We start from the raw sequence: 57,671 nt of genomic DNA on the forward strand, positions 1-57,671 counted from the left end.
TGCTGTTTCTGGATCCATGGCGCATTCCCACTGTGCCTCCCAGTCAAGCTTTCTTCTGGCATCTGCCATCTTGTCATCGATCTCACGGGCACCGCGGACACCTTTGGCAATGTCTGCTGCATGAGCTGCGATCTTAGATGCCATGATTCCCTGTTTTACGTCCTCAAGATTCGGAAGTGCAAGGTGCTCGGCCGGTGTTACATAGCAGAGGAATGCTGCTCCGGACATAGCAGCTACTGCTCCGCCGATCGCGGATGTGATGTGGTCATATCCCGGTGCAACGTCAGTTACGATAGGTCCTAATACATAGAACGGTGCACCCTGGCAGATAGACTGCTGTACTTTCATATTTGCCTCAACCTGATCAAGCGGCACATGTCCCGGTCCCTCAACCATAACCTGAACGTCCTTTTCCCATGCACGTTTGGTCAGCTCGCCAAGACGTACAAGCTCCTCGATCTGGCATACGTCTGTTGCGTCAGCCAGACATCCCGGACGGCAGGCATCACCAAGGGAGATGGTCACATCATACTCGCGGCAGATATCCAGGATCTCGTCGTAGTATTCATAGAACGGATTCTCCTCACCGGTCATACACATCCATGCAAATACAAGAGATCCTCCTCTGGAAACGATATTCATTTTTCTCTTGTGATTACGGATCTGATCGATGGTCTTTCTTGTGATTCCACAGTGAAGAGTTACAAAGTCAACACCATCCTGTGCATGGAGTCTTACTACATCGATAAAATCTTTAGCTGTCAGCGTATCAAGATCTCTCTGATAGTGGATAACGGAATCATAAACCGGAACGGTTCCGATCATTGCCGGACACTCGGATGTCAGCTTGCGTCGGAACGGAATGGTATTTCCGTGGGAAGAAAGATCCATGATAGCATGGGCGCCCATGTTTACAGCTTCCATTACTTTCTGCATCTCTACATCGTAGTCCTTGCAGTCTCTGGATACACCAAGGTTTACATTGATCTTGGTGCGGAGCATGGAACCTACGCCCTCCGGATCGATACATTTGTGATTTTTATTTGCACAGATCGCCACCTTACCGGAGGCTACCAGCGGAAGCAGTTCCTCTGTTGTCATGCGTTCCTTCTTAGCTACGATCTCAAGCTCAGGTGTGATGATGCCTTTACGGGCTGCCTCCATCTGTGTACTGTAATCTCTCATGTAAAAAAAATCTCCTTCCATAAATTCTTTGTGTTTATACAACAAAAAACCGGTTGCTGCAACGCATACGCATCACGGCAACCGGCTCTTACTCTTACGTACTTAATGAAAATCTTCTGTACTTCTGATCTCTTCTGTACTCTCTGATCTTCTGTGTCTTTAAGAATCCTTCGTGCATATGTCCCTACGTTGGCATTATCCAAATCAGGTTATGGGTCAAGACATTTACAGTCTACTCTCAGCTCGCTTCAGCGGGCCCCCCTGTTTTCATATGTTGGGGACGTTTGTTCGTCCATGTGGTTATTATAGTATACCGGCTAAAATTTGTAAACCACAATTCTGCATTTTATGACTTTTTCTTTCGACATAATCTGTCATTTTATCTCTCAAACTCCCCGGGATCTTTCTTTACAGACATTCTTCCACAGCTTTGCTGTTCCCCGTCAGGAGGATATCCGCAATCCGCATTCACTGCTTATTGCTTTTCGCAATTACAGCAGTCGATTTCCCTGATCCGGTCAAGCTCTGCAAGGTTTTCTGCACCTGCACGGCGGATCCCCGCAAAAATGGAACCCGCAATATTGTGCCATACACTGAAGATCGCGCCCGGAAGTGTTGCAAGCGGATTGGCTGCAAAATTAGCTGCTGCCAGTGAGACAGCAAGGCCACTGTTCTGCATGCCTACCTCTATAGCTATAGCAGTTGTTCTGGAATACTCCACATGGAAGATTTTTGCAGCCAGAAATCCCAGCATCATACCACAGAAATTGTGGATCGCCACTACTCCAAGCACCAGAACTCCACAGCTTACGATCTTCTCTGCATTTACAGCTACAATTCCTCCGATGATCATAACAATAGCTACAACCGACACCAGCGGCATAACATCGGATACCTTATCCACATGCTCTCCCGCAAGACTCCGAAGAAAAACTCCCAGGAGAACCGGGATCAGAATTACCTTTACCACAGAGATCACCATAGCCCAGAAGGATACTTCCACCCAGGTTCCTGCCAGAACATATACAAGAAACGGTGTCATCAACGGTGCTGCCAGTGTGGAAACTATAGTCATTCCCACAGAAAGCGCCACATCACCTCCTGCGATATAGGTGATCACATTGCTGGCTGTTCCGCCCGGACAGCATCCCACCAGGATCACTCCCAGTGCCAGATCTGCCGGAAGGTTCATCACTTTACACAGAAGCCAGGCGATCACCGGCATAATGGTATACTGAGCCACTGCACCGATCACCACTTCTTTGGGTCTGGAAAAAATTGCCCGGAAGTCATCCAGCTTTATGGTCAGGCCCATACCAAACATGATCACTCCCAGAAATACAGACGTATAATTCGTCATCCAGGAAAATCCGTCACGCCAGAAAAAAGCCAGGCAGGAAAAAGCGATGATAATGATCCCGATATATCTGGATGCAAGGCTGCTGATAATTCCGATTTTCTTTAAAACTTTTCCCATACATTATACCTCGTAGCTGAAGTTGTCGATCAGTCTTGTTTTTCCGATGTAAACAGCCATTGCTACAAGAACGCTGCGGTCAGCTTTTTCCACCGGCTGCATGGTAAGTGCATCTACCATGGATACATAATCAATCTTTGCCAGAGGCTCTGCTTCGATCACTGCTCGCATTTTTCCGAGAAGCTCTTCTGCCAGGATTCCTGCGTGAATGGCTTCCTGTCCGGCTTTTACTGCCTTTGACAGGCAAAGAGCTGCTTTTCTCTCTTCAGGGCTTAAGTATGTATTTCTGGAGGATTTTGCAAGTCCGTCCTCCTCACGGATGATCGGACAGCCTACGATCTCAATATCGAAGTTCAGATCACGCACCATCTTGCGGATGATGGCCAGCTGCTGTGCGTCTTTCTGTCCGAAATATGCTCTGTCCGGTGCCACAATGTGGAACAGCTTGGTCACAACGGTACACACACCTTTGAAATGGATCGGACGTGTTTTTCCGCAAAGTGTCTCTGACAGAGTATCTATACTTACAAATGCGTGGGGATCATGATACATCTCGGAAGGCTCCGGGCAGAAGATCAGATCTGCTCCCAGGCTTTCGCAGAGTTTGCTGTCACGCTCAAAGTCTCTCGGGTAGGCTTCCAGGTCCTCGGTAGGACCGAACTGTGTAGGATTGACGAAATCGGATACCACTACGATATCATTCTGCTCTCTGCATTTTTTGATCAGGCTTGCGTGTCCCTCATGGAGAAATCCCATGGTTGGCACAAGGCCTACTGTTTTTCCTTCTTTTTTCCACGCTTTGATCTGTTTTCTTGTTTCTTCTACTGTTTTTGTTACCTGCATTGTGCTCTCCTCTTTTCCGGTTCTGGAACCGGTTTTCTTTATAGATTCGAGATAGCCTCTTTTCTGAATTCACCTTCGTCTTATTATCTTCCTGATCTGCGTCAGGCCATATCCTTCAGCAGTCCGTGTTTCTCATAATTGGTCACTCTGCTGATCCTGTTCTCTTCATCTACAAATACAACTGCAGGCTTGTGAGTACGGGCTTCTTCCTGCTCGTACTGTGCGTAAGCCATAATGATGATCTTGTCACCGGTGCTTACACATCTTGCTGCTGCTCCGTTCAGGCAGATCATACCGCTTCCGCGTTCTCCACAAATGGTGTATGTCTCGAAACGGCTGCCGTTGTTCACATCTACGATCTGGACCTTCTCATATTCCAGTATCCCGGCAGCTTCCAGCAGTTCCTCATCCACAGTGATACTTCCTACATAATCCAGTTCCGCCTGGACAACGGTTGCTCTGTGGATCTTTCCTTTTAACATCTCTATTGTCATCTTATATAAGTCCTTTCCTGCAGGGAATAACTTTCAAGTGGATAAAAACATCCGCTTCCGTATTTAATAAAAAAACGTCTCGGGGTACACTTCGACCCTGAAACGCTTCTGATTGATTCCCTGTATATTGAGTCCTGTTTTTTATACACGAAAAGCATGCTCTTCAACAGTTGCACAAAATTCCCATAACTGTTGTAACGCCTTCGTTATCATCGATACAGGCTCGTATCTTTTATAATTTTCATATATCCGTCCGTTCCCGATCCCGGGTTCCGGCTGGCTATTTTTATATAAGATTCCAGTGATTTCAGCCAGAGTATAGTTTTGAGTCCAAATACTATCTCTGTGGGGTATTATTGCACCCCGACACTGGTTTGTCAATAATTTTCATATTCTCTATTATCGTGAATGGCAGTAATAATCTCAAAACCAGTTACTTTCACCAAAAAACCCTCCCACACAGCAATTTCTCTGCCATGTGAAAGGGCTTTAGCTTTCTTCCTTTATGCACATTATTTATGGATATGCACATCCAGCTGATTATAAGGAATCTCAATTCCATAATAATCAAAATCTTCCTTGATCCTCTGGTTCAATCTCCATCTGGCTGCCCAGTAGCGGTCGGTATCTACCCAGACACGAAAGCCCATGATCACAGAGCTTTCTGCCAGCTCGTCTACGAATACCACCATCTCTTCGTCTTCTCTTGTATCCGGATCCTCGGTGAGGATATCTTCCAGGATATCCTTGGCCTTCTGGATATCTGCATTGTAAGAGATCCCCACTTTGATCTCCAGCCTTCGCTGATCCCTTGCTGTTACGTTGGTGATGGTCACATTGGAAAGAGTACCGTTCGGGATCACGATGTGCTTGTTATCAATGGATAACAGCGTTGTATAACAGATCTCGACCTTGGCTACCGTTCCCTCGCTTCCGTCCTGTCCGTTAACGATGATGTAATCCCCTACCTGGAAAGGCTTGAACAGAAGAAGCATCATACCTCCTGCCAGGTTGGCAAGTCCACCCTGGAGGGCAAGACCCATAGTAACACCTGCAGTTCCGAGAAGTGCTGCCAGAGATGATTCCTTTACTCCAAAGCTTATGGATATGTTAAAGATCAGGAGTATGTAAAGTACGATCTTGACCAGTGAGGACATAAACTGTGCCACTCCTGTATCCAGCCTGGATTTTGTCAGTGATTTCCTCACAAACTTTACGATCCATTTAATTACCGTGCTTCCTACCCAGAAAGCAACAATAGCCAGAACAACCTTGATTCCGAATTTCGTGATGTCCGGCAGATAATTTTCAAACATCTGCCTGTACTGGCTTACCTGATTTCCGACCTCCTGCACGGTCTGTACAGTACTATCCAAATATAATCCCTCCTGTCTGATCGATTATTCGATATACATATGCGGATCGATCTATGAGCTTCAAAGCTTATTTCTGATATAAGCATTTCCTATAATCCGCATCTGGTAATATAATAATATAGCAGTGGTTTTTCCCTGTAAACCTGATTTCTCCGGTTCTATAAAGTATAGGGTATAAACCACTGCTGTATTTCTGTTATAGCTTTATTGTATATCGGTCCGGTAATCCGCCGCAGAATGCTGCAGAATATACTTGCCTGCTTCTCTTTACTCAGTTTTTCTCTTTATTTACTGATTCCCTTCATGGAAAGGCTGATCCGTTTTTTCTTCATATCAACACCAAGAACACGGACATCCACGATATCTCCCACACTGACTGCTTCCAGCGGATGTTTGATGAATTTCTCGCTCATCTCGGAAATATGGACCAGGCCATCCTGATGCACACCGATATCCACAAAAGCACCGAAGTCAATGACATTGCGGACAGTTCCCTTAAGAACCATGCCCTCTTTCAGATCCTTCATATCTAGGACATCGGTACGGAGGATCGGTTTCGGCATCTCGTCACGTGGATCTCTGGCAGGTTTTTCCAGTTCCTTTACGATATCACGTAAGGTTGGCTCTCCGATCTCCAGCTCCTTTGCCAGTTTTCCGTAATCGCGGATCTGCCCGGAAATACCGGTAAGCTTACGCTCTGCCACATCTTCCGGTGTGTAGCCCAGCTTTTCCAAGAGTTTTTTTGCTGCGTCATAGCTTTCCGGATGGACACTGGTTGCGTCCAGAGGATTTTTGCCTCCTGTGATCCGTGTGAAACCTGCACACTGCTCAAAGGCTTTCGGACCAAGCTTGGCAACCTTAAGAAGTTCTCTTCTTGTCTGGAAACGGCCGTTTTCCTCACGGTAGGCTACAATATTCTTTGCGATGGCCTTGCTAATTCCGGAAATATACTCCAGAAGGGATGCAGACGCAGTATTCAGATCCACTCCGACCTTGTTTACACAATCTTCCACAACGCCGTTAAGGGCTTCTCCCAGCTTTTTCTGGTTCATATCATGCTGATACTGACCGACACCGATGGATTTCGGATCGATCTTTACAAGCTCTGCAAGCGGATCCTGTACACGTCTTGCGATGGATGCGGCGCTTCTCTGTCCAACATCGAAATTCGGGAATTCTTCCGTGGCAAGCTTGCTTGCGGAATATACAGAAGCACCTGCCTCGTTGGTGATAACATACTGGACCTTTTCAGGGATTTCCTTAAGAAGCTCCACGATGATCTGCTCGGATTCTCTGGATGCCGTTCCGTTTCCTACAGAGATCAGTGTCACATGATATTTGCTGATAAGCTTTTTCAGGGTTTCCTTTGCGGCACGGATCTTGGTCTCATTGGTTGGTGCTGTGGGATAAATAACTGTGGTATCCAGAACCTTTCCGGTAGGATCTACCACTGCCAGCTTGCATCCGGTACGGAAGGCAGGGTCCCAGCCAAGAACTACCTGTCCTGCAATTGGAGGCTGCATGAGAAGCTGCTCCAGATTTTTGCCAAAGACATGGATGGCACCGTCCTCTGCTGCCTCTGTAAGGGCGCTTCGGATCTCACGCTCAATAGCCGGTCCGATGAGACGTTTATAGCTGTCCTCAATGGCTTCTTTCAGAACAGGTGTAGTGTATGGATTATCGCGGACGATCACCTGTTTTTCAAGATAACGGATGATCTCTTCCTCAGGTGCAAGGATCTTCACAGTAAGGAATTTCTCTTTCTCACCACGGTTCAGAGCAAGGACACGATGACCTGCAAGCTTTTTCACCGGCTCCTCAAAGTCATAATACATCTCGTATACAGACTGCTCCTTCTCATCTCTTGCGGTGGAACATATAGTTCCCTTATCCATTGTTCTCTTACGGATACTGATACGATAATCTGCTTCATCAGAAATGTGTTCTGCAATGATATCTCTGGCACCGCTGATGGCCTCTTCCACAGTTTTGACTTCTTTTTCCTCAGAAAGAAATGCTTTTGCCTCTTCTTCAAGAGGTTTCTTCGTCATCTGGAGAAGGATGATGTCGGCCAGAGGTCCCAGACCTTTTTCCCTGGCGATGATGGCACGTGTACGGCGCTTCGGGCGGTACGGACGGTAAAGATCCTCTACCACAACGAGTGTCTGCGCTGCCTCGATCTGTTTCTTCAGCTCCGGAGTCAGCTTGCCCTGCTCCTCGATGCTGCCCAGAACCTGAGCCTTTTTATCCTCAAGATTTCTTAAATAAGTAAGTCTCTCATTAAGATTACGAAGCTGTTCGTCGTTCAGTGTACCGGTTGCTTCCTTACGGTATCTGGAAATAAAAGGAATGGTGCAGCCTTCATCGATCAGCTTAACCGCTGCCTCGACCTGCCATTTCTCAACGTTCAATTCTCTGGTAATTACCTGAATAATATCCATTTTTATCTTTCTCCCGTTGTTTCAAATTTGCCTGAGGCTGCTTTTTCCTCTTTACACAGCTTCTGACATTTATCAAAGATCAATCTGTGCGATCACGTCCTTCAGAGCATTGGCGCTTGCGTGAAGCTTCTCTGTCTCCTCCTCGGTCAGCGGAACACGAACGATACGTTTTACACCTTCCGGTCCGATAGAAGCCATGGTACTAAGACATACGTCTTCAACACCGTACTCTCCGTGAAGCATGGTTGATACACTGACTATTGTATCAGATGCTGCAAGAAGAAGCGAGCAAAGTCTGCAAACAGATACGGCTACCGCATAAAATGTAGCACCCTTCTTGGCGATCACAGTTGATCCTGAAGTATGAACATACTCCAGAACCTCTTCTCTGTCAAGTGGCTGCAGATCTTTCTGATCCTCATGAACGATCTTGTCAAACTCATCAAGGGTCGCACCTGCAACAAAGGCTCTGGACCACGGTACAAAGGAAGTATCTCCATGCTCTCCGAATACATAGGCGTGGATGTTTTTCTCAGATACACCGTAGTGCTGAGAAAGTCTGCAGCGGAGACGGGCCGTATCCAGGGCGGTTCCGGAACCAAGGATCTGATTTTCCGGCAGTCCGGAAAGCTTTGCAAATGCATAAGTCATAATATCACATGGATTACTTACGATAATATAAAGCGCTTTGGGAGCCACCTTTACGATCTCCGGAGTAATATTCTTCATAATGTTAACGTTGGTCTGTGTCAGCTCGATGCGAGTCTGTCCCGGTTTTCTGGCAATACCGGAAGTGATGATCACAATGTCAGAATCTGCAGCATCCGGGTAATCTCCTGCCACGATGGAGATCGGCTCACGGAAACTGGTTCCCTGCTCAATATCCATAACCTCACCTTCAGCCTTATCTTTGTTAATATCGATCAGAACGATTTCTGATGCAATACTCCTCTGTGATAAGGTATAAGCGATAGTTGCTCCTACACTTCCTGCTCCGATGATCGTAATTTTACTGCTCATATTTGTTCTCCTTTCAGCGTTGTTTGTCATTTTAATAACAACTTTAATTACACACATTCAAACATAACATAAAACATTGCCCTGTGCAATAAAAATTTTATTGTATTTCTCAGGTTAATCCCCGCCAATTTGCATTTCAAATTATTTAAACCGCTTATATTTTCTGATATTTTTCCTATTATTCTGTATACATTCCTGTTATTTTTTTATCGATTTATAGAAGCAATTTCAGAAACCTAGCAAAAAACCTCTGAACTTCAAAAAAAATCAAGAAGTCCAGAGGTTTCTTTCACCTCTTATTATTGGCTTAGATTCAGATGTTTATAGCTGCTCCAACGTTCACCCGGTTAATTCTTTGCCTGGGCAAGGGCTTTTTGTGCAGCGTCCAGGATCCCTTCGGAAGAATATGTGGCTCCGCTGACAGTATCGATCCCATCCGCCGACTGGTTTGCCATGATCTGAGAATAGATCGTGCTCCATGCAGGATCAAAAAATTCCGGTGTATCCTGATTTGTCTGCTCAATGGATGCGATCTGGCCTCCTGAGATCGTAATTGTCAGATATGTTTTTCCTCCATATCCAAAAGCCGAGCCTGTATACGTTCCATCTCTGTACATTCCCACCGGTTCCGGTGCTTCCGTTGGCTCCGGTGTTGCATCCGGCTCATCTGTCCCTGGTATTGGAGTTACATTGGGTTTTTCAGGAACCGGCGTCACATCCGGGTCGTCCGGCGTCGGGGTTGCTGCCGGCGTCTCTGTTGGCTTCGGTGTGGCTGTTGGTTTCGGCGTTGCCGTAGGTTTCGGTGTGGCTGTTGGCTTTGGTGTCGGTTTCTTTGTCGGAGTTGGTGTGGGTTTCTTTCCATACTCCGGATTGATCGCTTCTTTAAGAGCTTTTTTTACAGCGTTGAGAATTCCGTTGGAGGAATAGGTTGCTCCGCTGACTGCATCAATATCATCTACAGAATCCGTACCAATGATCTGTTCCTCCAGCACGCTCCATGCTTTTTCAAAAAACTGCTCCGTGTCCGTATTTTCCTGTTTCAGGGCTTCGATCACGCCATCCTTGATGGTCACAATTACTTTCACGTCTCCATTGAAGCCCTTTGCCGAAGCTGTATATTTACCGTCCAGATATTTTTGGGGACTGTCCGGATCTTCCGGTTTCTTTGTAGGAGATGGTTTTTTTGTAGGTGACGGAGCTGATGTCGGAGTTGGTAAAGCAGTTGCTGCAGGTGTAGGGGTGACCTGCTGGCTGTTTCCATCTGCCGCTGCCTGGGAGAGGGCATTCTGAACTGCCTGGATGATTCCGTTGGAGGAATAGGTTGCTCCACTTACTGCATCTACATTCGGTGTATTTCCGGCGATCATCCTGCTGATCACACCCTGAGCTGACGCAAAATACGACGCAGTTTCTCCAGATGCCTCCAGAATATCTATGGCCGCAATCTTTCCACCGCTGATTGTTACTCTCACGCGAATCGTCCCGCCAAATCCGGTTCCGCTTCCTTCATACGTACCGTCCTTATATCCATCTGCCGGAACGCTTGCTACCGGTGTCTGCGTGGTTCCCTGTCCTGCGGCGCCGGCATTGCTTTTTGCAGATTCGGAAACCGTTCTTATACCTGAGCTTTTTTTCGCTGCTGTTTTTTTTGCACTTTTTTTCGATGAGCTTTTCTTTTTTGTTGTACTGTTTTTCTCAGCTGTGGCAGTTGTGCTGTCAGAAACAGTATTTTCTTTTTCATACCCGAGATATTTTTCCAGCTCTGAAGCAGACATTACGGTCGTCTCTGCTTGCCCGACTGCTTCTGTCTCTCCATCAGAGCCCTTCGCCTTTATGCCTGAAAACACAAGCGCCGCAATCACAGCAGCTGCAGGAACCAGCTTGGTCCAGGGTATCTTCGGAGTATTTTTTTCCTCCTGCTTTTTATCTTTCAGATCTTTTTCCATGCTTCCTTACTCTCTCCTCTTTTCTTGCGGCCTCTGTCAGACATTGCTCTTCAGAAATCAGCAGACCTCTGCCGCAGACATTGCTCTATGTCTGCGGCAGAGGCTTCTGGATATCTGTGATCACATTCGGTTCAACAGTGAAATTATTTAACTGTTACCACAAATTTCTTTGTAATTCCGTTGCATTTCACTGTGATCGTTGCTTTACCTTTTTTGATTCCCTTTACAACACCCTTGCTGTTTACAGCTGCAACTTTTTTATTGCTGCTTGTATATGTAACCTTGCCTGCAGGTGTTGCTTTGGATCTGATGGTTGTTGTTTTACCTTTTTTGATCGTTGCAGAAGATTTTACAAGACTGAATGCAGGATTCTTGACAACTACTTTGCAGGTTGTCTTCAGGGCTCCTGCCTTTGCTGTAATCGTAACGGTTCCTGCTTTAATTCCTTTTACAACACCTGTTTTACTGTTTACGGTTGCAACCTTTGTGTTGCTGCTTGTGTATTTTACAGTTGCAGATGGTGTTGCAGTTGCTTTTACAGTTGCTGTTTTTCCTTTGTAGATCGTTACGGAAGCCTTTGCAAATTTAATTGTAGAAGCTTTTACTGTTACCTTGCAGGTTGCTGTGGCATTTCCGACCTTTGCTGTGATAACTGCTGTTCCGGCTTTTACGCCTTTAACAACACCCTTGCTGCTTACTGTTGCAACCTTTGTGTTGCCGGACTTAAATGTTACTGCTGCATCGCTGTCATTTGTTGTTGCCTTAAGAGTCGTTGTTTTTCCTGTATATACAGCTGCTGCTGTCTTATCAAGTGTAACTGTTACCTTCTGAAGCTCTTTCTCTGCTCCCTGAAGATGTTCAAGTGCTTCATTTACCTCAGCCTGACTTGCATCTGTTTTTGTAAGAATGTCTTCTGCTTCCTGAAGCTCACCGGCAAAGGACTTCCAGGTTGCAATTGTGTAATCTGCCTCTGCCAGAGCCTTTGCAGCTTCCACTTCTGTTTTAAGACTTGTAAAATCAGTTGGCTCCATTGTAGGATTTACGATATTCTCTGCAGTTGCCTGGAAGCTGTAGGTATAGTCATTATATCCAAGAGCATACACTGTCAGTTTCCAGTATCCTGTTCCGTCTGTTCCTCCCGGAAGCTTGCAGCGTGCAGATTTTGTAAGTCCAAGCTGGATTCCCATTGCTTTATGCATCCAGTTATCTGCGGCAAACTTGGTTCCATAAGAAGCGAGGCATTTTGTATATGTGGAATCATCTCCATAATAATCCCAGCGTACAGCCTGCATATTTGCACCAAGATCACCATAATTTCCATTGAGATCCACACGGAGGAATTCGCCGTAGCTTCCGCTTGCTGCTTTTACACTCGGCTTGATCTCTGTTGCTGTTTTTAACGCCTGATCCTTGATACCGGAAGCTGTTCCGTCTGATTTTCTTGCTGTAAATGTAAAGCCGTCACCATTTTTCTCCGCATATTTCAGACCATTTGTCTGTGCATTTACGTCTGGCACAAGGCCTTTGTAATACTGGAGATTGTTTTCACTGTATCCTCCGGAGAGCACAGCTCCATCCTGTACAACATTATACTTTTTGCAGAAATCTGCAAAATCTGCGGTCTTAACTGCTACCGGGACATATTTCAGACCATATATCTCATAATGATCCATCGTATAGGTTTTTCCATCTTCTGTTGTTATACTGCCTCTGTTCCATTTTACCTTGGAACCGTCTGTAAGATAAAGTGTGCTTCCTTTATCCTCCCAGTAGGATACGTCGAATCTGGTTCCGTCTTCAGCAATGATCGTAGCTTCTGTCTGATAGCTTCCTCTGTGAAGTCCATGATTTGCAGTCGCTCTTGTTACTGTATCAAAAGCTCCTGTATCAAACTCACTATGTGAATCCTTCTCTTCTGAAGAGCTTGTATCTCCAGCTGCATATACGCCTTCTGCTGCCCAGTACTCACCCCAGGTAAGTCCTGCATATACGTACTGATACTCGCCTGTCAGCTGATCAGAATCGGAAAATGCTTCCGCCACTTCATCGCCTTCTGTGAAATCCTCTTCCCCTGTAGAGAACGGGTCTGCTTCCTCTGCTGTCTCATCCAGAGTCTCGACAGCTTCTGTATCTTCCTGCTGGATATCCTCTGTCTCGTCTGCAGCAGCTTCTGGCACTGCTACATCCTCTGCTGCTTCTTCTGTTATGTCTGCAGCATCCTCTATAGCTTCTTCTGCTACAGCTTCAGTATCCTCTGCCGTTTCCTCTGTGCTAAAATCCTCCGTATCTCCTGCCTCTGCCTCGGAAAACACGGCTGCATCAAAATCAGATGCCATTACAGCGGTCGGAAAGGTTGTTGCTGCCACTGCAAGACTTAAAATGCATGGAGCTGTTTTTTTCAATAGATTCCACTTCTGCATTGCTTATTCCTCCTAAAAATATGATATATTTATAGAACCCTTTCCAGGTTTACTATCGCAAGTACTGCGAATATGAGCATTCCCCTCTGCCAAACAGTCATAAACCGGATCGCCGGGAGATCAGCCTCACTCTGCAATATCCTCCACACTATAGGAATCCGCAAGCAGGCTGAACCGCTCCTTCATCCCCTCAGTGAGATACACATGATGGTCTTCATCCACAAAAAGTCCGTCTGCACCGTAAGCTTTCAACAGCTGTGTCCCTTTTTCCACCCCCAGCACAAAACATGCTGTGGAAAGCGCATCTGCCTCCAGACCTGAGTCACAGACTACCGTTACCCCGGTCACTCCGCTTTCTGCCGGATAGCCGGTAGACGGGTCCATAATGTGGTGATACCTTACACCATTTTCGATAAAATATTTCTCATAATCTCCGGATGTGGAAAGAAATTCTGTACCATTTAAGGCAACCACACCAAGATAGTCATCCTCATTTTCAGCTCTGGGATCTGTCACTGCCACATTCCAGGAAGAACCATCCGGCTTGCTTCCGTAGGTCATGACACTGCTTCCTCCCAGATTCATAAGTGCTGCTGTTACATCCTTCTTTGTTTCCAGTTCTTTAAGGATCAGGTCACAGCCAATACCCTTTCCCGCTGCTCCAAGATCCAGAGAACAGCCCTCCTCCATGTGGACCGTATTTCCGTCAAGAAAAATCTTCTGATATCCGGAATCCTTCAGAACATTCTTAATTTCTGCTTCTTCCGGAATTTTCTGGTTTTCCCCTCCAATATCCCACAGGCGGATCAGCTTCCCGATGGTTGGGTCAAAGGCCCCGTCAGAATCCTCTGCGATCTTCAGAAGACGTTTCAGGTATCCGGAAAGCTCGTCGGAAATCTCCGTATCTTTTCCGCTGTCTGCATTCACCTTATAGATCTGGGACTTCTCATTGGTCCAGGAAAGAAGGTTCGTCTCCACATCTGTCAGCACAGCTGTCAGCTTACTGTTTATATCGTCACCTGTGGTATAGAGTGTTTCTGATACCACAGTATCCATTGCAAAATCTGTATCGGTATATGTCTGTACATCATTTTCCGAAGCAGCCATGCACAGCACAGGAAACAACACCGCAATTCCTGTAAATGTAACTGCTGCCAGAAAAGTTTTCTTTTTCAGAGCCTGATATCTCATAGATCATTTTTCCTCAATTGTTCCAATATGAATATTTTTTCTCGGGCAGGCTGCGGCACATGCGTGACAGCAAAGACATTCGCCGGATCTGCCTGTGTCGCCGTCGATATCCAGATGAGCCGGACATCTTTTTTTACAGAGACCACATTTCGGCGGACATTTCTCACGGTTTCTCCGAAACAGGGCACCCGGAAGGATTGGCATTAATGCAAAAACCGCTCCCATGGGACAGAGAAACTGGCAGAAAAACCTTTCCTGTGTACACATTCCCACAATGATCAGCACCAGGAGCACAATTCCCACCAGATATTTGCTGTTCGGGAGCCGTCCTGCCGTGAGCATGGAAAAAACATCCCACGGGCTGGTTCCCGTAAGCTTTCCGTATACACCTGTAAGGCAGGAAAGCAGGATCAGTGCCAGTACGATATATTTGACTTTCTGAAGCCCGTGAACCATTTTTTCGGAAAGAGCCGGTTTCTTTTTTTTGTGAAAGCATTTCATCCGGATCCAGGAAAAGCCTTCATATACGGCATCTCCGAAAGATCCGAATGCACACGCATATCCGCAGAAATGTCTTCCGAAAAAGCAGGTAAAGATCAGAAGCACTGCCGTTACAGTCAGAAAGGAATTCCACTCCACCGGCTGACCGGCCGCAATGGCAAGAAAGATCGATTTGATACCTGCAAAGGCTGTAGAAAACAGAGACGGGGCGGCAATAAAAAATGCCAGCTGTATTCCCGCACGCATCAGCCTTACCTCCCGCTGTCTTTTTTTCATGAGTTTTCCGCCTTTCCAAGTGCCGCATCCACTGCGTTCAGGATTCCTGTGGAGCTGAACGTTGCTCCGGATACGGTATCCACATCTGTACTCTGAGCACTCAGGACGGAATCGATCACGCTCTCTGCCTGTGAAAGATATGCACTGTCCTCACCTGGGGCGCTGACTACGTTGATGGATGTGATCTCATCACCGGCAAGTGTCACTTCCACCTGAATGGTCCCGCCGTATCCCTCGGCTTCTCCTGTATAGGTTCCATCTTTATATACATTATCGGAATCTGCGGTTGCTGTGTCCTCTGCGTCTGCATCGGATACATTGCCGTCTGAAGTGTCTGTTGTTTTGTCATCGCCTGCTGTATCTGTATCACTGCTGCCTGATCCTGCAGATGCTGCCTGATTCTGCATACGATTTACATAACTCGTCTCCAGCGCACTGAGAAGTTCATTCTGCTGCTCCTGAAGTGTATCTACCTTATCTGTCAGAGCCGCGATCTCTTTTTCATTTGCCTGGGCTTTCATGCTGCTGTTATAAAAAAGTACAGCCAGGATCACCAACAGTAAGGAGATCACTCTCATATAAAAATTCTGATTTTTCATCTCTTTTCTCCCTTGTATTTTTAACAATTCTGTAAATTGCTGCATCAGACTCACGCTATGCGAACATATATTGCTACGTCAGATGCTCTCGATCCAGTCCTGTAATCTGCGTATAACTGTCTTTTGGATAAATTATATAGTTTTTATCCATATACATAAATTAGTTTTGATTAATCTTTTTTGCAAAATTAGACGATGCTAACTTACAGTTAGGTATTATATCACCTGTTTTTTTTCTTGTCTACACTTTTGTTAGTAGTTTATAACTTTTTCCAATATGAATTTTTCTGTTTTATGTCTTTTATAAAAGAAAAATCATCGCCACTCCTCCCTTTCCGTTGGGAACAGCTGTATGAATTATGGTTAGATATCATTAACTTATGTTTGCCTTTTAATTTCGATTATGATATGATTTTTCTGAATCTGTAACAGAAATGGAGATTTGTTTTGAAGAAAAAAGAATTGATTTTTATTGCCGGGATCCTGATTCTGGCGGGGGTTCTCTGGCTTGGTTTTCAGATTGCGGGGAAACGTTCCCATAATACGATCCGTATTACCGTTGACGGAAAAGAATTCGGAACCTATTCGCTTTCCCAGGACCAGATCATCCACATCGGAGACACCAATGTCTGCGAGATCAAAGATGGAAAAGTTACAATGATCGAAGCAACCTGCCCGGATCATTACTGTATAAAACAGAATGCTGTGGACGAGCACGGCGGTTCCATCATCTGCCTTCCTAATAAGGTTGTGATAGAAGGGGAAAATACTGCAGAGGATTCGGATTCGGATAGTTCGCCTAAAATTGATGCGGTGACATAAAATTTCCGGAGAATATGCGTAATACGTGTTCTCCGTAGAGTTTTCTCTGACAGACGGTATTCTGTCTGTGCTATTTTTGCAACGATATTCCTGCAACAAATGAAAGGATTTATTTATGAAACGAAAAACAGCTTATCTCGGATTATTTGCCGCAGTAGCGATCATTTTTGGATATGTGGAGTCTCTGGTCCCTGTATTTACAGGGATTCCGGGTATCAAGCTCGGGCTTGCAAACCTGGCGGTACTTTTTATACTGGACCGATATTCCTTTAAAGAAGCGGCTCTCGTGTCCGTTGTCAGAATCCTGGTGATCGGATTTATGTTTGGAAATCTGTTCAGTATTTTGTATAGTCTGGCTGGCGCTGCGCTTAGCCTGACTGTGATGGATCTTTTGAAAAAACATTCCGGCTTCAGTCTGATCGGTATCAGTGTGGCCGGTGGTGTCACACATAATATCGGGCAGCTGATCGTTGCCATGATCGTGGTGAGCAATACGAGTTTGATGGTTTATGCACCGGCACTGCTGGTGTCAGGTGTCCTGGCGGGGATTCTCATAGGTGGATTGACAAAGGAGGTTGTGGGACGACTTCCTTTGAATCTATAATTATGTGGTTTACTTTTTGGATTATGGTTTTCACTTTTTTAAGTGAGGGGAAATTGTGTGGTTTGATTTTTTAGATTATAGTTTTCACTTTTTGAAGTGAGATAAATTGGGTAGTTTGATTTTTTGGGATTGTAGTTTTCACCTTTTGAAGTGAGAGGAAATTGGATGGTTTGATTTTTTTGGATTATAGTTTTCACTTTTTGAAGTGAGATAAATTGGATAGTTTGATTTTTTGGGATTGTAGTTTTCACCTTTTGAAGTGTGAGGAAATTGGATGGTTTGATTTTTTTGGATTATAGTTTTCACTTTTTGAAAGTAGGTAATTTGCGAGAAGGGGAAGCACTCATAGTTGCGAAGGCCGTCTCCCCTTCTCGCGCTCTTCCCCTCCTGGCCACGCCGCTGTGATGCGTTGTGGAACGTGTAAGTGCATCGGCTCAGTCCTGTATTCTGCTGTATCGGCAGTGACAGGCTGAGCCGATTATTGATTCGGCCATGTATTCTGCTGCACTGGCAGTAGCAGGCTAAGCCGATTATTGATTCTGTCTTGTATTCTGCTGCACTGGCAGTAGCAGGCTGAGCCGATTATTGCTTCGGCCATGTATTCTGCTGCACTGGCAGTAGCAGGCTGAGCCGATTATTGCTTCGGCACTGTATTCTGCTGTACCGACAGTAGCAGGCTGAGCCGATTGTTGCTTCGGCACTGTTTATTGCTTCTTCACTGTTTATCGCTTCTGGCTGAATGGGAAAGTGGACTGCGTAGCGGGCTTGTTCTCTGGATTGTGGTGTATCGCTGTTATTCAGGAACAGGCTTCGCCAATATATTTACGTCAGCATAAATCGGCTCAACCTTCCACAGCCAACGTAGTAGAATCCATCGCCCCTCCAATATCTTCACATATTCCTACAACCTACAATAGCTGCGTGCCCGGAAAGGGGGAGCTCGAGGGGGAAAAGCGGGCTTCGCAACTTTGAGTGCTTTCCCCCTCGTACCTGCCCATGCCAAAATGGTCCCCCTGAAAGGGAAAGTACCTGCGTCTCAAGCATCCCCCGGAAAGGGCATCACCTGCGTCTCAAGCATCCCCCCGGAAAGGGCATCACCTGCGTTTCATGCATCCTCCCGGAAAGGGAAAACATCCTCCGGAAGGCGATCAGGCTTCGGTTTCATCGTGGAACTGCGGGATCGGAGTTACCGGGGGATAAGAATCCACCGGAGGTTCATCAAACTCTCCGGAAATATTCCGATAGAAAACTGCCATACAGGTTTCTATATAAGGCACCAGCCAGATCAGTGCCAGATACAATGTAAATATGGAAAAAATGATCCACGGAACAAAACTTAAGAGCATTTTCATATATTCCCAGTAATGTCCCTTCATAAGCTTTGCACTGGCTTTCAGTGCCTGCACTCCTTTTATGTCCGAATTATCGGACAGGATGTAATAGCTCATGGTGAACGGCATAGCTGCCAGCAGGTTCAGCGCGAACCCGAGAAGTGTGAGCAGCATGTAAGTTACTGCCCAGTTCATCTGCTCCTCCGTTGTATTTCCCATATTGCTTGTAAAAGAAAACCACGCCAGTGGAAGTGATGTCACCAGATTGATCAATGCCAGCACAAAGGATGCCACGATCACATGATCCGGCTGATGGCTGAAAAAGTACAGAAGGTCTCCGAAAGAGTAGGCTTCCCTTCTGGAAATATTCAGATAGATCCGGTAAAGTCCTGCGGAAAAAATACAGATCACCAGAGAAAGGACAAAGCTGAATACCTCTCCTCCAATGATCGCATACAGGGAATCTCCCGGAAAAAGTGCTGTGGAAATATAGCTTGAAACTGCGCTCATCGCCGCAACCGCAATACTCCCGATCACAGGGACCGTAAAATTACCGGCCAGAGTTTCCCCTGCCAGCTTCTTACAGCCCTTCAGATTTTTTCTCATAATTCTGTATCCCTTCGTTATAGAAGGCGGAGACTCATCCAAGCCTCCGCCCCGTCATTTTTTACTTCAGATATATCATATTCTCATATTTCACATCTGTTTAGTCTGCAAGATTAAACGCATCATGTACCGCATTCATGGCACGTACACCATCTTTCTCGTTAATGAGCACCGTCACACGGATCTCAGATGTTGCGATCATATTGATGTTCACACCCTCATTGTAAAGGCTCTCGAACATTTTTGCAGCAACACCCGGATTGCTCATCATACCTGCTCCTACAATAGAAAGCTTGGCAATGTTTTTCTCCGCATGAAGCTCAGAATAGGCGATGCGTGCCTGGTTAGCTTCCAGAACACCCATTGCATCGTCCAGATCATTTTTATCAACAGTAAAGGAAATGTCCTTGGTTCCGGCACGGCCGATAGACTGAAGGATCATATCCACATTGATATTTTTCTTAGCCAGGGTATCAAAAAGCTTAAATGCCACTCCTGGTGAATCTTTAAGTCCGATCACAGCAATACGTACTGCATCTGTATCCAGAGCAACACCGCTGATCAGCATTCTCTCCACTGTTACTTCCTCCTTTACCACAGTTCCTTCGCTGTTGTTGAGACTGGAACGTACCACCAGCGGCACGCCGTATTTCTTTGCCATCTCCACAGAACGGTTATGAAGCACTCCCGCACCCAGAGTTGCCAGATCCAGCATTTCATCGTAAGTGATCTCCTTAAGCTTGCGGGCATTCGAAACCTTACGCGGGTCAGCGGTATAAACACCGTCCACATCGGTATAGATCTCACAGGCATCTGCATGAAGCGCTGCCGCAAGAGCTACGGCTGTGGTATCAGAACCGCCACGTCCAAGTGTGGTATAGTCATTATATTTATCAATGCCCTGGAAGCCTGTGACCACAACGATCCTGCGGTTATCCAGCTCTCTGCGGATACGTGCCGCATCGATCTTTTTCAGGCGTGCGCTGCTATGTGCACTTGTTGTGTGCATAGCTACCTGAAAGGCATTCAGAGAAACAGCCGGTACTCCCAGACTGTCCATAGCCATGGACATCAGTGCCACTGACATCTGCTCTCCGATGGTAAAAAGCATATCCATCTCACGTTTCGGAGGTTTGTCATTGATATCCTTTGCCATGGTGATCAGCTCATCGGTATACTTACCCATTGCAGAAAGCACGACCACCACGTCGTTTCCTTTTTTGTAATCTTCGATACATCTTCTGGCAACATTAAAGATACGCTCTTTGTTTGCCACAGAAGTACCGCCGAATTTTTTTACAATCAACATGTTCTTTTCTTCCCTTCGACATCAATCCTTTACACGGATCATTGCCAGTACTTTTCCGGTGAGCTTGCTGATCTTCTCATAATATTCAGCCTGCTTCATCACCGGTGTGATAAATCCGAATTCGTCCGGAAGGTCATCCGGCTCGATGGTCTGTACATCACCAAAAGCTTTTTCCACTTCATCCATAGTAGTATCAGACACACGTACGAAGAAACGTCCCTCAACTTCATCCATATCCATAAGCTTCAAGGCATAGCTGCTCCAGTTTGTCATGATATTTCTGTGGAGATGCTTTGCTTCATCCACAACATCTGCAACTACTGCACTTGCAGTCGGAAGCTTACCTGCTCCGCTTCCGTAGAACATGGCATCTCCAAGAACATTTCCGTGCACAAATACTGCATTAAACACATCATTTACACTGTAAAGCGGGCTACTCTGGCCTACCAGGAACGGCGCTACCATTGCATAGAAAGAATCTCCGATCCTGCGGCTTGTGGCAAGAAGCTTGATAGTCATGCCAAGCTCTTTTGCATATTCCATATCTGCCGGTGTGATCTTTGTGATTCCTTCTGTATAAATATCCTCGTAATTCAGGAATTTTCCGTATGCAAGTGAAGAAAGGATGGCGATCTTACGGCATGCGTCAGCACCTCCTACGTCTGCAGTCGGATCTGCCTCTGCATAGCCCTTTGCCTGAGCTTCCTTCAGAACCGTATCAAAATCACAGTTCTCTGTGCTCATCTTGTAAAGCATGTAGTTGGTGGTTCCGTTAAGGATTCCTGTGATCTCATCGATCTCATCTGCTGTCAGCGAGGAATTCAATGCGCGGATGATCGGGATACCACCGCCGCAGCTTGCCTCAAAAAGGAAGTTGATATTTTTTTCTTTTGCGATCTCCATGAGCTCAGAACCATGCTTGGCTACCAGAGCCTTATTGGATGTGCTTACGCTCTTTCCTGCCTGAAGCGCTCTTTTTACAAAGGTATAAGCCGGCTCGATCCCGCCCATAACCTCAACAACAATATCTACCTCCGGATCGTTTACGATCACTTCATAATCATGAACCAGAACTTTCTCAACCGGATCTCCCGGAAAATCTCTTAAATCAAGAACGTACTTGATGTTAATCTCATCTCCAGCTCTCTTGTTAATGCTCTCATGATTGGTGTTGATGACTTCAACAACTCCGCTTCCTACTGTACCGTAGCCTAATACTGCTATGTTTATCATATGCTTACTCCCTGCCTAAAATTTTCAAATAGTGTATACCGTCTCTCTGCTCAATATTCTCCACCATAGCCTCTGCGTCACCTTCTCCCGGAAGGATGTCAACGCTCAGCGTCAGCGTTGCGACTCCGTTAATGGGAATACTCTGATGTATGGTCAGGATATTACCGTGAAAACGGGCAATCGTCTGCAGCACCATTGATAAAAGCCCCGGCTCATCGTCCATCTGAATGATAAAGGTGATGGTCTTTCCCTTGGTCTCCTCGTGGAAAGGAAAAATATCGTCCTTATATTTGTAAAAAGAACTGCGGCTGATCCCGGTCCTTTCAGCAGCTTCCTGAACAGTAGCCACCCGTTTGGATTCCAGCAGTCTCTTGGCCTCAACCACCTTGAGAAGTACCTCCGGCACTGCCCGTTCTCTTACTACATAGTATTTTTTCTTTTCAACCTGTTTCTGCATAGCAACCTCTCTAACTGCTGTTCGCATTGCGGCCAGCAGCCTCCTGTCCGTTTCATAAAGACAACTGTTTTTGTACAAGAGATATATTATCATAATAAAAGAAACTCCACAAGCGCTTTTTTGCCTGCGGAGTCCTTTTCTCTGTCTTTATGGGGTTCCGTGACAGTAATGTTATTCTTTCTTTTTCGCCAGCGCGATCCATTTCAGGTATGCATTGATAAAAATGTCAATACCACCGTCCAGAACTGCGTCAACATTACCGGTTTCTTCATTGGTTCTATGGTCTTTTACCATGGTGTATGGCTGCAGGACATAGGAACGGATCTGGTTTCCCCAGCCGATATCTGTCACTTCGCCTCGAATGCCGGAAAGCTTCTCCTCGGCTTCCTGCTGTTTCAGCAGATACAGCTTGGCCTTCAGCATCTGCATAGCCTTGTCCTTATTCATGTGCTGAGAACGTTCATTCTGGCACTGTACCACGATTCCTGTTGGGAAATGGGTGATACGGATCGCAGAGGATGTCTTGTTGATATGCTGTCCACCGGCACCACTGCTTCGGTAGGTATCGATACGGATATCGTCGTCATTGATCTCTACGTCCAGATCCTTCTTGATATCCGGCATAACATCACAGGATACAAATGAAGTCTGTCTCTTTCCTGCTGCATTAAACGGAGAAATACGTACAAGACGGTGAACACCCTTCTCGGATTTCAGATAACCGTAGGCGTTCTCTCCGTTCACCTGGAAGGTTACGGATTTCACACCGGCCTCATCACCGTCAAGGTAATCCAGGACCTCCAGCGCAAAGCCCTTCTTCTCCGCCCATCTGCTGTACATACGATAAAGCATTCCGCACCAGTCGCAAGCCTCTGTTCCGCCGGCTCCTGCGTTCAGCTTGATGATGGCGTTCTCTCCGTCGTACTCTCCGGAAAGGAGTGTCTTCACACGGATGCTGTCAAAGCTTGCCTGGAACTCGTCCAGCATTTCCTGGATCTCAGGGACGATCTCAGGATCATTCTCCTCATATCCCATCTCGATCATGGTTTCCATATCTTCCATCTGTGTTTCCAGATTATGGTATGTCTCAATATCGTCCTTGAGACTCTTTAACTGTTTCATCTTCATCTGGGATGCTTCCGCATTATCCCAGAAATCAGGCGCTTCCATCTCGCGCTCTAATTCTTCGACCTTCTGCTCTTTGTTAGCGAGGTCAAAGTGAATCCCTCACTTCCACTAATGGCTCTGTGTATGTTGCAAGAATACTCTTGAACTGATCTAACTCAACCACAGCTTCACCTTCTTTCTATATATTGATACAGGATTTCCTGCCTGTCTTATACAATACCATATGGGCATGGAAATTACAACGAAAACGTGGTCAGGGCGTAAATATCCTCTCTCCTGTGCTTCAGAAGCGGCAGCTGCTCCCGGACTTTTTTTACCTCGTCCAGATCCAGTTCCACTATCTCCACGTCCGGCTTTTCTTCCATTTCCATGAGGACTTTTCCCCAGGGGTCTGCGGCAATGGAGTGACCCCAGGAATGATACCCGGCGTTCAGGTCTCTGGCTGGTGCAGCTCCGATGGTGTATACCTGGTTATCCACGGCTCTCTGGCGGAACATCAGCTCCCAGTGAAGGGGCCCTGTTGTCATGTTAAAAGCAGCCGGCACGATGATTACCTGGGCGCCTTCGTCCACCATCAGCCTGGCAAGCTCCGGAAAACGGAAGTCGTAGCAGATGCAAAGGCCCATCTTACCAAATTCTGTATCAAAAACCGTCACCTGGTCTCCCGGTGTCAGGGTATCGGATTCTTTAAAATACTGACCGCCTTTTACATCAATGTCAAAAAGATGCATCTTCCGGTGCTTACCGATCTGATGACCATTTCTGTCAAAAACATAGGAAGTGTTATAAATATTGCCGGCTTCATCTCTCTCCGGCATACTTCCGGCTACGAGATAAATTCCGTGTTCTGCCGCCAGCCTGGAGCATTTTTCCCAGGTATCTCCGCCCTCAATTTCGGCATATTCCGGAAAGTATTTATTTTCGTAGGGGCAGCAGAACATTTCGGGCAGGACTGCCAGATCGATCCCCTGAAGCTCCGGGCTGGCAAGAAGTTCTGCTGCCTGGGTGATATTGCGAAATTTATCAGTATATACATGTGTCTGGAGAATTGCAGTTTTTATAATTGCCATATTATCATATCCCTTCTCTTACAGCGAAAATTAAGTATCTGCCATATTGGCGCAGGATGACTTTCTCATATGCAGGGCGAGGGAATGAAGCGTATCGGTGGCTACGGCGATTGACGACAACGCAGCATATGAAAAATCAGACAAGTCTATATGACGGTTATTTAATATTCGCTGTACTCTGTTCCTGTGTAACAGAAATTCCAGAAAAAATAGCCCCACCGCATCATCCGGGTGAGACTATTTTTATCTTCCTTCTCAGATCTTGGCAGCCTTACGTCCGCAGCACTGTTTGTATTTCTTGCCGCTTCCGCATGGGCACGGATCATTCGGGTATACTTTATCTTCTTTTCGCTGAACCGGTTTCTTCGGGCCTGCGCTGTCATCTTTGTTTGTGCCGGTTACCTTAGCAACCTGCTCACGCTCGATCTTCTGCTCCACATGAACATGATACAGCATACGTACAGTGTCTTCCTGAATGGAGCTGATCATGCTGTTAAACATCTCGAATGCGTTCATCTTGTACTCAACAACCGGATCTCTCTGGCCGTATGCCATCAGACCGATACCCTGACGGAGCATTTCCATATCATCGATGTGATCCATCCATTTGCTGTCGATGCATTTCAGAAGGACAACTCGCTCAAGCTCACGAAGCTGTTCCGGTTCCGGGAACTCAGCCTCCTTCGCTTCATAAAGCTTCACAGCCTCTTCCTTCACAATATGCTTGATCTCATCTTTCTTATGGCCTTTTACCTTCTCTGCGGTCAGCGGGTGGATCGGGATGATCGGAGTGATCGCAGTGTTGAACTCATTAAGATCCCACTCAGAAGAATCCATGTCATCGGAGAAGCACATGTCTGTCATGCTGTCTACGATATCTGTGATCATCTTGTAGATGGCATCACGCATATTCTCACCGTCAAGTACCTGGCGGCGCTCCTCATAGATGATCTCTCTCTGCTCATTGTTAACCTGGTCATAGTCGAGAAGGTTTTTACGGATACCGAAGTTGTTGAACTCGATCTTCTCCTGGGCTTTCTCGATGGCATTGGAAAGCATCTTGTGCTCGATCTGCTCATTCTCCTCAACACCAAGGGATGTGAACACCTTCATCAGTCTCTCGGAACCAAACAGACGCATCAGGTCATCCTCAAGGGAAATGTAGAAACGGGATTCACCCGGATCTCCCTGTCGTCCGGAACGTCCACGGAGCTGGTTATCGATACGTCTTGACTCATGACGCTCGGTACCGATGATCTTCAGACCGCCGGCCTCTCTTGCCACATCGTCAAGCTTGATATCGGTACCACGGCCTGCCATGTTGGTCGCGATGGTAACGGCATCTGCCTGTCCTGCCTGAGCTACGATCTCAGCCTCAAGCTCATGGAACTTGGCATTCAATACATTGTGGGGGATTCCCTCTCTCTTCAGCATTCTGCTGAGAAGCTCGGAAGTCTCGATGGTGATCGTACCAACCAATACCGGCTGATGTTTTGCGTGAGCTTCCTTAACTGCCTCTACAACGGCGTTGAATTTCTCTTTCTTTGTCATGTAAACAGCATCGTCAAGGTCTTTACGCTGTACTACACGGTTGGTCGGGATCTCTACAACGTCCATGCCGTAGATATCACGGAACTCTTTTTCTTCGGTAAGGGCTGTACCTGTCATACCGCCTTTTTTGTCATATTTGTTGAAAAAGTTCTGGAAGGTAATGGTTGCGAGAGTCTTGCTCTCTCTCTTAACCTTCACATGCTCTTTCGCCTCGATCGCCTGATGAAGACCATCGGAGTAACGACGGCCCGGCATGATACGTCCGGTAAACTCATCAACGATCAGGATCTCGTCATCTTTTACAACATAATCCTGATCCTTGTGCATCAGATTATGTGCACGAAGTGCAAGGATGATGTTGTGCTGGATCTCCAGGTTTTCCGGATCTGCCAGGTTCTCGATATTAAAGAATTTCTCAACCTTCTTGATACCCTGCTCGGTAAGGTTGACGATCTTATCTTTCTCATTTACAACGAAGTCACCGGTCTCGATAACCTCCTCACCCATGATGGCTGCCATCTTGGTCATCTCATGGCTGGCCTCACCACGCTCCAGCTGCTGTGCAAGGATATCGCACACCTCATAAAGCTTGGTGGACTTGCCGCTCTGTCCGGAAATGATCAGAGGTGTACGTGCCTCATCGATCAGGACAGAGTCGATCTCATCGATGATACAGTAGTGAAGATCTCTCTGAACAAGCTGTTCTTTATAGATGACCATATTGTCACGAAGATAATCAAATCCAAGTTCGTTGTTTGTTACGTATGTGATGTCACATCCGTATGCCGCACGACGCTCTTCCGGCTTCATGTCGTTAAGTACCACGCCTACAGTCAGGCCAAGGAACTCGTGAACCTTACCCATCCACTCAGCATCTCGTTTTGCCAGGTAGTCGTTGACGGTTACGATGTGGACACCTTTTCCCTCAAGGGCATTCAGATATGCAGGAAGTGTGGAAACAAGAGTTTTACCTTCACCTGTTTTCATCTCGGCGATACGGCCCTGGTGAAGGATGATACCACCGATGATCTGTACACGGTAATGCTCCATTCCAAGTACACGCTTGGCTGCCTCACGTACGGTGGCAAATGCCTCCGGAAGAAGATCATCCAGTGTTGCACCTTCTGCAAGACGTTTCTTATATTCTCTTGTCTTGTCTCGTAACTGCTCATCCGTAAGCTGCTGCATCTGAGACTGATAGCTCTCGGTTTTTTCAACCAGCGGCATGATACGTTTTACCTCACGCTGGCTGCGGGTTCCAAATACTTTTGAAAAAACATTCATGTTTCTGCTCCAATCATTTTATTCGAATAAGACTGCTGTCTCTGATCTGTCCAATTTTGGATCATTCCAGTTCTCTGTTGATATCCGTTATACTGGATCACATATGGTATATATTCTACCACTTTCCTGTTATAAAAACAATGAACAATTATTTAACAAATCATGTCAGGAACAACAGAAAATATCCCGCATAGGATCCTGTTTTCGAGGATCCCGCGGGATATTACAGATCTTATTTCCTTACTTTTGCATTTTTCACACTGCTCCAGGCACCGTAATATGTCTTTCCGCTCACTTTTTTGTATGCACGGATACGAACATAATAAGTGCTTCCCTTTTTCAAACCGGAAAGTGTTCGGGTCAGTGCACTGGTGGACACTGTTCTGGCCCCTCTCATGGACCTTGAGGCCGCATACTGGATCTGATAGCCGGAAGCGCCAGCTGCTTTTTTCCAGCGGACAGTCAGCTTCCCGGAAGCCTTGCTGGACGGTTTGTACTGCACCGGAGCTGTCAGACGGACGATCCGGCTGCCGTTTTTGTTATAAGCACTTAAAGCAGAGCCCTTGTATGCGCGGACTGTATAGGTATACATGGTTCCTGCTTTTACTGATCCGTCTGTATAGACCAGCGTATTGCTTCCGCTTACGGTAGCGATATTGACCCACTTGCTGCTGTTTCCGGCCCTTCGATAGATCTTGTAGCCGGAAGCATTTGCAGCTCTTTTCCATTTGAAGACGATGCCGGCAGGACTGTTGGAAGTGCCGGATAACCCGGGCGTGGTAAGCTTTACCGTTGTAAGGGACGCGGAACGGAACTGGTATACGGCTGACTGTACTTCATCAGTCTTTTTCCATTCAGCTTTCTGATAAACATACTTCTGGAAAAAGATATACATGTTATAAGTTGCGGCTTTGTTTATTCCTTTGGCAGATCCGATCCGCCATGTAGTATTCTTCCTGTTATCGGTTGGATTTGGTGAAGTACTCCAGTAAACCGGCACCCACTTCACATCTCCGGGCCCGGGATTTGTATTCGTAGTTCCCGCACCGGTCACGGTAAAATTATAATATTTATTCGGAGTAAATTTCAACGGAGAATCCAGCCCTCTGACGACACTTTCTCTGACATCCGGTATAGAAGGTGTATAGGTCGGTGTCGGCGTTACACCGTAATCCGGAGGTGCAGATGTAAGTGTAGGTTCAGGTGTCGATGTCACATTGTAAGCTGGACGAATCCCTCTGGAATTCAGTCTTAACTTTTTCAGTCCGCTAGTTCTGCCATCCGTGCCCAGTACCTTAAGATACAGATCAAATTCTTTCTCTATATCCAGATTCTTAAGATATATCACAAAGCTTCTGTTTGCGGTAACCACCACACGAGAGCTACCCATATCAAGCTTCGGAACAACAGATGTTCCGTCCTTTTTTCTCGCTACAGCTTTGTAGTAGCAGGCTCCGTTTGCATCAACTTTAAGTGTCACATTTACAGAACTGCGGCTTACCCATTTTTCTCCGGTCCATTTTACGTTTATTTTTGGCACCGGTGTTGGTGTCACTGTCAGTTCAGGATCCGCTGTCGGTGGCACTGTCGGTTCCGGACCCGCTGTCGGTGGCACTGTCAGCTCCGGAGCTGACGCTGACATAGCTTCTGCGTTTTCTTCTTCCATACTGTCTCCTGCTTCTTCAGGTATCAGTTCTGTCAATAATACTTCCGGATCATCCTCACTGGAGATTTCTTCTGAAACTCCTTCCTCAGCTCCGCCGAAAGCATCCTCGCTGTTCTCCGCGTTTTCCACATCTTCCATGGTTGCATCGGAAGAGTTATCCACCATTTCCTCAGAAATATCCTCACTGTCTTCTGTAGGCTGCTCAGTATCTCCCACAGGCTCTGTAGTTTCCTCTGCGGAAAACAGCTCCTGGCTGTCCGCAGTATTTTCTGTGATTTCTGCATCACCGCTGCCAAACTCTGCAGCCATACCGGTTGCCGGAAGCACCGTCACACAAAGCGCGGCACTTAAAAAAAGTGCCAGAACTTTTTTCTTCATTTACCTTCCTCCTTTTCTCCGTGAGTTACATATTTGTTATGTCAAGGAGATATTCGCACTCCACACAGTATTATTTTTCAGAAAGTGGGGCTGACTGAAACTTGTACTGTACAGACTGTATCTTATCCGTAGACTGCCATTTGGAATCCTTGCAGGTATATTTGCGGAAGAAAACATACAGATTAAAAGTTCCCTCCTGGTCGATTCCTTCCTTGGAACCGATCTTCCAGGTGCTTCGGATCCGGTTGGAATTCGGATTCGCAGATGTGCTCCAGTAAACAGGCACCCACTTAATGTCTCCGTTTTCCGGATCCTCATTATCGGTACCGGCACCGATAACCTTAAAATCATAAAATGTATCCGGGTAGAATTCCAGAGGAGAATCCAGCCCCTCTACCGTACTGTCCTCTGCCTTTGGTTTGGATGCTTTATGTTTTTTCTCAGAATCTGTTTTTTTCGCCGGGCGGCTGTCCTGATCCAGCTCCATCCGCTTCAGATCACTTAATTTCCCATTCTCATCCTCAATCTGGATATACAGATCAACTGCCTGGTCTGTATCCAGGTCTGCAAGTGTGATCCCGAACTCTTCATCCTCACTGATCAAAACCTCATCATTCACGGTATTTCCGGTCTCGATCTGAGGCACCTGGGGATTTCCGTCTTCCCCCCGCTCTGCCCATTTATAATAGCAGACGCCGTTAACGGCTGACGTAAGCGTTATCTCTGCCTGGGAATAGCTGTCCCATTTAAATCCTGTCCATTGTATTTCTGACTTTTGGGAATCCTTTGTATTGTTTTCTCCGGAACTCAGTTCCAGGTCCTCCACAGTCTGTTCTTTTATGGTGTCACCACTGTTAAATTCCGCTGCCATACAGGTAGCCGGTATCATGGTCATACCAAGAGCTACACTTAAGATCACCACAGGAAGCTTCTTTTTCCATTCTCCTTTCGCATATGTCTTCATTATATAATTCTCCCCTATTGCTTGCAACAGAAAAGAAGCCTGATTTTGCTGTGACATAAAAGGCTCCGGAAACCTGCCGATTTCTCACACAGATTCCCGGAGCCTTCCATTCAATATTCAGTTGTGATAATAAAATCCCCTATCAGAACTCTGGTTCGATCAGTCCGTAAGTATTTCCTTTACGTTTATAAACTACGTTAACCTGCTCTGTCTCAGCATTAAAGAATACAAAGAAATTATGTCCGAGAAGCTCCATCTGTACGCATGCATCTTCCGGATACATTGGTTTGATCCCGAATTTCTTGGTACGGATGATCTTAACTTCCTCATCCTCTTCATAATCCTTATCAAGGTATGCCTTCTGGAAGTTTGTGGATTCCTGCTGCTTGTCAACGATCTTGTTCTTGTATTTACGAAGCTGACGCTCAATTACCTCTTCAACCAGATCGATGGATACATACATATCATTGCTTACCTGCTCGGAACGGATAATGTTACCTTTCACAGGGATCGTTACCTCGATCTTCTGGCGATCCTTCTCAACGCTTAAGGTTACTGAAATCTCAGTTTCAGGAGTGAAATACCTTTCAAGTTTACCAAGCTTGTCCTCAACAGCTGTTTTAAGTCCTTCGGTTACTGCTATATTCTTTCCACTAATAATAAATTTCATGACTTCCATCCCCTTTGCTGTTTTATGTTGCTATTATAACATATTAAATTGAATTTTAACATCACTTTTCAAAAATTTCATAAATTTTTTCCAAATTTATTCGATATATTCCTTCAAAATGTTTTTTTTGTCGTGAATGCGCAACTATTAGAGTATTTCATCTAATTAATTCATTACAAATGTATATCTGCACACCAGTGCCAGAAGATTGATGGGACAAAAGCATCTGCTTCACTATTTGTATATACTATTTCATTTTAGCCAGAGCTTCAAAGGGTATACTTCCGCCAAAAATATCCAAAGCACTGCCAACAGTCACATCCAGTCTGCCCTGACCTGCTTTTCGAAGCTCTTCAATATCTGCCATAGAACCCACACCGCCTGCATAGGTCACCGGATGGGCTGTATACTGTCCCAGAAGCTTTGCAAGCTCTGTTTCCACACCTCGGGCCTTTCCTTCCACATCCACTGCATGGACCAGAAATTCGTCGCAGAAGCTTCCAAGCCTTTCCATCAGCTCCGGTGTCACGATCTCTTCTGTAAATTTCTGCCATCGGTCTGTGACAATATAATATTTGCCATCTTTTTTGCGGCAGCTCAGGTCAAGTACAAGATGTTCTTTCCCTGCAGCATCACGGATCTTCTCCAGATTTTCCCAGGAGATCACTCCGTTTTTAAACACATAGGAGGTTACGATCACGTGGCTGGCGCCAGCCTCCAGATATTCTGCCGCATTCTCCGGGCAGATGCCGCCTCCGATCTGAAGCCCTCCGGGATATTTTCCCAGAGCCTGAAGTGCCTGGGCTTTCGTTGCTTCATAGTTCGGGGAATCCTTTCCGTTCAGAAGGATCACATGACCGCCCTTTAATCCTGCCTTCTTATAAAGCTCTGCATAGAATGCCGCATCCTGCTCTGACACAAAATTTTCTGCCGCCTGATCCCCCTGATCCTTCAGGCTTCCTCCTACGATCTGTTTTACCTTTCCGTTATGTATATCAATGCATGGTCTGAATTTCATAATCCTGTCCTCCATTTTCTTTCCATGCACTGATAATAGCATCTGAAACAGTTTTATGCAATGCTGTGGTAAAATATCTGTTATCTTCCTTCTACCGCATTTCCCACTGCGTTTCCGATATCATCCACTGCATTACCTACGCCGTCGCCAAGGTCCTTTACACTGTCACCCAGCTCACCGGATACAGTTCCGTCATTTTCGTTTCTGTCAGCATCCGCAGCTCCGGGTGCTGCTGTCCCGTTATTTCCATTTCCTGCAGGCGTCACGGTAATATTTCCATCGGACATCTCATTGTTATCCGTGCCGGAATCCTTAATGCTCTCTCCATTGTCCTTCACACCGTCATTGTCTGCTTTTTCTTCCATAGTTTCATCTTCTGCGGCAGTATTTTCGTTTGTATCTTTTTCCTTATCCTTCGTGTTTTTATCTTTTTCATCCACTGTTTCATCCGCATTGTTTACCTCTGTGCCGCAGGCTGTAAATGTACACAGAGACAGGGTAAGCAAAGTACCAAAAAGAATCGCCTTCCATTTTTTCATATGATCTTCTCCTTTTTCTAAAAAATTCTGTATTCCTAATATGGCACTTTTTCCGCTATCCTATTCTGGGAAAAATTTCAAAAACCGCAATTTCATCAAAAAAAGACGGGGTCCGATCTTACACGAACCCCGTCTGTATTACCTGTATTTTATTCTGTTGCGGCTCAATCTGTCAGAATCAGCCGATCACGTCACTCATATCATAACGTCCTGCCGGTTTGCCGGCAAGGAATTTGGCTGCTTCTACAGCACCTTTTCCAAAAATAGCCTTGGAATATGCAGTATGCTTGAACTCGATCACTTCGTCCTGACCTGCAAAAATTATCTCATGCTCACCTACGATAGTTCCACCGCGAACTGCGGAGATACCGATCTCCTTATCATCGCGTTTTTCACGTTTCTGGCTGCGGTCATATACATAATGATACTGATTATCCATAGCTTCATTAATGCTGTCTGCCAGCGCAAGTGCAGTACCACTTGGTGCGTCTAATTTCAGGCGGTGATGCTTCTCTACGATCTCCATATCAAAGCCTGCAGCTGCAAGAACCTTAGCTGCGTCCTGAACCAGCTTCAGAAGTGTGTTGATACCAAGAGACATGTTTGCGGATTTCAGCACTGCTACCTTTCGGGATGTTTCTTCCACTTTTGCAAGCTGCTCCTGGCTTAAACCGGTACTGCATAGAACAACCGGGATCTGGCGTGCCGCGCTGTACTCAAGAAGCTTGTCTGTTGCCTTTGCGGAAGAAAAATCAATGATCGCATCTGCCTCTACCTGACATGCGTCAATATCGGTAAATACCGGATAGCTGTTTTTTCCCTGATCTGCAATATCAATACCTGCTACGATCTCAGCATCCGGATCTTTCTCCACAATGCCGCTGATGACCTGGCCCATATGTCCGTTGCAGCCGTGCATGATGATTTTTACCATAGTATATTCTCCTTTACCTTTCGCTTACAGTCAGATCATTTAGCAAGCTTAAGGCCGAATTTCTCGATCTCTTTTGCAAGAGCTGCCTTTGTGTCCTCTTCCATCTCGCAGAGCGGCATACGAAGCGGCCCTACGTTCATTCCCATAAGGTTCATAGCTGTCTTAACAGGAATCGGGTTTACTTCGCTGAACAGCGCATTGATCAGCGGAAGAGCTTTCAGCTGATCCTCTGTTGCTCCCTTGGTGTCGCCGTCGAAATATTTCATGACCATGTCATGTGTAAACTTCGGTGCAACGTTGGAAAGTACGGAAATAACTCCAAGTCCGCCAAGAGAAAGAATCGGAAGTACCTGATCATCATTTCCGGAGTAAAGCTCAAGCTGTCCGTCTGCCAGAGACATCATCTTGGCGATCTGGGAAAGATCTCCTGTTGCTTCCTTGATTCCGACAATGTTCTTTACATTCTTTGCAAGGTAAGCTGCTGTAGCCGGCTGGATGTTGCAGCCTGTACGGCTCGGTACGTTGTACATGATGAGCGGAGTTTCCGGAACTGCATTGGCAATTGCTGTGTAATGAGCGATAAGACCCTTCTGTGTAGCCTTGTTATAGTAAGGTGTTACAATAAGAAGAGCGTCTGCGCCATAGGAAGCTGCTTCCTTGGACATCATGATCGCTGTCTCTGTACAATTGGAACCTGTTCCTGCGATAACAGGCACACGTTTGTTAACTTTATCAATTGTGAACTTAATTGTCTGAAGATGCTCTCCGTGTGTCAGAGTAGAAGATTCTCCTGTTGTTCCACAGATAACGATGGCGTCTGTGCTGTTCGCGATCTGATCCTCAAGGATCTCCTCAAGTTTCTCAAAATTCACCTTACCGTCTTCATGCATAGGTGTTACGATTGCAACGCCTGTTCCTTTAAAAATTGCCATTTGTCTTCCTCCTTCTTTCTTCTGTGAAATATTGCTTATTCCCGTTCCTGGTCAGTCAGCTCTGTTGTTATCGTGGTAATACTGTCCACATAGGGCTTCAAAGCATCCGGAAGCCAGCGTCCGGTCATAATTATATGCATACTTTCATCCTTCTGCTTAAGCATATCGATGATCGTCTCAACTGGAGCGATTCCTTTATCCATAAGCCCGAGGATCTCATCCAGCAGCAGAAAATCACACTCTCTGGTAGCAATTACCTTCCGTGCGAAATTAAGGCCATTGAGAATATTGGTTCTCTCTTCTGCCTTTTCCTGCTCACTCAGGTCATTATAGCAGGTGTCCATTTTTTCGAAACGGAAAATCTTGAAATCAAAATTATCCAGTTCCTCAAGGAAATCCAGTTCTCTGCGTTCCCTGCCCTTGAGGAACTGTATGATGATCACACTTTTTCCCTGTGTAGCAAAGCGCAGCCCCCGGCCTACAGCCAGAGTTGTCTTTCCTTTCCCGTTCCCGCAATAAACCTCTGTTATTTCTCTTTCCATGATTTTTCCTCTTACTGTTAGTGAAACCGGTAATTCCCCATTTTTCTGATTTTTTTAATATTACCGCAGATTGGCTGGAAATGCAAGTGTTACCTTAATGTTCTCACCACTATTCCAAAATATATTCAATGTTACTCAACATATTCCAATTTACTCACCGAAACTTCATAGGCAATCCTTTTTTCTGTTTCGTTTTCACTAATCCGTTTCATGTACTCCCTGCTCTGGATCCTGCCCCAGATCAGTACATGCCCGCCTACTTCAAAAGCAGAAGCATATCTGGCATTTCTTCCCCAGCATATACATGGTATGTAATCGGATTTTCCGTAAGGTCGATTGACTGCCATCAGAAGATCTGCGATCTCTCTTCCCAACGGTGTTTTTCTGTATACAGGCGGTTTACAGATATATCCGTCCAGAAAGATCTGATTGACCGGCACAGTTTCTTCTTCCTCCCCCACAAACTTCACTTCCCGGGCAAAGACTGAAAGCACAAGCCGGTTTCTCTTTTCTTCATGACGGTTATAGGATCGGAACTGTCCGTGGATCTCGATATATTCTCCCACATAATCCTGTGTGATATCGATCAGCCGCTCAGACACCATCACCGGGATCCTGTCCTCCGAATCGCTGAGACGTTTTACCAGGATATCCATCATGTAAAATCCTTCTCCAAAGACCTGATGGCTGAAAGTAAACCCCGTAGCGATCCGTCCCATAACGGATACCTGATTGTTTTCAATAATTTTATCTGCCATAATAAGTAGCTCTCCTTCCTCTTCGTGTATTTCGTCTATATCAATCTATGTGTATTTGCGGTATAATATGCCTGAAAAATGAAAAACCAAAAATATTTTTTTATGTCTTGTAATCTCACAAAAATGTGATAGACTATAAATTTGGACATCATTTTTAACAAAAAAGATTACTTATATATGGAAAGAAAGGATTTGGATTATATGAAGACCAAGCGTGAAGATGTTCGTAACGTGGCCATTATCGCCCATGTCGATCACGGTAAAACAACACTTGTTGACGAGCTTTTGAAACAGAGCGGTGTTTTCCGTGAGAACCAGGAAGTCCAGGAACGTGTCATGGATTCCAACGATATTGAGCGTGAGCGCGGCATTACGATTCTCTCCAAAAACACCGCAGTTCATTATAAGGATGTAAAAATCAATATCATCGATACTCCAGGTCATGCGGACTTCGGCGGCGAGGTAGAGCGTGTGCTGAAGATGGTAGACGGCGTTATTCTTCTTGTGGACGCCTTCGAGGGTGCCATGCCTCAGACTAAATTTGTACTTCGTAAAGCTCTCGAACTGAACCTGCATGTTATTGTCTGCATCAATAAGATCGACCGTCCGGAAGCACGTCCGGAGGAGGTTGTCGACGAGGTTCTGGAGCTTCTCATGGATCTGGACGCATCTGACGAACAGCTGGACTGCCCGTTCCTGTATGCCTCCGCAAAAGCCGGCTATGCAGTTCGTAACCTTGAGGACAAACCTGAGAATATGGCTCCGCTTTTTGAGACCATCCTTGATGCGATTCCTGCTCCGGAGGGAGATCCGGACGGAGATACGCAGGTTCTTATCAGCACCATCGACTACAATGAGTATGTAGGCCGTATCGGTGTCGGTAAGGTTGAGCGCGGAACCATTTCCGTGAACCAGGAGCTGATGCTTCTGAACCATCATGACCCTGACAAACACGAGCGCGTAAAGATCAGCAAACTCTACGAATTTGACGGACTGAACAAAGTTGAAGTTAAAAGCGCTACCATCGGAGCTATTGTTGCAATCTCCGGTATCGCGGATATCCACATTGGAGATACCCTCTGTGCAGGAGACAACCCAGAGTCCATTCCGTTCCAGAAGATTTCCGAGCCAACAATCTCCATGAACTTCCTTGTAAACGACAGTCCTCTTGCAGGACAGGAAGGTAAATACATCACTTCCCGTCACCTTCGTGACCGTCTCTACCGTGAGCTGAACACAGACGTCAGCCTTCGTGTAGAAGACACCGATACAACCGAGTGCTTCAAGGTTTCCGGCCGTGGTGAGCTTCACCTCTCCGTTCTTATTGAGAACATGCGCCGTGAGGGATACGAGTTTGCAGTCAGCAAACCGGAGGTTCTCTATCACACAGACGAGCGTGGACGTAAACTGGAGCCGATCGAAATCGCATACGTTGACGTTCCGGAAGAATTTTCCGGTACTATCATCCAGAAACTCAGCGAGCGTAAAGGTGAGCTTCAGGGTATGAGCACAGCAAGCGACGGAACTGTACGTCTCGAGTTCTCCATCCCCTCCCGTGGACTGATCGGATTCCGTAACGAATTCCTTACCTCCACCAAGGGTACCGGTATCCTGAATACCATGTTTGACGGATATGCACCATACAAGGGAGACTTCCCGTACCGTAAACAGGGTTCCCTCATCGCTTTCGAGGCAGGCGAGACTGTTACCTACGGTCTTTTCTCTGCTCAGGAGCGTGGTACTCTCTTTGTCGGACCTGGCGAGAAGGTGTACAGCGGTATGGTCATCGGACAGAACGGAAAGGCCGAGGATATTGAACTGAATGTCTGCAAGACCAAGCACCTTACCAATACTCGTTCCTCTTCCGCTGACGATGCACTGAAGCTTGTTCCGCCAAAGATCTTAAGTCTTGAGCAGGCCATTGAATTCATCGACCAGGATGAGCTTCTTGAGGTAACACCGACAAGCCTTCGTATCCGTAAACGTATTCTGGACTCCAGAGACAGAAAACGTGCCGCATTCCGCAAGAGCTGATCGAACCTGGCTATCATTTACTGTTGAGCAGAAACCTTTTACAGTAATTCGGCGCAAAGCCGCATAGTGAATGCGGATGCTTTTATCCGCCTGACCTATATTTATATAAACTGCCATATGGGAAGCATTTCCTGTATGGCAGTTTTTTTTCTGCATTTCTGAAAAAAATCACGATAATTTCCGTCTAATTATTCTGAAATTTTAAATAATTTCAAGTTTTTTGATTTCTTATGTTATCACGCTTTACTTTGCTACAATATTTTTGTGAATTTTTTATCAAAATTACTCCGTATTTTTGTGAATTATTCATCGAATTCTCTATTGACGTCTGAAATCAGTTAAATTATAATGTGCGCATGATCATTTGACAAAAGTTTAACGTTAATGTTTTAACCACATGTTGCGTTTTATCTTTTGCCCGCCCTTCATATGTGTGCATGTTTTTTGTCAGTGCTGACAATTTTTTAACATGTTCTTTGTGCACAGTGCTGAATTTCAAAAATTTTTTTTAAGATTTTTCCAATAATTCAGCGTTCCGCAAAGTAAAATTTACAGTATTTTCCCCTAATTTTTTGTTCGTCATTTTGCACATAGCGACAAAATTCAGAATTTGCGTTTTTTTCAGAATTTTGATACTATATCAGTATCAAAGCTGAAAATTCAATCAGATTGAATCAACAACGAAACGCAACGCGGGGACTTACAAAAACTCTGCAGCATCTGCCGGCGAAAAAAGGATAAGCCCGCAGGACCACAGACCATTATCATATGAAAACAGGAGGATTCCACATGGCAAAGAAAGAAACTATCCCTACCATCATCGACACTCCAGAAGCCCTGACCGCGAAAATGGCTGCAATGAAAGAGGCACAGAAGATCTTTGCTACCTACACACAGGAGCAGGTCGACAAGATCTTTAAGGCAGCTGCTACTGCTGCTGACAAGATGCGTATCCCACTTGCCAAAATGGCTGTTGAGGAAACAGGCATGGGTATCATGGAAGACAAGGTTATCAAGAACCATTACGCAGCAGAGTATGTTTACAATGCATATAAGAACACTCAGACATGTGGTGTTGTAGAAGAAGACAAGGCATACGGACTCAAGAAGATCCTGGAACCTGTAGGACTGATCGCTGCAGTTATCCCTACAACCAACCCGACCTCCACAGCAATCTATAAATCTCTTATTTCCCTGAAAACCCGTAATGCGATCATCATCAGCCCGCATCCGCGTGCTAAGAAATCCACTATTGAAGCTGCAAAAGTTGTTCTGGAAGCAGCTGTTGCCGCAGGTGCGCCGGAAGGAATCATCGGATGGATCGATATCCCAAGCCTTGACCTTACCAACATGGTAATGCAGAACGCAGATATCATCCTTGCCACCGGTGGTCCCGGAATGGTCAAAGCAGCTTACTCCTCCGGTAAACCGGCTGTTGGTGTAGGACCCGGAAATACACCTGCCATTATTGATGACAGCGCAGATATCCGTCTTGCAGTTAACTCCATCATCCACTCCAAGACCTTTGACAATGGTATGATCTGTGCTTCCGAGCAGTCCGTAACTGTTCTGGAGAGCATTTATAAAGAAGTGAAGGAAGAGTTCCTTTACAGAGGATGCTACTTTCTTAAAAAAGACGAGATCGAGAAGGTCAGAAAGACCATCCTTATCAACGGTGCACTGAATGCCAAGATCGTAGGACAGAAGGCTGCTACTATCGCTGAAATGGCAGGCGTTACTGTACCGGCTGAGACCAAGATCCTGATCGGTGAGGTTGAGTCCGTTGATATCAGCGAAGAATTCGCACACGAGAAGCTTTCCCCTGTACTTGCCATGTACAAGGCCAAGAATTTTGACGATGCTGTTGCAAAGGCTGCGCAGCTCGTTGCAGACGGCGGCTATGGTCATACCTCTTCCCTCTACATCAACGTAAATGAAACAGAGAAGATGGATAAATTCGAAGCAGCTATGAAAACCTGCCGTATCCTTATCAATACACCTTCTTCCCAGGGTGGTATCGGTGACCTTTATAACTTCAAGCTTGCTCCATCCCTTACTCTTGGCTGCGGTTCCTGGGGCGGTAACTCCGTATCCGAGAACGTTGGTGTCAAACACCTTCTCAATACCAAGACTGTTGCTGAAAGGAGAGAGAATATGCTCTGGATGAGAACACCGGAAAAGGTTTACTTTAAGAAGGGCTGTATGCCGGTTGCTCTTGATGAGCTCGGTACTGTTATGGGCAAGAAACGCTGCTTCATCGTAACAGACTCCTTCCTCTACAAGAATGGCTACACCAAACCGATTGAAGATAAACTGGATCAGATGGGCATCGTTCATACATGCTTCTCTGATGTAGCTCCTGACCCGTCTCTCGCTTCCGCCAAAGCCGGTGCCAAGGCTATGACAGCCTTTGAGCCAGACTGCATCATCGCTCTTGGCGGCGGTTCCGCAATGGATGCCGGCAAGGTTATGTGGATGCTTTATGAGAATCCGGACGCTGACTTCTCCGATATGTCCATGGACTTCCTGGATATCCGTAAGAGAGTTTATACATTCCCGAAGATGGGTAAAAAAGCTTACTTCGTAGCGATCCCAACCTCTTCCGGTACAGGCTCCGAGGTTACTCCTTTCGCCATCATCACAGATCAGGATACCGGCGTTAAATGGCCACTGGCTGATTACGAGCTTCTCCCGGATATGGCGATCGTAGATACCAATAACATGATGAGCGCACCGAAGGGACTTACCCGTGCTTCCGGTATCGATGTTATGACACATGCCATTGAGGCTTATGTTTCCATGATGGCTTCCGATTACACCGATGGTCTTGCACTGAAAGCGATCAAGCTTGTATTTGAGTATCTGCCGCGTGCATATAAAGATGGCAATGACGTAGAGGCCAGAGATCATATGGCTAACGCTTCCTGCATGGCAGGTCTTGCATTCGCCAATGCATTCCTCGGCGTTAACCACTCTCTCGCTCACAAGCTCGGTGCTTTCCACCACCTGCCACACGGTATCGCAAACGCAGTTGTTCTTCTGGATGTTATGCGTTACAACAGTGCTGAGGTTCCGACTAAGATGGGTACTTTCCCACAGTATCAGTATCCGAAGACACTTGCACGCTACGCTGAGATCGGACGTTCTGTAGGTCTTACAGGCAAGAACGATGCAGAAGTATTCGAAAAGCTTCTTGCTAAACTGGATGAGCTTATGAGAACTATCGAGATCCTGCCGACGATCCGTGATTACGGCGTAGATGAGAAACATTTCCTGGAAACTCTGGATGAGATGTCCGAGCAGGCCTTCAATGACCAGTGTACCGGTGCCAACCCGAGATATCCGCTTGTATCCGAGCTGAAAGATATCTATCTGAAAGCTTACTACGGAGAAATGCCAAATAAAGAAAAGAAAAAAGCCAAATAAATGTGGAACATCCTTTTAATGAAACACAGTCGGGAGTCTATTCACTCCCGGCTACGTTTCATTTGCTTATTCCCTCTTACAAAAGATCCCCGATACAGGGCTGCATGAACAGACTGTACCGGGGATCTTTTATTCAACTGCTTGGTAATGATCGTTTATTTCAAGCCATACTCTGCTGCAAGTTTTTTAAATTCAGGAAGAGAATTCACAATTGTCTCATAGGATACACAATATGCAAGTCTCACATAACCGGGGCATGCGAAGGAGCTTCCCGGTACCATAAGGATGTTATATTTCTTACCGGCTTCACAGAAGGCTTTTTCGTCTTCAACCGGAGATTTTACAAAGAGATAGAAGGCACCCTGTGGTTTGATGCACTCAAATCCGCATTCTTTCAGGCCATTATAAAGTGCCTGCCGATTTTTATCATAAGCTGCAAGATCCGTCTTGGCGTCTACACATTTTGCAACTACCTTCTGGATCAGGGACGGTGCATTTACACAGCCAAGTGTACGGTTTGCAATGGTTGCTGCAGAGATCAGCTCTTCGCTTCCGTCTGCCTCATCAGGGATCACCAGATATCCGATACGTTCACCCGGAAGGGAAAGAGATTTGCTGTAGGAATAGCCTACAACAGTATTGTTATAATATTTCGTCAGGTATGGGACCTCCACGCCATCATAAGCCAGCTCACGGTATGGCTCATCGGAGATCAGGTAGATCACAGTTCCGAACTCTTTCTGTTTTGCTTCCAGGATTGCGGAAAGCTTCTTGATCGTTTCTTCTGAATATACAACTCCGGTAGGATTGTGTGGGGTGTTTACGATAACCGCTCTTGTCTTCGGTGTGATCTTCTGCTCAAACTCAGCGAGATTTGGCTGGAAAGTTGTGGTATCTGGAGAGATTTCCACAAGGACACCATCATAATTGCGGACATATGCACCGTATTCCAGAAAATAGGGTGCAAAAACGATCACCTCTTCTCCAGGATTCAGGATTGTTTTCAGGATCACATTCAGTCCGCTTGCAGCGCCGACGGTCATGATCAGATTCTTTGCGGAAAATTTTGTATCGAAACGTCTGTTGAGGGATTCTGCGATGGTCTGGCGTACATCCTCAAAACCTGCATTGCTCATATAGCCGTGAAGAATAGTCGGATCCGTAGTGTTTACAAGCTCGATAATTGCTTCGCGGACGCTGTCCGGTGCCGGTACACTTGGATTTCCGAGACTGAAATCAAAAACCTTGTCTGCGCCGTATTTCGCACGGAGGCGGTTTCCTTCCTCAAACATCATACGGATGGCGGAATTATTTTTTACGTAGGGTTTCATTTTTTCTGATATCATTTTGTGCTCTCTCCTTTTATCCGATTTTACAGGGTTTCATATCATTATTTCTACCATAGTCAGAATCTGTTGTACTGTCTACAATTTTACCCCGTCTTGCTTCAGCGTGTCAATACTTTGTCCAGGTAAAGTGCTTCATATTTCCTATGGACAATGCTAGTGTACCTGTTTGTCTTCCGGTTTCGTTCGCACGATCCATACTGACAACGTGCTTCCCACCAGCGCGATCACGAATCCGGTCAGAACATCTGTCGGATAATGGACACCCAGATACAGTCTGGAAAATGCCACCAGTGCTGCCAGGACTACTGCCGGGATTCCGAATTTCTTCGGAAGCATCCGGAGCATTACCAGAGCAACGGCAAAGGATGCTGTGGTGTGACCTGACGGAAAAGAGAAATCCTTCGGTTTGGTGATCATAGGGATGAGAGCTTCGATTTCCGCAAAAGGCCTTGGTCTTGCCACTATATTTTTGAGAAGCAGGTTGGTAACGATTGCCCCGAAGATCAGGGACAAGGCTGCCGCATAGCCTGTTTTTCTTGTCTTTGGAACAGCAAGAAGAACAACTGCACAGAGGATCCAGAACCATCCTCCGTTTCCCAGAAATGTAACAGATTTCATAAATGGTGTCAGCATATCCATTCTTAAATATCGCTGGATCAGGAGAAGGATTTCTCCGTCCAGCTGTTGTATTGACTGTAAAATATTCATATACCTCTTACTGATCAGACGCTACCGCAATCTGCTTTGCCAGCTGTTCATAGCCATGCAGCTGCCCGGCAGTTTACCTGGTCAGATCAGCTTTCTCCTCTTTCTTTATTTTTCATTTCTTTATTTTTCAGCAGACAGAGCAGCTTTCTTTTATATTTCTGCATCTGCAGCTGTCTGATTTACTTATTATCTATTATACTGTATTTTTCTTGATTTTCTGATAACAAAAGCTAAATATTTTATAAATAAAACGCCCCTGCACTGCCGAAATTTCACACAGTACAGGGACATCTCCTTTCCGTTACTTAAAACTTTCTATATAAACTTTTCTTTTTCTTTCAGGATGGCTGCGCTTTACGCTCCGCGCTCTGCCTCCCGCTCCTTATAATGATGTGCCTCCTCCAGCATCATATCTTTCACCTTCATCAGTCGGATCTGGGTACTTCTCTCGTTCTCATCCAGCTTCATGGTGATGTATTTGATGTTTGCCTGTGCTTCCGGTATGATGACATGCTCCAGGGCATTTACACGACGCCTTGTTTTTTCGATCTCGGAAGCCATAAGCTGACAGGCCTTTTCCACTTCTGCCAGACGAAGCATATCCGGCAGGATGTCTGCCAGGGATTTTACCGCTCCGTCCAGATCACTGGATGTAAAAGCAAAGCCATAGGAATAGATATCGTTAGCATCCGGTGTTCTTGTTTTGTATTCAAAAACAGGAATATCCACACTCATGACATTCTTTTTTCCGGTTTCCAGATAAACTTCCTGCTTGGGAGCCATCAGTGCCGTATTCAGCGTCTCCTCCGACATTCCTGCTTTTGCAATGACAAAATTGGTGTTGGCGCTTCGGATACCGGCTTCTACTTTTTTTCGCAGCTCCATATTCTCCCGTACCAGATCCAGGAACTGTCTCATCAGCTCGTCCCGCTTATCCTTCAGAAGCTTATGGCCACGTACTGCAGTCACCAGCTTCTTTTTCTGCTTCGTAAGCTCCATACGGGTAGGATTCACCTGTGTTGATGCCACAAATCATCCCCCCTTTATACTTTTCCGTAATACTGATCAAGGAATTTGTCATCGATACGTTTCAGCTCGCTTCTCGGAAGAATGGAAAGCAGCTTCCAGCCGATGGCCAGTGTTTCCTCAATATCACGGTTAGCCTGATAGCCCTGGGAAACATATTCCTTCTCGAAAGCATCTGCAAATTTTGCATAAATCAGGTCAATATCGGAAAGAGCTGCCTCACCAAGAATGGTCATCAGCTCTTTGGCCTCTTTACCACGGGCATATGCGGCAAACAGCTGGTTCATGGTGTTTGCATGGTCTGCTCTTGTCTTGCCTTCACCGATACCCTTATCCTTCAGTCGTGACAGAGACGGAAGAACATCGATGGGCGGTGTGATTCCCTTACGGTAAAGCTCACGGCTCAGGATGATCTGTCCCTCTGTGATGTAACCGGTAAGGTCCGGGATCGGATGGGTCTTATCATCCTCGGGCATAGTCAGGATCGGAACCATGGTGATACTTCCTGATTTTCCTTTCTGACGGCCTGCACGCTCATAAAGAGAAGCAAGATCTGTGTACATATATCCGGGATATCCACGACGTCCCGGAACCTCCTTACGAGCCGCGGAAACCTCACGGAGCGCATCCGCATAGTTTGTGATATCCGTAAGGATTACAAGAACGTGCATGTCTTTTTCGAAGGCAAGATATTCAGCCGCTGTCAGTGCCATTCGCGGAGTAGCGATACGCTCAACAGCCGGGTCATTTGCCAGGTTCACAAACAGAACAGTACGATCTATAGCTCCGGTTTCCTTAAAGCTCTCTACAAAGAAGTTTGACTCCTCGAAAGTGATACCCATGGCTGCAAATACAACGGCAAACTGCTCATCTTTTCCGCGTACCTTCGCCTGTCTTGCGATCTGTGCTGCAAGCTGTGCATGGGGAAGACCGGATGCGGAGAAGATCGGAAGCTTCTGTCCACGTACCAGGGTGTTCAGTCCGTCAATCGCAGATACACCCGTCTGGATAAACTCCTCCGGATAGCTTCTGGCCGCCGGATTCATGGGAAGTCCATTGATATCTCTTCTCTCTTCCGGAAGGATCTCCGGGCCGTCATCAATGGGACGTCCCAGTCCGTCAAAAACACGGCCCAGCATATCGCCGGATACACCAAGCTCCATGCTCCGTCCCAGGAAACGTACCTTGCTGTTGGAAAGGTTGATACCCGTGGAGCTCTCAAACAGCTGCACCAGTGCATTGCTTCCGTCGATCTCCAGAACACGGCATCTTCTTGTTTCGCCATCGGCAAGCTCGATCTCACCAAGCTCGTCAAATGCCACATCTTCAACGCCCCGTACCAGCATCAAAGGGCCGGCAACTTCCTGTATGGTCCTATATTCTTTTGGCATTTTACAGGCCCTCCTTTTCCAGAAGTTCTGCAGTCTCTGCTGCAAGCTGGCGGGTTACCTTCTCATACTCTGCTGCCAGCTGATCTTCTTTTGTATATTTATAACGGCCGATCTGCTCACGTACCGGAAGCTTTACGATATCATTGATATCCGCACCCTGTTTCAGCGCATCCAGTCCCGCATCATAAAATGCAAGTACCAGACGCATCATATTGTGCTGTTTTTCCAGAGATGTGTAGGTATCGATCTCGTGGAAAGAGTTCTGGTGGAGGAAATCCTCTCGGATGGAACGGGCTGCTTCCATTTTCAGTCGGTCACCCGGAGAAAGCGCATCCATACCTACCATCTTTACGATTTCTTCCAGCTCTGCCTCTTCCTGAAGAAGGGTCATCATTCTCTGACGGAGCTTCATCCAGTCATTCGCTACATTTTCGTCAAACCATCCGCCAACGCTGTCCAGATACAGAGAATAGCTGGTCAGCCAGTTGATCGCCGGGAAATGACGTTTGTATGCAAGGTTTGCGTCCAGTCCCCAGAATACCTTTACGATTCGAAGTGTAGCCTGGGAAACCGGCTCGGAGATATCACCACCTGGAGGAGATACAGCGCCGATCGCTGTCAGGGCACCCTCTCTTCCGTCTTTTCCACTGCAGATCACATGTCCGGCACGCTCATAGAACTGTGCAAGACGGGAACCAAGATATGCAGGATAACCTTCCTCGCCTGGCATCTCCTCCAGCCGTCCGGACATCTCACGGAGAGCCTCAGCCCATCTGGAAGTAGAATCTGCCATCAATGCTACGGAATATCCCATATCACGGAAATACTCCGCAATTGTAATACCTGTATAGATCGACGCCTCACGAGCTGCAACCGGCATATCTGAGGTATTGGCGATCAGAACCGTACGCTCCATCAGAGACTGTCCTGTTTTTGGATCCTTCAGCTCCGGGAACTCGTTCAGAACGTCTGTCATCTCATTTCCACGCTCACCGCAGCCGATATAAACTACGATATCTGCCTCTGCCCATTTTGCAAGCTGATGCTGGATAACGGTCTTGCCGCTTCCGAACGGGCCAGGAACTGCTGCCACACCACCCTTGGCAATAGGGAACATGGTGTCAATAACACGCTGACCGGTTACCAGAGGTTTGGCCGGCGGAAGTTTTTTCTTATATGGACGGCCACGTCGTACCGGCCAGTGCTGCATCAGTGTCAGTTCTTTATCTCCATCTGCTGTGGAAAGAACTGCAACGGTCTCGTCCACGGTGAACTCACCGGATCTGATCTCTTTCAGAGTACCCTTCATATTGGGTGGTACCATGATCTTCTGTGTAACAACGATAGTCTCCTGAACGGTTCCAAGAACATCGCCGCCCTCCAGCTGATCTCCCACCTTCGCAACCGGAATGAAATTCCATTTTTTGTCCCGCTTCAAGGCAGGAACCTCAACGCCTCGTTTCAGGTTGTTGCTGCCTGCTACCTTCATGATGTCATCCAGCGGACGCTGGATTCCATCGTAAATGCTTGTAATAAGGCCAGGACCAAGCTCCACGGAAAGGGGCACCTCCATGGACTCTACCGGTTCTCCCGGGCGAAGTCCTGAAGTCTCCTCATATACCTGTATGGAAGCCTCATCTTCATGCATCTCAATAATCTCACCGATCAGACGCTGGCTGCTTACACGAACCACGTCATACATATTTGCATCCCGCATACCCTTGGCAATTACCAGCGGTCCTGCCACCTTCTTAATGGTTCCTCTGCTCATCTGAACCAATCACCTGCTTTCTTGTCACTCATTACTGAAAAGAATATCGGAGCCAACTGCCGTCTCCACGGATTTCTTTACATTTTCGATACCTGCACCTGTATTTCCGGAAATTCCGGGAATCTGAATGATCGCAGGCATCAGCTCCTCACTGTATTTACTGATCTCTGCGGAAAGCTGGGCCGCCAGCTGTTCCGTAATATAAATAACCGCATATTCACCGGCCGCCAGACGGTTAAGCTTCTCTTTACCTTCTGCAGGATCCTCCACCGGAAAAGTATCAAGGCCAAGAGCCGCAAACCCGTAAATGCTGTTATAATCACCTAAAACTGCGATCTTATACATACATTTCCCTTGCCCTTTCCCGGATAAACTCTTCCGGAAGGCCGCTGCGCTTTCCGGTGAGAATGATCCGCACCGTCTTGATCTCATTTTCACGGGCAAGCACATAGGCTACCAGCGGTCCCAGTGAAAATGAATTGTACAGCTGAGGGCGGATGGTCTCCATGATCTGGTTATCACACCATCTCTCAAAAGCGGAAGCTGATTCCGCCAGTGCCAGAGCTCCGTCCCCATATTTCGTTTCTGCCAGATAACCCATGATCTGATCCATTCCGCTTACTGCCGCGTGGATCAGTCTCTCCTTATCCAGTGTGTCACATTCTGCCATGGCTTTTTTCATAAAGTCCGAACTTTTTCCTGTTTTGCAGGCACGGACTGCGATCCGGATATCTGCTACCGCTACCGTGGATTCCGCATACTGCCGGACGATCTCTTCTTTTGACCGTTCTCCGGCTTTTTTTATGGCATCCAGTGCTGCCCGGTCTACGATAATATCCGCAAGCTGTCCGTCTCTTGTGTGCAAAAAGGTCTCATAGGCTTCTCTTGCCGCTTCCCGCATATCCTCAGGAAAACGATCATATTCCTTATCCTTCAGGAATTTCACCATATCCTCTCCGTCAATGGAACAGTCGCTGAAAAAAATATTCGGCGCTGCCCCTTGCAGGATGCTTGCCTTCACAGCCGCTTTCAGGTTATGGAAAAGATCCTGATAGGAAAGAACAGAAAACACAGATCGGTCCGCTACCAGCGAATCCATGATCTCCCAGATCTTTTCTCTCTCCCGAGAAAGAATGGCATCCGCACCGGCTGCAGGATCACCATTTCCCCAGCCCTTCTCTGTAAGGATCTGAAGGCACTGCTGCTCATCCTGACATGCCAGAAGCTGCTCGATCGCTGCCTGATTCAGAAGTCCGGTCTCCAGAACACGTATCCGCGCCACCGCATAGGCATAATCTTCACCAAACATCATTCACGCCCTCCTTTTTGCGATGGTGTTTTACGCAAACAAAATCTTTCTTACCTGATCCAGAAGCTCATCCCGCTTCTCTGCGAACATGGCATCAATGGAACAGTTTTCCTCAATGCCGCCGTATATCAGGATAAAACCTCCGTCTATGTTTCGGGTTTCACCGGAAATTTCCAGCACACCACCCTTTTTCTGTGCCAGGCTCTTTATTTCCTCACGGAAACCTGCCGGCATACGTTCCAGATCCTTTTTTGAAAAACAGATCTCTCCTTCTCTTGGAAGAAGATATTTCTCAGCCATATTCTTAAGGATCCCAAAATATTTTTCTTCATCCAGATTCTTCACACGGTCACAGGCATCTGCGATCACATTTCCGATCAGCTCCTGCTTGGCTGCAAGAACTGCGGTACGCTTCTTCATATCTGCAGCGGAAGCTGTCCGCTCTTCATAGCTTTTCACCTTTGCCCTGGACTGTTCTTCTCTCTGCTGCCGGATCTTATCTGCCTTTTCTCCGGCTTCCCTGAGGATCTCTGCGGCTTTTTTCTCCGCATCACTGATCGTAACGGCTGCAGAAGCATCGGCCTCTTCAAGAATCTGGCTTACCATCTTCTCTAATCCTGTCATGCTCTGCCCTCCTGATGAATCAAACCTGAATTCCGCTGACTGCAAGAATGGAGATCAGAAGAGCCAGAATCGCATATGTCTCAACCATTGCAGGGAAAAGCATGGCTTTACCGAACTGCTCCGGCTTCTTGGCTACGATACCGATGGAAGCTACGGAAGTTTTTCCCTGATGGATCGCAGAAAGAAGACCTGCGATAGCGATCGGAAGACAAGCCACAAAGATCATAAGACCGGTTTCCAGGGAAATATCAGCAACACCGCCACCCAGGATACCAACCTTGGAAAGTGCAAGGAATGCTACCAGCAGTCCGTAAATACCCTGCGTACCGGGAAGAAGCTGAAGAAGCAGAACCTTGGCAAATTTGTCCGGGTCTTCAGTTACAACACCTGCTGCTGCACGGCCGGCTGTACCAACACCGATGGCGGAACCTATACCTGCAAGAGCTACGGAAATTGCTGCTCCCAATAATGCCCAAACGATACCACTCATAATATTAATCCTCCTTAATATCTACATATTTTGTATTTTCGCGGAATGGGTGGAACTCTTTTCCTCCGCCCTCAAAGAATTTACCGAAAAACTCTACGTACTGTAATCGGCAGGTGTGCACGTATGCACCCAGAAGATTGATCAGAAGGTTAAAGATATGACCAATCACAAATACAAGGATAAATACGATCCATCCCAGAATACTGTCTCCCAGCATACTTCCCATCTGGTTCATAACTGATGCGATAACTCCGGTGGCAAGTCCCAGGGCCAGAAGTCTGGAATAGGAAAGGATATCACTGACCCATCCCGTGATATTGTAAAGATCGTAAGCTCCAAGCGCCAGCCTCAGGAACGGATTCTTCTTATCTCTTCCTGACATAAAGAGAATTCCCACAGCACCGATGATCGCCATCCATTTTCCGACCTGTATCACTGCCGGTGAAAGATTCAGATCCATCTGAGAAATAGAACGGAACATGCTGCTTGGGATAAAGATCAGGATCAGTCCCATAAGAAGCAGGAACCAGAGTACTACGTCATAGAAAAAATCGAGATATTTTCTGTCACGTAACAGCATGTAACCCTTAAGACCCATTCCCAGAAACATATGGATCAGGCCAAACAGCATGGAGAACACCAGAAGTCTCATTGGCTCATTTAACGGTGCAAACCATACCGGCTTCACCGTGACCGGCCTGTGCAGATATACTTTCGAGAATACATCGATAAAATCTCCGAAATATCCGCCAAACATCACGCCCCAGAACAAAGTGGACAATCCACAGTACATAAAAAGCCGGATGGATTTCTGCATTCCGCTCTCCATCCTGGGGAACTTCAGAAGTACTCCCAGACAGACTGCAAAGACGATCAGTCCATATGCTGCGTCTGACAGCATCAGTCCGAAAAGAAATACATAGCAGGCTGTCATGATCATGGAAGGATCGATCTCTCCCTTTCCGGGAAGACCAAATGCTGCCAGAACTCCCTCTCCTGCTGCTCCGAATTTGCCGTTCTGAAGGGCAACCGGAACATTTTCTCCCTCAGCATCTTCTGCTTCAAAAACAATATCGTACTTCTCCGTAAGCCGTTTCTCCATTGCAGAAACCTGTTTCTTCGGAAGATATCCTGTCACAAAAAAAGTGCTCTCCGACTGGCGGAGCTGTCCTAATACCTCATATTTCTGTGCACGGATCCGGAAATAATCGGACAAAAGCTGAAGAGAGCTCTTCCTGTCGTGAAGAGCACGTATCTGTTCCCGGATCTGTTCGGACTCTTCCTGAATGCGTACCACTTCATTCTTAAGGTTCTCCAGCTCCTGTGCCGGAACCTCTGATACCAGCTGTGCCGGTCTTGCAAATCCCTGCATCCGAAGCGCTTCTTCCAGTTCCTGTGCCTGTGCTTTCAGGCAGACAACCACCAGGCTCAGCTTACCGGCGTCATTTGAGATTTCCCGAATGTCAAAGGCTTCAAGCTGTGGTGCATCCGCTGCCAGCTGACTGTATACCTGATCCAGAGTTATATTTCCATCAATACTTCCCACAAGTACCGCTGCTTTCGCTGTACCGCCGAAGTTCATCGGAATATCCAGCTTCAGCCATGGAGCAAGAGCTGCTTCCTGCTGCTCGATCTTAACTGCTGCCGCATTGTTCTCTGTAAGCTTCTTCCGGTATCCCTGGATTTCTCTGGCTGTTCTCAGGATCTCTTCCTGATCCCGGATAGCTTCTTCCTCCTGCTTCCTTCCGATCAGCGGTTTCCCTGCCAGGGATGCCAGCATGGATTGCTTTTCCTTCGAAAATTCATCCAGTATTTCGATTGCCTGATCACAAAGGGATGCGTTCTTCTCAAAGATCAGCCGGGCATTCATAGTATCCATCGTCTTAAGCTCCGGATCCAATTCCGCTGCATCGATCTCCAATACTCCAAGTGACTGCAGTTCTTCCAATATGGCCTTACGGTTCTTTTTCATTGCGCAGATACTGATTCGCTGCATCTGCAATACTGCCATTTTCGCACTCCCCCTCTCAGAACAAACTGTCCATTACTGTCTGGATCGCCTGCTCGTGCTTCGACTCCGCTTTCTTTTTCAAAGCTGCAAGCTCTTCCTCCGCCTGTCCAACGACAGTGTTCTCTGTACTGTGTGCACGTTCTTCGGCTGCTTTCATATCAGATGCCGCCTGTTCGCCGGCGGCTGTTTCCGCCTTTCTGATAATATTCTCTGCCTCTTTCTCAGCTTCGCTGATGATACTCTGTGCACGGACGGATGCATCCTTTATCTTCTGCTGTGCTTTTGCCTCCGCCTCTTTCACTGCCTTGATCGTTTCCTGGATCATCTGATCACCGCCTCTCTGCATATCCAAATTGTACCACAATCGCTTTTTCAAAACAATGTTTATTATGCAATTTAACGATAAATTTATTTGTATTGTGTCAAAAAGTCGTCATATATGTTATATTTTTACCATTTTTTCGCACACTTTTTATTTGTTTATTCTATTCATATTTTTTATTTTTATTCAAAAAAGCCATCAGCCCGATGAAAATGTTTTTTACATCTTCATCGGGCTGATGGCTTTCAATTATGAACAGACGGTGAATGCGGACTAACCTATTCACCCGACCTACAGTGGCTATCTGTTCTATTTGTTAATTGTACAGGTAATTTGCAATGTCTTCGCTTTTGATATTCTCAGCATCGATCCATACCGGATCAAGTAAAACCTTCTTATCAATCTTTGTTTCCTTCTTCGGTGCAGTAGACTGAATAGCCGCCCACATGGTCTGATATCCCATCGCATAAGGATTCTGTGAAAGCACTCCCAGTTCTTCCCCTTTCTGGATCGCTTCCTGCTGTTTGCTGGTTGCATCTACGCCTACCATAGCAACTTTATTTTCTCCTGTGTCCTTATTTACCTCCAGAAACATTTCAGAAACCTCGGCATTGGTGCAGAAAACACCATCCAATGCCGGATATTTATCCAGAACTTCCTTCATGGCTTCCTTCATATCATCAACCTGGTCAGAATATACGGTTTCCACCACTTTAATATCCGTATAATTTGCAATATTATCCAGAAATCCTTTTACACGCTCCTGCGCGCTCTGTGTTTTCTCCTGTGCGGAAAAAACAGCCACATTTCCCATTTTTCCAATGGCGCTGCCAAGCTTATATGCTGCATATTTGCCGATCTGTGTATTGTCTGTTCCACGGAAAGCTCTGACCAGCTTTGTATCACTGACATTGGAATCAAATGCGACCACCGGAATTCCGTTCTCTTTCGCTGCTTCCAGCTGTGCCTGACAGGAATCCATATCTCCGGCAGAAAGACACACTACAGATGGATTCTCAGCGATCACTGCATCAAGAGTATTGATCTGACTTTCTACGTCCTCTTCATCATCCGGACCCTCAAAGGTCATCGTGATCTGCTTGTCTTTTTTGAAACCATACGCCTCATTTACGTCCTTGACAGCAGCTTCCATTCCTTCTTTTACTTTATTCCAGAACTCGCCTTTTTTGCTTTTGCTGACAACAGCTATTCTGGCACCTTCTTCAATAGAAAGAGTGTCATCGATCTCAGGGATCAGCGGGCTTTTTTCTTCTTCCACTTCGGTTGCTTCAGGGGTTTCCTGGACATCTGCTACAATCGGTGCAACAAGCTTTTCTACTTCTTCTTTCTGACAGCCTGTCAGCAGGGTTGCCACAGCCAACAAGGCTGCTGACGCTACTGCAGCTCTTTTCATTGTAATCTCCTCTTCCTCGCTGGTTACTGTTCTTTATCGTCTGCCTTGTCCGTCCACAGTAACTTATACTTTACAAAAATCTTACATTTGGTTACTTGCTTTTTACATTATACACTTTTTCGTATTTCCGTCCAGAGTTTTTACACTTTTTTCACAAAATCCAGAAACGCGCTTCCCTGTGGCTCTGTTTCAAACTTCATCATTTTTCCTGTTCTGGGGTGTTTGAATTCCAGACAACTGGAACAAAGTCCCAGTGATGTACCTTTTTCTCCCGAAGGATTATATTTCCGGTCTCCAAGAAGGGGCAGTCCCTCATGAGAGAGCTGCACACGGATCTGATGATGCCGACCTGTTTCCAGCCTGATCTTAAGAAGTGTCCGGGATTTTCCGTTTATCTCCTGCTGATCCAGAACTTTATAGTGAAGGATCGCTTTTTTTGCTCCCGGTGTATTGGCAGACACCACCTGAGACATGTTGGCTTTTCCATTTTTTTTCAGATAGTCTGTAAGAGTCCCTTCTGAGCTCTTTGCTTTTCCCTCTGTTACTGCCAGGTAATATTTTCCGGTGCCTCCTGCCATCATCTGTTTACTCAAATTTCCTGCTGCTTCGGATGTTTTCGCAAATACAAGAATGCCTTCTACCGGCTGATCAAGGCGATGTACTACTCCCAGATATGGGATCTTTCCCGGTGTTTTTTGTGCCAGATAATTTTTCAGAGCACTTTCCATATCCATTGTTCCTATTTTTGCTGCCTGCACCGGCATTCCTGCTGTTTTTCTGCACACAAGGATCTCTTTGTCTTCATATAAAATATTTTCTTCAATCTGATAATTCCACATATTTTCTCATCTTACTTCCTTTCTCACAGAAGTATAACTGATGATGTTTTTGATGGCAACTGATAAATATAACTGTTCGGAAAATCTCTGATCGAAAATTTTGCTCTCTGCTCGGATCATATTATTTTATCCAGGGCTTTTCGGAACGGTTATATACTTAATATATGCAATCTTATATACACAACGAGACGGTCATCACTTTTTTTACTTTTACAGTTTCCAAAAATGATGACCGTCTCAACACTCTTCGTTATTCAATTTTTCTTCCTCTTCGTTCTTTCGAATAAAGTTTTCTTGTTATACTTATTATACTTATCAATCGAAATCTTTGATTTTATATACTTTATAAAATAATTTCGATTCTCTTTATTCAATTTTGAAATTTTTCTTTTTCAGATTCTCTCTTCTTTTTTATTTCCTGCTCATAAACGACTGATATATGTAAGTATATCTTTTCGATTATTTAGAAAGTTTTATAGATCAGAAATCATTTTTTACGATGTTTGATTTCCTGTTTATCTGAAGAATTTCGGTGGTTATACTTTTTCCTGTTCACTAAACAATTCTGGACTTAACTTCTTAAATTCAAAACCATTTGTCATCTCTGTACTTTGCGATCTGCTGATTCAAATCGACCTATTGGGATTTTCTCCTCTGCAGTTCTTTAAAGTATCCTGGAAAAAAGTTCCTGCCCGATTCTTCTATTTTTAATATCCTCTCAGATATTCTTCTGATGCAAAGCTTCAATCCATATCCTAATGGTTCTGATATGCATTTCAAAGTATCGTTCTCATCTTCACGTTTGTTCTTGGAATCTCTTCTTTCCAACGAACCGGTGAGTTGAGGGTTTTACTCTTTCGGGAAATATTTCTTTACATATTTCCTGAAATCTTTGTATCAGGTGTGTGACAGTTGTTCAATATGAGTTACCGATTCTATATTACCTGAAATACTGATTTCCTTTTGTTTCTGATTTCTTAAAATATATAAGTAAGATTTAAGAGGATCTTATTTATATTTCATAAAAGAAACTTCTGTTTTCTTAAGGTATATCATATGTGATCTGTATCAGGTCTTTCTTGCAGGAAATCCGGTTCCTGTCACTCTCATATTGATGATGGTGTTTGTTTATGTTCCCACTGGAATCACCTTTTCCTTTCTTCATCCTTCATGTGCATCTATGCTATGAATTGAATGATTTTCTTTTTTGTTTTTCTCTTGTTGTTTTTGATGGTCTTATAATAACATCGTTGCGAGTATTTGTCAATACATTTTTGTGTTTTTATGCTATTATTTTTATTTATTTGTTTTATTATGTGTTTATATTTTATAATTTGTTTGTATTTTTTATTATTTTCTGTTAATTTATGCTGTTGTGAAGTTGTGAAGAACGGGAGGGTATGTTGCGAACGGACGGCCGGGAAGGACGGGAGGGGCGGGTGAGGCTTCGGAGATCTAGTGCTTCTAAGGCTGCGGGAATTCTGCTAAAACCGCTGAAAAAATCCCAGAACTCGCTAACGCTCAAACAGCTGGGATTTTTCCAGCAACGCAGCCTCCCCGCGGCCTAAGAAGTACTACGACTCCTGCAGAGTCACCCGCCCCTCCCGTCCTTCCCGGCCTGACTTTCGAACATGGAAAGTTAGTTAGAAAAGTTTCTGTGTGACTGTATTGGCCCTGCAAACATTGCAATGTTTGTACTTTGCAATATTTGCAGGGGATTGAGATAAACTTTATTCGAAAGAACGAAGAGGAAGAAAAATTAAATAACGAAGAGTGTTGAGACGGTCATCATTTGTTAAGCTTTTCTTGATATTTTTACCGGGGCTGGGGTTTGTCTCTGGGAATGTCAGCGTAAGGTGTCCTGTGGGGAGCAGGGGCTTCGGAGTGAGCCTTTGGTCATACTTGGCGACTGAGGTGACCTGTGGAAAGGTATTCTGCGGATACAGGCCGCAGAATAAGGCCCATCTGTCTGAGCCAGGTACGCATCAGCGTACATGGCGAGTTATGGGCCGGCCTTTTCACAGGTTGCCTCAGACGCTTAGTATGACCAGGCGAAACGACAGCCCCTGCTCCCCACAGGACACCTCACGCGTCCGCATCATCCACATCCCATAAATAAGTATCCATAACCCTAAAAACTTCCCAAAACCACACCCCAAAAACAAAAAGCAGACCGGCAACCTCGATTAAAACGGTCACCAGTCTGCAAAACAACACGGAAATTCTTAAATTACTATATTCCGCTCTGCAGCATATTCATGAACACACTTCCGTCACCTTCACGCTCTATATGTGTTCAATCCCTGCATCTATTTACGATTATAATTGATCAGACAACCCTTAAGGATGATCTCTCTCTCATCATCTGTCAGCTCACCCAGAGTTACATCGAACTCCTTCAGAGCGTCACCTTCAACAGTATATCCCTTGATCACGTCTGCTTTTTCCTCAACCGCCTTGCGGATTCCCGGGAAGAACAGATAATCACCGTTCTTGAACGGAAGATCTCCGGACGGGATCAGGAATGGAAGCATACCCCAGTTGATCAGGTTGGAACGATATCTCTTGGTTGCATACTCATTGGCAATGTTTGCCCAGCCGCCAAGTACCTTCTGGCAGGATGCAGCCTGCTCTCTGGCAGAGCCATCGCCCGGTTTCACTGCAAAGATGGTACTTCCTACGCCAAGGTTGGTCTTATCTACATCCGGATAAGTCTTGTTGATGGTTTTAATAACCGGTTTCAGTTCCGGAACAGCCTCTGCCGGGCAGTTACCTGCCTGGATTGCCTTCTGTGCTGCCTGGATCTCTTTTGCACGGCCAACATAAGCCGGATCCTTTCTGGACAGTGTGAACTCTGCAAGTCCAAGCGGATTGGAACGGTAGGAAGATGTCTCGCCAGACGGGATCAGCTCGTCAGTGGTAGTAACCGGATCGTGGATCTCGGAAACAACCTTCAGGATCAGGTTGTCTGCAAGTGCAGCCATCTCCGGCCAGTCTTTGATATTCGGTCCAAACTGGATCTCTACGCTTGGATCTGCCACGCCCTTGCTATCAAATACACGGTTCTCGTAGATAGACTTATCGAAGTAGTATTTATGCTCGGAATAGCTTCCGTCAAACTCCTCTGCTGAGGTAAGGAATCCCTTGTTTGCTGCTGTAGCTGCAATGGAACGTGCATCCATAAGTGCAACCGAAGAGATCTGACCGTTCTGGATCTTGGAGCCTTCACGGTTCGGGAAGTTTCTGGTTGTATGACGGATACTGAATGCATTGTTTGCAGGTGTATCTCCGGCGCCGAAGCACGGTCCGCAGAATGCAGTTTTCACAACTGCGCCTGTTCCGATCAGTTCTGCAAGAACACCATTCTTAGCCAGTTCCATGTAGATTGGAGT

46 protein-coding genes (2 of these 46 only partly in view) are annotated in these 57,671 nt (G+C 46.0%); 4 read left to right on the forward strand and 42 right to left on the reverse strand.

Annotated features, from left to right (window positions below):
* The 12 genes from thiC to DWW77_RS13235 all read right to left on the reverse strand — a co-directional run.
* A protein-coding gene (gene thiC / locus DWW77_RS13180; RefSeq protein WP_118608864.1) for a phosphomethylpyrimidine synthase ThiC crosses the window boundary here: on the reverse strand, positions 1 to 1,185 show its 5' portion. The gene continues 120 nt to the left of window position 1, outside the view; 1,185 of the gene's 1,305 nt are visible here — the first part of the coding sequence; its start codon is at positions 1,183 to 1,185; the stop codon falls past the left edge of the window.
* 475 nt (positions 1,186 to 1,660) lie between these two features.
* On the reverse strand, positions 1,661 to 2,662 hold the full coding sequence (locus DWW77_RS13185; protein WP_015526222.1) for a bile acid:sodium symporter family protein: 1,002 nt from the start codon (positions 2,660 to 2,662) through the stop codon (positions 1,661 to 1,663).
* 3 nt (positions 2,663 to 2,665) lie between these two features.
* A complete protein-coding gene (gene panC, locus DWW77_RS13190; protein WP_118608865.1) occupies positions 2,666 to 3,505 on the reverse strand; it encodes a pantoate--beta-alanine ligase in 840 nt (279 codons plus the stop codon).
* 101 nt (positions 3,506 to 3,606) lie between these two features.
* Positions 3,607 to 3,999, reverse strand: a complete 393-nt coding sequence (gene panD / locus DWW77_RS13195; RefSeq protein WP_015526224.1) for an aspartate 1-decarboxylase — start codon at positions 3,997 to 3,999, stop codon at positions 3,607 to 3,609.
* Between the two features lie 512 nt (positions 4,000 to 4,511).
* Positions 4,512 to 5,375, reverse strand: coding sequence for a mechanosensitive ion channel family protein (locus tag DWW77_RS13200; protein ID WP_330383034.1), 864 nt, complete (start codon positions 5,373 to 5,375; stop codon positions 4,512 to 4,514).
* A 284-nt stretch (positions 5,376 to 5,659) separates the two neighbouring features.
* Positions 5,660 to 7,816, reverse strand: a complete 2,157-nt coding sequence (locus DWW77_RS13205) for a Tex family protein (protein WP_015526225.1) — start codon at positions 7,814 to 7,816, stop codon at positions 5,660 to 5,662.
* Between the two features lie 72 nt (positions 7,817 to 7,888).
* Entirely contained in the window at positions 7,889 to 8,836 is a 948-nt protein-coding gene (locus DWW77_RS13210; protein WP_118608866.1) for an L-lactate dehydrogenase, read from the reverse strand.
* Between the two features lie 347 nt (positions 8,837 to 9,183).
* Complete coding sequence (locus DWW77_RS13215; RefSeq protein WP_118608867.1) at positions 9,184 to 10,782, reverse strand: FMN-binding protein; 1,599 nt, start codon at positions 10,780 to 10,782, stop codon at positions 9,184 to 9,186.
* 143 nt (positions 10,783 to 10,925) lie between these two features.
* On the reverse strand, positions 10,926 to 13,202 hold the full coding sequence (locus DWW77_RS13220; RefSeq protein ID WP_118608868.1) for a penicillin-binding Tp47 domain A-containing protein: 2,277 nt from the start codon (positions 13,200 to 13,202) through the stop codon (positions 10,926 to 10,928).
* A gap of 126 nt (positions 13,203 to 13,328) precedes the next feature.
* A complete protein-coding gene (locus DWW77_RS13225; RefSeq protein WP_118608869.1) occupies positions 13,329 to 14,393 on the reverse strand; it encodes an FAD:protein FMN transferase in 1,065 nt (354 codons plus the stop codon).
* Between the two features lie 3 nt (positions 14,394 to 14,396).
* Complete coding sequence (locus tag DWW77_RS13230) at positions 14,397 to 15,170, reverse strand: 4Fe-4S binding protein (protein WP_118608870.1); 774 nt, start codon at positions 15,168 to 15,170, stop codon at positions 14,397 to 14,399.
* Entirely contained in the window at positions 15,167 to 15,769 is a 603-nt protein-coding gene (locus DWW77_RS13235) for an FMN-binding protein (RefSeq protein ID WP_118608871.1), read from the reverse strand. Before DWW77_RS13235 ends, DWW77_RS13230 begins: the two co-directional genes overlap by 4 nt.
* Before the next feature lie 447 nt (positions 15,770 to 16,216).
* Between DWW77_RS13235 and DWW77_RS13240 the strand changes: the two genes are divergently transcribed.
* Entirely contained in the window at positions 16,217 to 16,591 is a 375-nt protein-coding gene (locus DWW77_RS13240; RefSeq protein WP_118608872.1) for a NusG domain II-containing protein, read from the forward strand.
* Between the two features lie 115 nt (positions 16,592 to 16,706).
* Positions 16,707 to 17,195, forward strand: a complete 489-nt coding sequence (locus tag DWW77_RS13245) for a Gx transporter family protein (RefSeq protein WP_118608873.1) — start codon at positions 16,707 to 16,709, stop codon at positions 17,193 to 17,195.
* A 1,148-nt stretch (positions 17,196 to 18,343) separates the two neighbouring features.
* Here the strand turns inward: DWW77_RS13245 and DWW77_RS13250 are convergent.
* From DWW77_RS13250 to DWW77_RS13325, 16 genes are all read right to left on the reverse strand, one after another.
* Positions 18,344 to 19,132: a DUF975 family protein gene (locus DWW77_RS13250; protein ID WP_092069774.1), complete on the reverse strand. Its 789-nt coding sequence runs from the start codon at positions 19,130 to 19,132 to the stop codon at positions 18,344 to 18,346.
* Positions 19,133 to 19,232: 100 nt separating this feature from the next.
* On the reverse strand, positions 19,233 to 20,441 hold the full coding sequence (locus DWW77_RS13255; protein ID WP_118608874.1) for an aspartate kinase: 1,209 nt from the start codon (positions 20,439 to 20,441) through the stop codon (positions 19,233 to 19,235).
* A gap of 21 nt (positions 20,442 to 20,462) precedes the next feature.
* On the reverse strand, positions 20,463 to 21,674 hold the full coding sequence (locus DWW77_RS13260; protein ID WP_021652697.1) for a homoserine dehydrogenase: 1,212 nt from the start codon (positions 21,672 to 21,674) through the stop codon (positions 20,463 to 20,465).
* A 4-nt stretch (positions 21,675 to 21,678) separates the two neighbouring features.
* Complete coding sequence (locus tag DWW77_RS13265) at positions 21,679 to 22,158, reverse strand: ACT domain-containing protein (protein ID WP_330603370.1); 480 nt, start codon at positions 22,156 to 22,158, stop codon at positions 21,679 to 21,681.
* A gap of 144 nt (positions 22,159 to 22,302) precedes the next feature.
* A protein-coding gene (gene prfB / locus DWW77_RS13270; RefSeq protein WP_110104007.1) for a peptide chain release factor 2 occupies positions 22,303 to 23,422 on the reverse strand; the annotation gives its coding sequence in 2 pieces (ribosomal slippage) (positions 22,303 to 23,346 and positions 23,348 to 23,422; 1,119 coding nt in all).
* A gap of 73 nt (positions 23,423 to 23,495) precedes the next feature.
* Entirely contained in the window at positions 23,496 to 24,329 is an 834-nt protein-coding gene (locus DWW77_RS13275; RefSeq protein ID WP_118608875.1) for a carbon-nitrogen hydrolase family protein, read from the reverse strand.
* 255 nt (positions 24,330 to 24,584) lie between these two features.
* Positions 24,585 to 27,164 carry a preprotein translocase subunit SecA gene (gene secA, locus DWW77_RS13280; protein WP_021652694.1) on the reverse strand — a complete coding sequence of 860 codons (2,580 nt, stop codon included), beginning with the start codon at positions 27,162 to 27,164 and terminating at the stop codon, positions 24,585 to 24,587.
* 232 nt (positions 27,165 to 27,396) lie between these two features.
* Positions 27,397 to 29,208, reverse strand: coding sequence for a fibronectin type III domain-containing protein (locus DWW77_RS13285; RefSeq protein WP_118608876.1), 1,812 nt, complete (start codon positions 29,206 to 29,208; stop codon positions 27,397 to 27,399).
* Positions 29,209 to 29,278: 70 nt separating this feature from the next.
* Complete coding sequence (locus tag DWW77_RS13290) at positions 29,279 to 30,172, reverse strand: hypothetical protein (protein ID WP_118608877.1); 894 nt, start codon at positions 30,170 to 30,172, stop codon at positions 29,279 to 29,281.
* Positions 30,173 to 30,314: 142 nt separating this feature from the next.
* Entirely contained in the window at positions 30,315 to 30,842 is a 528-nt protein-coding gene (gene hpf / locus DWW77_RS13295) for a ribosome hibernation-promoting factor, HPF/YfiA family (protein WP_015526242.1), read from the reverse strand.
* 247 nt (positions 30,843 to 31,089) lie between these two features.
* Entirely contained in the window at positions 31,090 to 31,860 is a 771-nt protein-coding gene (gene hisA, locus DWW77_RS13300; RefSeq protein WP_015526243.1) for a phosphoribosylformimino-5-aminoimidazole carboxamide ribotide isomerase, read from the reverse strand.
* Between the two features lie 80 nt (positions 31,861 to 31,940).
* Positions 31,941 to 32,399: a hypothetical protein gene (locus tag DWW77_RS13305; RefSeq protein WP_021652687.1), complete on the reverse strand. Its 459-nt coding sequence runs from the start codon at positions 32,397 to 32,399 to the stop codon at positions 31,941 to 31,943.
* A gap of 178 nt (positions 32,400 to 32,577) precedes the next feature.
* Positions 32,578 to 33,333 (reverse strand): 4-hydroxy-tetrahydrodipicolinate reductase, encoded by a 756-nt coding sequence (gene dapB / locus DWW77_RS13310; RefSeq protein ID WP_015526245.1) that lies wholly within the window; start codon positions 33,331 to 33,333, stop codon positions 32,578 to 32,580.
* A gap of 35 nt (positions 33,334 to 33,368) precedes the next feature.
* On the reverse strand, positions 33,369 to 34,265 hold the full coding sequence (gene dapA / locus DWW77_RS13315) for a 4-hydroxy-tetrahydrodipicolinate synthase (protein WP_015526246.1): 897 nt from the start codon (positions 34,263 to 34,265) through the stop codon (positions 33,369 to 33,371).
* 35 nt (positions 34,266 to 34,300) lie between these two features.
* Positions 34,301 to 34,807 carry a cob(I)yrinic acid a,c-diamide adenosyltransferase gene (locus tag DWW77_RS13320; protein WP_015526247.1) on the reverse strand — a complete coding sequence of 169 codons (507 nt, stop codon included), beginning with the start codon at positions 34,805 to 34,807 and terminating at the stop codon, positions 34,301 to 34,303.
* Positions 34,808 to 34,938: 131 nt separating this feature from the next.
* Complete coding sequence (locus DWW77_RS13325) at positions 34,939 to 35,565, reverse strand: single-stranded DNA-binding protein (protein ID WP_015526248.1); 627 nt, start codon at positions 35,563 to 35,565, stop codon at positions 34,939 to 34,941.
* A 201-nt stretch (positions 35,566 to 35,766) separates the two neighbouring features.
* Between DWW77_RS13325 and typA the strand changes: the two genes are divergently transcribed.
* Together typA and adhE are read left to right on the forward strand one after the other, a co-directional pair.
* The gene (gene typA / locus DWW77_RS13330; protein WP_044962244.1) at positions 35,767 to 37,599 is read left to right on the forward strand and encodes a translational GTPase TypA; all 1,833 of its coding nucleotides are present in this window, start codon (positions 35,767 to 35,769) and stop codon (positions 37,597 to 37,599) included.
* Between the two features lie 789 nt (positions 37,600 to 38,388).
* Positions 38,389 to 41,025, forward strand: coding sequence for a bifunctional acetaldehyde-CoA/alcohol dehydrogenase (gene adhE, locus DWW77_RS13335; protein ID WP_118608878.1), 2,637 nt, complete (start codon positions 38,389 to 38,391; stop codon positions 41,023 to 41,025).
* Positions 41,026 to 41,180: 155 nt separating this feature from the next.
* Here adhE and DWW77_RS13340 read toward each other — a convergent pair whose 3' ends face one another.
* The 14 genes from DWW77_RS13340 to DWW77_RS13405 all read right to left on the reverse strand — a co-directional run.
* Positions 41,181 to 42,371, reverse strand: a complete 1,191-nt coding sequence (locus DWW77_RS13340; protein ID WP_118608879.1) for a pyridoxal phosphate-dependent aminotransferase — start codon at positions 42,369 to 42,371, stop codon at positions 41,181 to 41,183.
* A gap of 156 nt (positions 42,372 to 42,527) precedes the next feature.
* The gene (locus DWW77_RS13345) at positions 42,528 to 43,082 is read right to left on the reverse strand and encodes a phosphatase PAP2 family protein (protein ID WP_118608880.1); all 555 of its coding nucleotides are present in this window, start codon (positions 43,080 to 43,082) and stop codon (positions 42,528 to 42,530) included.
* 354 nt (positions 43,083 to 43,436) lie between these two features.
* On the reverse strand, positions 43,437 to 44,111 hold the full coding sequence (locus tag DWW77_RS13350) for a V-type ATP synthase subunit D (protein WP_021975777.1): 675 nt from the start codon (positions 44,109 to 44,111) through the stop codon (positions 43,437 to 43,439).
* A 14-nt stretch (positions 44,112 to 44,125) separates the two neighbouring features.
* A complete protein-coding gene (locus tag DWW77_RS13355; protein ID WP_015526254.1) occupies positions 44,126 to 45,499 on the reverse strand; it encodes a V-type ATP synthase subunit B in 1,374 nt (457 codons plus the stop codon).
* Position 45,500: 1 nt separating this feature from the next.
* A complete protein-coding gene (locus DWW77_RS13360) occupies positions 45,501 to 47,270 on the reverse strand; it encodes a V-type ATP synthase subunit A (RefSeq protein ID WP_118608881.1) in 1,770 nt (589 codons plus the stop codon).
* A gap of 24 nt (positions 47,271 to 47,294) precedes the next feature.
* Positions 47,295 to 47,615 carry a V-type ATP synthase subunit F gene (locus DWW77_RS13365; RefSeq protein WP_021652678.1) on the reverse strand — a complete coding sequence of 107 codons (321 nt, stop codon included), beginning with the start codon at positions 47,613 to 47,615 and terminating at the stop codon, positions 47,295 to 47,297.
* Positions 47,608 to 48,582 carry a V-type ATPase subunit gene (locus DWW77_RS13370; RefSeq protein WP_330385182.1) on the reverse strand — a complete coding sequence of 325 codons (975 nt, stop codon included), beginning with the start codon at positions 48,580 to 48,582 and terminating at the stop codon, positions 47,608 to 47,610. The genes DWW77_RS13365 and DWW77_RS13370 overlap by 8 nt, the downstream gene beginning before the upstream one ends.
* 27 nt (positions 48,583 to 48,609) lie before the next feature.
* Positions 48,610 to 49,203 carry a V-type ATP synthase subunit E gene (locus DWW77_RS13375; RefSeq protein ID WP_015526258.1) on the reverse strand — a complete coding sequence of 198 codons (594 nt, stop codon included), beginning with the start codon at positions 49,201 to 49,203 and terminating at the stop codon, positions 48,610 to 48,612.
* 19 nt (positions 49,204 to 49,222) lie between these two features.
* Entirely contained in the window at positions 49,223 to 49,693 is a 471-nt protein-coding gene (locus DWW77_RS13380) for a V-type ATP synthase subunit K (RefSeq protein WP_015526259.1), read from the reverse strand.
* 4 nt (positions 49,694 to 49,697) lie between these two features.
* Positions 49,698 to 51,704 carry a V-type ATP synthase subunit I gene (locus DWW77_RS13385; RefSeq protein ID WP_118608882.1) on the reverse strand — a complete coding sequence of 669 codons (2,007 nt, stop codon included), beginning with the start codon at positions 51,702 to 51,704 and terminating at the stop codon, positions 49,698 to 49,700.
* 16 nt (positions 51,705 to 51,720) lie between these two features.
* A complete protein-coding gene (locus DWW77_RS13390) occupies positions 51,721 to 52,029 on the reverse strand; it encodes a V-type ATPase subunit subunit G family protein (RefSeq protein ID WP_022427344.1) in 309 nt (102 codons plus the stop codon).
* 313 nt (positions 52,030 to 52,342) lie between these two features.
* Entirely contained in the window at positions 52,343 to 53,440 is a 1,098-nt protein-coding gene (locus DWW77_RS13395; protein ID WP_021652672.1) for a substrate-binding domain-containing protein, read from the reverse strand.
* A 140-nt stretch (positions 53,441 to 53,580) separates the two neighbouring features.
* Positions 53,581 to 54,279, reverse strand: a complete 699-nt coding sequence (locus DWW77_RS13400; RefSeq protein ID WP_118608883.1) for an RluA family pseudouridine synthase — start codon at positions 54,277 to 54,279, stop codon at positions 53,581 to 53,583.
* Between the two features lie 2,309 nt (positions 54,280 to 56,588).
* Positions 56,589 to 57,671, reverse strand: partial view of a hydratase gene (locus DWW77_RS13405; protein WP_118608884.1) — the 3' portion only. It continues 1,176 nt past the right edge of the window; the window shows 1,083 of its 2,259 coding nt (coding positions 1,177-2,259); its start codon lies off the right edge, out of view; it ends in the stop codon at positions 56,589 to 56,591.

Origin of the sequence: Ruminococcus sp. AF17-12 (assembly GCF_003479245.1) — a bacterium.
GTDB classification, from domain to species: Bacteria; Bacillota; Clostridia; order Lachnospirales; family Lachnospiraceae; genus Blautia_A; species Blautia_A fusiformis.

Bases quoted from the DNA above. Each gene is read 5' to 3' on its own strand.
- DWW77_RS13185 (WP_015526222.1), bottom strand. From the start codon at position 2,662: ATGGGAAAAGTTTTAAAGAAAATCGGAATTATCAGCAGCCTTGCATCC.
- panC (WP_118608865.1), bottom strand. From the start codon at position 3,505: ATGCAGGTAACAAAAACAGTAGAAGAAACAAGAAAACAGATCAAAGCG.
- panD (WP_015526224.1), bottom strand. From the start codon at position 3,999: ATGACAATAGAGATGTTAAAAGGAAAGATCCACAGAGCAACCGTTGTC.
- DWW77_RS13205 (WP_015526225.1), bottom strand. From the start codon at position 7,816: ATGGATATTATTCAGGTAATTACCAGAGAATTGAACGTTGAGAAATGG.
- DWW77_RS13210 (WP_118608866.1), bottom strand. From the start codon at position 8,836: ATGAGCAGTAAAATTACGATCATCGGAGCAGGAAGTGTAGGAGCAACT.
- DWW77_RS13215 (WP_118608867.1), bottom strand. From the start codon at position 10,782: ATGGAAAAAGATCTGAAAGATAAAAAGCAGGAGGAAAAAAATACTCCG.
- DWW77_RS13220 (WP_118608868.1), bottom strand. From the start codon at position 13,202: ATGCAGAAGTGGAATCTATTGAAAAAAACAGCTCCATGCATTTTAAGT.
- DWW77_RS13225 (WP_118608869.1), bottom strand. From the start codon at position 14,393: ATGAGATATCAGGCTCTGAAAAAGAAAACTTTTCTGGCAGCAGTTACA.
- DWW77_RS13230 (WP_118608870.1), bottom strand. From the start codon at position 15,170: ATGAAAAAAAGACAGCGGGAGGTAAGGCTGATGCGTGCGGGAATACAG.
- DWW77_RS13235 (WP_118608871.1), bottom strand. From the start codon at position 15,769: ATGAAAAATCAGAATTTTTATATGAGAGTGATCTCCTTACTGTTGGTG.
- DWW77_RS13245 (WP_118608873.1), top strand. From the start codon at position 16,707: ATGAAACGAAAAACAGCTTATCTCGGATTATTTGCCGCAGTAGCGATC.
- DWW77_RS13250 (WP_092069774.1), bottom strand. From the start codon at position 19,132: ATGAGAAAAAATCTGAAGGGCTGTAAGAAGCTGGCAGGGGAAACTCTG.
- DWW77_RS13255 (WP_118608874.1), bottom strand. From the start codon at position 20,441: ATGTTGATTGTAAAAAAATTCGGCGGTACTTCTGTGGCAAACAAAGAG.
- DWW77_RS13260 (WP_021652697.1), bottom strand. From the start codon at position 21,674: ATGATAAACATAGCAGTATTAGGCTACGGTACAGTAGGAAGCGGAGTT.
- DWW77_RS13265 (WP_330603370.1), bottom strand. From the start codon at position 22,158: ATGCGAACAGCAGTTAGAGAGGTTGCTATGCAGAAACAGGTTGAAAAG.
- DWW77_RS13275 (WP_118608875.1), bottom strand. From the start codon at position 24,329: ATGGCAATTATAAAAACTGCAATTCTCCAGACACATGTATATACTGAT.
- secA (WP_021652694.1), bottom strand. From the start codon at position 27,164: ATGAATGTTTTTTCAAAAGTATTTGGAACCCGCAGCCAGCGTGAGGTA.
- DWW77_RS13285 (WP_118608876.1), bottom strand. From the start codon at position 29,208: ATGAAGAAAAAAGTTCTGGCACTTTTTTTAAGTGCCGCGCTTTGTGTG.
- DWW77_RS13290 (WP_118608877.1), bottom strand. From the start codon at position 30,172: ATGAAGACATATGCGAAAGGAGAATGGAAAAAGAAGCTTCCTGTGGTG.
- hpf (WP_015526242.1), bottom strand. From the start codon at position 30,842: ATGAAATTTATTATTAGTGGAAAGAATATAGCAGTAACCGAAGGACTT.
- hisA (WP_015526243.1), bottom strand. From the start codon at position 31,860: ATGAAATTCAGACCATGCATTGATATACATAACGGAAAGGTAAAACAG.
- DWW77_RS13305 (WP_021652687.1), bottom strand. From the start codon at position 32,399: ATGAAAAAATGGAAGGCGATTCTTTTTGGTACTTTGCTTACCCTGTCT.
- dapB (WP_015526245.1), bottom strand. From the start codon at position 33,333: ATGGTAAAAATCATCATGCACGGCTGCAACGGACATATGGGCCAGGTC.
- dapA (WP_015526246.1), bottom strand. From the start codon at position 34,265: ATGGCAATTTTTAAAGGAACAGGCGTTGCAATCGTAACACCTATGCAT.
- DWW77_RS13320 (WP_015526247.1), bottom strand. From the start codon at position 34,807: ATGGAAAGAGAAATAACAGAGGTTTATTGCGGGAACGGGAAAGGAAAG.
- DWW77_RS13325 (WP_015526248.1), bottom strand. From the start codon at position 35,565: ATGGCAGATAAAATTATTGAAAACAATCAGGTATCCGTTATGGGACGG.
- typA (WP_044962244.1), top strand. From the start codon at position 35,767: ATGAAGACCAAGCGTGAAGATGTTCGTAACGTGGCCATTATCGCCCAT.
- adhE (WP_118608878.1), top strand. From the start codon at position 38,389: ATGGCAAAGAAAGAAACTATCCCTACCATCATCGACACTCCAGAAGCC.
- DWW77_RS13340 (WP_118608879.1), bottom strand. From the start codon at position 42,371: ATGATATCAGAAAAAATGAAACCCTACGTAAAAAATAATTCCGCCATC.
- DWW77_RS13345 (WP_118608880.1), bottom strand. From the start codon at position 43,082: ATGAATATTTTACAGTCAATACAACAGCTGGACGGAGAAATCCTTCTC.
- DWW77_RS13355 (WP_015526254.1), bottom strand. From the start codon at position 45,499: ATGCCAAAAGAATATAGGACCATACAGGAAGTTGCCGGCCCTTTGATG.
- DWW77_RS13360 (WP_118608881.1), bottom strand. From the start codon at position 47,270: ATGAGCAGAGGAACCATTAAGAAGGTGGCAGGACCGCTGGTAATTGCC.
- DWW77_RS13365 (WP_021652678.1), bottom strand. From the start codon at position 47,615: ATGTATAAGATCGCAGTTTTAGGTGATTATAACAGCATTTACGGGTTT.
- DWW77_RS13370 (WP_330385182.1), bottom strand. From the start codon at position 48,582: ATGATGTTTGGTGAAGATTATGCCTATGCGGTGGCGCGGATACGTGTT.
- DWW77_RS13375 (WP_015526258.1), bottom strand. From the start codon at position 49,203: ATGACAGGATTAGAGAAGATGGTAAGCCAGATTCTTGAAGAGGCCGAT.
- DWW77_RS13380 (WP_015526259.1), bottom strand. From the start codon at position 49,693: ATGAGTGGTATCGTTTGGGCATTATTGGGAGCAGCAATTTCCGTAGCT.
- DWW77_RS13385 (WP_118608882.1), bottom strand. From the start codon at position 51,704: ATGGCAGTATTGCAGATGCAGCGAATCAGTATCTGCGCAATGAAAAAG.
- DWW77_RS13390 (WP_022427344.1), bottom strand. From the start codon at position 52,029: ATGATCCAGGAAACGATCAAGGCAGTGAAAGAGGCGGAGGCAAAAGCA.
- DWW77_RS13395 (WP_021652672.1), bottom strand. From the start codon at position 53,440: ATGAAAAGAGCTGCAGTAGCGTCAGCAGCCTTGTTGGCTGTGGCAACC.
- DWW77_RS13400 (WP_118608883.1), bottom strand. From the start codon at position 54,279: ATGTGGAATTATCAGATTGAAGAAAATATTTTATATGAAGACAAAGAG.